The following is a 56023-nucleotide window of genomic DNA, read 5'->3' on the forward strand; positions in this document are numbered from 1 at the left end:
CCACTCCACGTCCGGAGGTCCTCCCGCCACAAGACCCGTCAGTCAGATCCCGTGGTCACACGTCCTCGACCAACGTCTCTGGTCAGTACAGCTAGACGGCCCGGGATCGTCAACCCGGTTGACCATCCCGGGTCGCGGCGGGATGATCCGTCCACCCCGCCGCCGAAGGAGGCCGCCATGGCCGTGCTCCGCGCTCCCGCCACCCCGACCCACGAGCTGGGTGGCGCCCGTTTCACCTCGCTGGCGTCCCCCGCGAGGGGCACCACCGACACCAGCGTGTGGGTGGTGGACATCGCGCCCGGAACGGCCGGAACCCCTCATCGGCTCACGCGCGAGGAGGTGTTCGTGGTCCTGTCCGGCCGAGCCGAGGTGCGCCTCGGTGACGAGCTGTCCCACGCAGGTCCGGGCGACGCCGTCGTCGTCCCACCGGGCGTGCCCTTCGCGCTCGCGCCGGTCGGCGAGGAGCCGTTGCGCGCCCTCTGCTGCCTGCCGGTCGGCGGCCAGGCGCAGCTCGCCGACGGCGCGCCCTTCACGCCGCCGTGGGCGATGTGACCGAGCCCGTTCCCCTGGCCAGGCTCTTCGCGATCGCCTACCGGCAGCTGGTCGACGGGCTGCACGAGCGGCTGGCCGAGCGCGGCTGGACCGATGTCCGGCCGGCCTTCGGCTTCCTCCTGCTGGCCCTGCGTGCGGGACCGGCGTCACTCGGGGACCTCCCCGGCGTCCTGGGCACGAGCAAGCAGGCGGTGTCCAAGCTGGTCGACCGGATGGTGGCGGCGGGCTACGTCGAGCGGGTGCCGGATCCCGGCGACGGGCGCGCCAAGCAGGTGCGGCTGTCCTCGCGCGGGCAGGCGCTGCTCGCCGAGGTCGAGCGGATCTGGGTCGAGCTCGAGGCAGCGTGGGAAGACGCGATCGGCGGCGCCCGGCTCGCCGGGCTCCGGTCGGACCTGGAGCAGGTCCTGCGCTCGGCGCACGGCGGTGCACTGCCCCCGGTGCGCACGGTGGCCTGAACGCGGGCGAGGGCGACCGGCCCACCTACGATCGGGGCGTGATCGACCTGCGACTCGTGCGCGAGAACCCCGACCTCGTCCGTGCCAGCCAGCGTGCCCGGGGCGCCGACGAGTCCCTGGTCGACGCGCTGCTGGCCGCCGACGCCGCGCGCCGCGAGGCGGTCAAGCGCGCCGACGACCTGCGGGGTGAGCAGAAGACCGCGTCGCAGGCGGTCAAGAAGGCCACCCCCGAGGAACGTCCCGCCGTCCTGGAGCGGGCCAAGGCGCTGGCCGCCGACGTCAAGGCGGCCGAGGAGGCGCAGCGGGCGGCCGACGCCGGGCTGCGCGAGGCGCACCTGCGGATCCCGAACGTCGTCGCCGGCGAGGTGCCCCCGGGCGGTGAGGACGACGCGGTCACCCTGCGGACCGTCGGCGAGGTGCCCGCCTACGACTTCGCGGTGCGCGACCACATCGAGATCGGCGAGGCGCTCGGCGCCATCGACATGGAGCGCGGGGCGAAGGTCTCCGGCGCCCGGTTCTACTTCCTCACCGGCCCCGGCGCGCTGCTGGAGTTCGCGCTGGCGCAGCTGGCGATCAGCCGCGCCGTCACCGCCGGGTTCACCCCCGTCATCGCCCCGGCCCTGGTCAAGCCCGAGGCGATGGAGGGCACCGGCTTCCTCGGCGAGCACGACGAGGAGGTCTACAAGATCGAGCGCGACGACCTCTACCTCGTGGGCACCTCCGAGGTGGCGCTGGCCGGCATGCACGCCAAGGAGGTGCTCGACCTCTCCGCCGGGCCGCGGCGCTACGCCGGCTGGTCGTCCTGCTTCCGCCGCGAGGCCGGCTCCTACGGCAAGGACACCCGCGGCATCATCCGGGTGCACTGGTTCGACAAGGTCGAGATGTTCAGCTTCTGCCGGCCGGAGGACGCCGCGGCCGAGCACCTGCGGCTGCTGGCCTGGGAGGAGGAGTTCCTCCAGGCCCTCGAGCTGCCCTACCGCGTGGTCGACATCGCCGCCGGCGACCTGGGCACCAGCGCGACGCGCAAGTACGACATCGAGGCGTGGTTCCCGACCCAGGGCACCTACCGGGAGCTGACGTCGACCTCGGACTGCACCACCTTCCAGGCCCGGCGGCTCGCCATCCGCTACCGGGACGAGGACGGCAAGCCGCAGACGGCAGCCACGCTCAACGGCACGCTGTGCGCGATCGCCCGCACCATCGCCTGCCTGCTCGAGGTGCACCAGCGGGCCGACGGATCGGTGCACGTGCCGACGGCGCTGCGGCCCTGGCTCGGCGGCGTGGAGCAGCTCACCCCGGGGATGACGCTCGCGGCCGCGGTGCCCCCCGCATGAGCCAGGAGCGGCCGAAGGTGCTCAAGGCCTACGGCGTGCTGCCCGATGCCGACCGGGTGATCGAGGTGGGCGAGCTGGGCGGCTGGCGGCCCAAGCTCGTCGCCAGCGACCTCGACGGCACCCTGCTCGACAGCTCCGGGGAGGTCGCTCCCCGCACCCGGGCCGCGCTGGAGGCCTGCTGGGACGCCGGCATCCCCGTCGTCGGCGTCACCGGGCGCGGTCCCCGGCTGGTCGACAGCGTGCGCGCCGCGCTCGACGGCCGCGGCATCGCGGTGCTCGCCCAGGGCGGCTTCGTCGTCGACCTCGAGCGCGACGAGGTGCTCCGGACTGTCGGGCTGCCGCGCGACCAGGCGCAGGCGGTGATCGACCGGATCGAGGCCGTGGCGGGCGACCTGATCGTGGCGGTCGAGGACGCCTCCGAGCAGAGCGAGATCGCCGGCCCGCTGCGCGTGCAGCACGGCTTCGACTGGCCCTACCCGGAGCCGGCGCACCTGCTGCCCCGGCACGAGGTGCTCCCGCCGGGCGCCGTCCTCAAGGTGTTCCTGCGCTCCTCGTCCCTCGGGCAGGACGAGCTGCTGGCCCGCGCGAAGCGCGTCGTCGACCCGGCCGACGCCGAGGTGACGCACGCCGGGCTCGGTTTCATCGAGGTCCTCCCGCCGGGCATCACCAAGGCCACCGGGCTGGCGATCGCCCTGGAGCGCTACGGGGTCGGCTTCGGTGACGTCCTGGTGTTCGGGGACATGCCCAACGACCTGCCGATGCTGACCGCGGTGGCCGACGCCGGGGGGCGGGCGATCGCGGTCGCCAACGCGCACCCCGCCGTCCACGCGGTGGCCACCGGCGTCACCAGCGGGCACGAGGCGGACGGCGTCGCCCGCTACCTGGAGGCGGTCCTCGATGTCTGAGCGGGTGCACGATGTCTGACTGGAGGCCGCGGCTGATCGCCAGCGACATGGACGGCACGCTGCTGCGCTGGGACGACACCGTCAGCGACGCCACGGTGGCCGAGCTCGAGCGCTGGCGGGACGGCGGCGTGCCCGTCGTCCTGGCCACCGGCCGGCCGCCGCGCTGGATGTACCGGATCCGCGACGTCCTGCGCCACGGCACCGCGGTCTGCTGCAACGGCGCGGTGATCCTGGACCTGGAGAGCTTCGACGTCCTCGCCGAGGAGCCGGTGCACCCCGACGTCCTCCGGTCGGTCACCGCCGAGCTGCGCCGGCGGCAGCCGGACACCTGGTTCGCGGTCGAGTACGGGCTGGAGTTCCGTCACGAGCCGATCTACCGGCCGCGCTGGGACGTCGACGCTCCCGGTGTGGCCGAGGCGACGCTGGAGGAGATGGTGGCCCAGCCGGTGGCCAAGCTGCTGGCCCGGCACGAGCGGCTGTCCCGGGACGACTTCGTCGCGCTGGTCGAGGAGGTCGTCGAGGGGCGGGCCACGGTGACCCACTCGTCGTCCGACGCCCTGGCCGAGATCTCGGCGGCCGGTGTCACGAAGGCCTCGGGGCTGGCCACGGTGGCCGCCCGGCACGGGGTGGGCCCGGAGGACGTCGTCGTGTTCGGGGACATGCCCAACGACATCGCCGCGTTCGAGTGGGTCCGCGCCGCCGGCGGCCGTGCGGTGGCGATGGCCCACGCCCACCCCGACCTCCTGGCCGTGGCCACCGACGTCACGGGCAGCAACGAGGACGACGGGGTGGCCGCCTTCCTCGCCTCGCTGTAGTCGCTCGTCCCTTTTCCGGCGCCGCCGACTGAAGTTCTGCGCTCCCCTGCCGAAAAGCGGAGCGACGGGCACGGCGGGTGCCGCCTCAGGAGAGCGAGAACCGATGGATCAGATGCAGGCAGCCGGCTACGCGGGGACGGACCAGGCGGCGGACGGCGTTCCGGCCCGGCGCTCGACCCTGGGACTGCGCTCGCGCATGCTCGGCGCCATCCTGGTCGTCGCGCTGACCACGGTCGGGGTGGGCGCCTTCGGGATCGCACGGATGTCGGTGCTCAGCGACCAGGCCGAGGCCGTCTACAACGAGGGCGCCGTCCCGCTGGACGCGCTGCGCTCGCTGCAGTCGAACTGGTGGGAGTTCTCCGCCAACACCGCCCGGGCCGCCATCCCGAGCCTCCCGCCGGAGAGCATCGCCAACGCACAGGCGGAGGCCGCCGCCGTCATGCAGGGCATGACCGAGGGCATGCAGGCGGTCGCGGGGCTGTCGCTCGGCGACGAGGCCGCCGCCTCCTTCGCGGAGTTCGGCGCGGCCATCGAGACCTACCTCGGCCTGCTGGGCCAGCTGCAGGCGGGTGGCCTCACGGCCGGGGACCCCACCGTCGTGATGCAGATCGTCGGCCAGATGAACGAGACGGAGGCCGTCATCTCGGAGTCGATCGCGGCGGCCACCGCCGCGGCCGCCGCCGATGCGCGGGCCACCGCCGCCGAGGCCGCGGACGCCTACGCCCAGGGCCGGGCCCTGACCCTCGTCATCATGGTCGTCGGACTGGTGATCTCGGTCGTCCTGGCGCTGCTGGTCTCGCGGGGCGTGACGCGCCCGGTGCAGCGGATCCGGGAGGTGCTGGGTCAGGTGGCGGCCGGTGACCTGACCGTGCGCGCCGGGCGGACCGGTGGTGCGGAGCTGGAGGACATGGCTGCCTCGCTGGACGAGACGCTGGACGCGATCGGCAACGTGCTGGTGCTGGTCGGTGACTCCTCGACGCGGTTGGCGGCGGCGTCGACGCAGCTGAACGCCGCGGCCGAGGGCATGCGGGGCAACGCGGAGACGGCGGCCGGGCAGGCCGACGAGGTGGTGGCCTCGGCGGGTGCGGTGGCCTCCAGCGTGGACACGGTGGCGACCGGGTCGTCGCAGATGGAGTCGGCGATCCGGGAGATCGCGCACAACGCGACCGAGGCGTCGCGGGTGGCCGGTCAGGCGGTGTCGGTGGCGGAGAACACCACGCGCACGGTGGGCAAGCTGGGTGACTCCTCGCAGGAGATCGCCACGGTGATCAAGCTGATCAACGGGATCGCGGAGCAGACGAACCTGCTGGCGCTGAACGCCACGATCGAGGCGGCGCGGGCCGGGGAGGCCGGCAAGGGCTTCGCGGTGGTGGCCAGCGAGGTGAAGGAGCTGGCGCAGGAGACGGCGCGGGCGACGGAGGACATCTCGAAGCGGGTGGAGGCGATCCAGGCCGACACCGCGGGCGCGGTGGATGCGATCAGCCAGATCTCGTCGGTGATCGCGGAGATCAACGATTTCCAGTCCACGATCGCGGCGGCGGTGGAGGAGCAGACGGCGACGACGAACGAGATGAACCGGAACGTGGCCGAGGCGGCGACCGGGACGCAGGGCATCGCGGCGGCGATCTCGGGTCTGGCGGCGGGGACGCAGGAGACCAACCAGCGGGTGGCCGATGCGCAGCGGGCGGCCGGTGAGCTGGCCCGGATGAGCGGGGAGCTGCAGGAGGCGGTGGCCCGCTTCACCGTGTGACCCCCGGCCCCGGCTGGGATCAGGTGACCTGATCATCGAGCGTCCTCCCTCACCGCACACCGTGAGGGAGGACGCTCTGCCGTGGGGGAGGACGCGCCGAGGACGCGCCGAGGACGCACCGACGACGACACCCCTACCCGACGACGGGCTCAGGCGGCCTCGTCCGAGGGCGCGGCCCCGGGCTCCGGCCGGCGGACCAGCGTGAACCGCCGCGGACCACCGCGCGGTCGCGCCAGCAGGTGCCGGAGCCGCTCGGCGGGGCCGGTGAGCCGGGGCAGGTCCGCGTCGACGACCCGGACGACCGGCACGTCGAGGTCGCGGATCAGGTCCTCGCGCCGCTTCTCCTGCCAGGCCACCTCGGCCGGCGTCCGTCCGTCGCGGGGGTCGTCGTACTTCACGAAGCCGTCGAACTCGACCGCCACGCCGGCCTCCTCGTACCAGGCGTCCAGCCGCGCGACGAAGCCCCGCGGCCCGTGCAGGTCGACCTGCAGCTCGGGGAGGGGCAGCCCGGCGTCCAGGAGCGCCAGCCGTCCGCGCGTCTCGAGCGGGGACTCGGCCCTGCCGTCGGCCAGCCCCAGGGCCCGGGCCGCCTGCCCGATGCCGAGCCAGTGGCGCTGCTGCAGCACCGCGGCCGTCAGCTCCGTCCGGCGCACGAGCTTCTTGAAGATGGCGGCGTCGATCGCCACGACGGCGTCGACGGGGGACCACTCCCTGGCGCAGTCGACCAGTGTGCGCGCGACGGCCGTCACCGGGAAGACGCCGGTGTCGACGACGTCCTCCCCTGGCAGCGCGGCCGCGGCGATCCGGTACCCGTTGCCGGTGCGCCAGTCGTCGGGATGGGTCAGCCGGACGACCTCGTCGACCCGTCGGGGGAGTTCCAGGCCGTGGTACCGGGCGGCGGAGGAGTGGCTGAGCACCGGCCCCCGGCCCAGGGCGGTCAGCGCTGCGATGGCGACCAGGAGGTGGCGATCGCGCGCGCCGGCTGCTGCGGCCCACGCCGCGGCAGTCACGTAGATCCCGCGGCGCAGCCTGTGCCACGCGCCCGAGACGACGGACGCACGGATCTGGTCGGGGCGGTAGCCGGCGCGGCGGGCGTCGGCGACGGTGAAGACGCCGCCACGGCGTCGCGCGGCGGACTCCAGGAGGGGATGCACCCCACGAGTCTCGGAAGCTCGCCGGCGGTGCGGAACGGCCCGGGAGGATCTGTGGACAACCGCCGTCCACCCACAGCCCGCGGCGTCCTCCCGCACGGCACACGGTGCGGGAGGACGCCCGACGATCAGGGCACCTGATCCCAGCCGGACCCGACCTACAGGTACTGGCCGCCGCCGGGGCGGAAGTCCGGCTGCTGGCCGGCGGGCGGCTGACCACCGGGCAGGGCCCGGCGGCGGACCTCCTCCAGCTGGGCACGGGCGGCCATCTGCTGGGCGAAGATCGCCGTCTGGATGCCGTGGAACACCCCCTCCAGCCACCCGACCAGCTGGGCCTGGGCGATCCGCAGCTCGGCGTCGGACGGCGTCTCGCCCTCGGTGAACGGCAGGGTGATCCGCTCCAGCTCGTCCCGCAGCTCGGGCGACAGGCCGTCCTCGAGCTCGTGGATGGACTTGGCGTGGATGTCCCGGAGCCGGTTGCGGCTGGCGTCGTCCAGGGGAGCGGCCCGCACCTCCTCCAGCAGCTGCTTGATCATCGTGCCGATCCGCATGACCTTGGCGGGCTGCTCCACCATGTCGCCGACGTCGGCTGCTCCCTCGCGGTCGTCGTCGTCCTGCGGCATGGGCAGGGCGCCGACCGGCCGCCCGTCGGGGCCCACGACGACGACCTGCTGGGGGCGCTCGGTGCCGTTCCCGGGTGCAGTCATGCGCCCCATCCTGCCCCCGCCGCCCGGTGGGCGAACGTCTGCCCCGGTCAGTCCTCGGGAAGGAGCAGGACCTTGCCGATGTGCTCGCTGGCCTCCACGGTGCGGTGTGCCTCGGCGGCGCGGGACATCGGCAGGCGTCGGTCGACGATCGGGCGCACCACCCCGCGCTCGACGTCGGGCCACACGTCGTGGCGCACCGCCGCCACGATCTCGGCCTTGCCGCCCCGGCCCGTCGGGGGCCGCGAGCGCAGCGTCGTCGCATGCACGGAGGCCCGCTTGCCCAGCAGCTTCGCGATGTCCAGCTCGGCCTTCGTGCCGCCCTGCATGCCGATGATGACCAGCCGGCCCCCGACGGCGAGCGCGTCGACGTTGCGGGCCAGGTACTTGCCGCCCATGTTGTCCAGGACGACGTCGACCCCGCGGCCGTCGGTGGCCTCGCGGACCTTCTCGACGAAGTCCTCGTCGCGGTAGTTGATGCCCACGTCGGCGCCCAGTTCGCGGCAGACGTCGAGCTTGGCCGCCGTCCCCGCCGTGGTGAGCACCTGCGCGCCGGCGCGGGCGGCCAACTGGATGGCCATCGTGCCGATGCCGCTGGACCCGCCGTGCACCAGGAAGCTCTCCCCCCGCCGCAGCCCGGCGAGCAGGAACACGTTGGACCACACCGTGCAGGTCACCTCGGGGAGGGCGGCGGCGGTGGCCAGCTCGACCCCCGAGGGCCGGGGGAGCAGCTGCCCGGCCGGGACGGCGACCCGTTCGGCGTAGCCGCCACCGGCCAGCAGCGCGCACACCTCGTCGCCGACCGACCAGCCGGTCACGCCCTCGCCGACCTCGCTGATCACCCCGCTGCACTCCAGGCCGAGGATCTCGCTGGCGCCCTTCGGTGGCGGGTAGAAGCCCTGCCGCTGGAGCAGGTCCGCCCGGTTCACCGCCGTCGCCGCGACGTCGACGAGCACCTCCCCGGGGCCGCACACCGGATCGGGCACCTCCGCCCAGGTGAGCACCTCGGGTCCGCCGGACTCGGTCACCGTCACCGCACGCATGCCCCGACCCTAGGGCCCCGTGCCCGGTGCCGGGGCGGGTGAGCGGGGAGGAGGCGTCCCCCCGCCCGCCCCGCGCGGGGCTGTCCGGCGTCAGGCCCGGGCCGGCACCGGGGCGCCCGAGAGGGTGACGGTCGCGCCGATGTCTGCGGTCCCCGTGGCCAGCCCGGCCAGCGCCGCGCCCACCGCCCGCCGGGACACCTTCATGCCCTGCACGTCACCCGTCGTCGAGCGGGCGGCCGGCTCGTCGCCGTCGGTGAGGTAGACCGGCTGGACGATCGTCCAGTCCAGCCCGCTGTCGCGCACGACGCGTTCCTGCCGCTCGCTGTCCTGGATCTGCTGCCGGATCATCAGGGCGAAGACCACCCGGCTGGTCAGCGGGAGCAGGTCCCTGGTCGGCCCGACGCCGTAGGAGCTCTGCACGACCAGCCGGCGCACCCCGCCCTCGCGCATGGCTGCGGCCACCAGGGCCGTTCCGCGCGACCGGACGTCCATCGGTGTGCCCGAGCTGCCGAGCAGCCGCACCTTGAGCGTGTTCTCGCTGATGCCCAGGGTCACGACGACGGCGTCCTGGTCGCCGACCGCGCGCTCGACGTCCGCGGCGACCGTCGCGTCGCCGTCCACGGCCCGGACGCCGCTCCGCCCGCCGAACACCCTGCTCGCCCGCCGGGCGAACGCCGTCACCTCGTGCCCGTCCGCCAGCAGCGCCTCCACCGCCGCCGTCCCCGATCCGCCCGTCGCACCCACGACCAGTACCCGCATGACCCGCTCCCTCCGGTGGTGCCGACCGGATCGATCGGCGTGCATCCACGATGGCGCGGACGGAGAGCAGGGAGAACGCCCCTGGATCCAGGTTCCATGACCGTTCGTCCAGCAGACCTGGACGTCCGATCGGTGGCGGGCCAGGCTGGGCCGCATGGCAGGTCCCCAGCCGTGGTCCCCCGTCGACCCCCTCGGGGACGTGCTCGGCGACCTCCGGATCCGCGGGACGTTCTACTGCCGGGCCGAGGGCCGCGCGCCGTGGGGCGTGGAGATGCCGGCGCTGGCCGGGTGCATGAGCTTCCACGTGGTGACCGAGGGCAGCTGCCTGCTCGAGGTCGACGGGAACCTGCACGAGCTGCGGGCCGGGGATCTCGCGCTCGTGCCGCACGGGCGCGGTCACCTGCTGCGCAGCGACCCGGCCGCGCCAATCGCGGGCCGGGCCGATCTGCTGCCGCAGGACTACCTCGGCGAGCACTACTCGGTGCTGCGGGTCGACGGCGGCGGGGCGCCGTCCCGGCTGATCTGCGGGGTGGTCGAACCGGAGCGGCCCGGGGCGGTCCACCTGCTCGACCTGCTGCCCCCGGTGCTGCTGATCGAGTCCGGTGACGCGCGGGCCGGCTGGCTGTCGGTGCTGCTGGGCATGATCGCCGACGAGGTGCGCGAGGACCGCCCCGGCGCGGAGGCGGTGGTGACCCGGCTCGCCGACGTCATCGTCGTCCAGGCCATCCGCGGCTGGCTGGACACCGGGGGCAGCAGCCCCGGCTGGCTGCGCGCCCTCCGCGACCCCCAGCTGGGGCGGGCGGTGACGGCGGTGCACCGGGAACCGGGCGCGCCGTGGACGCTGGACCGGCTGGCCCGCGAGACCCGGATGTCGCGTTCGGCGTTCGCCGCCCGGTTCACCGAGCTCGCCGGGGAGCCCGCGCTGCGCTACGTGACCCGGTGGCGGATGCACCTGGCCACTGCCGCGCTCGGCCGCGGAGCCCGCGTCAACGAGCTGGCCCGGACGCTGGGCTACGAGTCGGAGGCCGCGTTCTCCCGGGCCTACAAGCGGGTGGTCGGCGTCCCGCCCGTGTCGGTGCGGGCCGGCGCGGGGCAGCCCGGGCGGTCGGGTCCGCCCACGCGGTGACCGGCCGGGCAGGCCGCTCGCCCCGCGCCCGGCGGCCGCCGGTCCGGACGTGCGACGGCGCCGCGCCCCCCGGACGTGCGACGGCGCCGCGCCCCTGGGAGGGGACGCGGCGCCGTCGTCAGACGCTCAGCGGGCCTTGAGGTCCTTGCGCAGGATCTTGCCGGCGGCCGACTTCGGCACCGCGTCGATGAACTCGACGAAGCGCACCTTCTTGTGCGGGGCGACCTTGACGGCCATGTACTCCATGACCGCCTCCTCCGTCAGCTCCGACCCGGGCGCGCGGACGACGAACGCCTTGGGCAGCTCCTCGCCGCTCTCCTTGTCCGGGACGCCGATCACCGCGGCGTCGGCGATCTCGTCGTGGCCGATCAGCACGGCCTCGAGCTCGGCCGGCGCCACCTGGTAGCCCTTGTACTTGATGAGCTCCTTGACGCGGTCGACGACGGTGTAGGCGCCGGTCTCGTCCACGATCGCGACGTCCCCGGTGTGCAGCCAGCCGTCGTCGTCCAGGGTGTGCGCGGTGGCCTCGGCGTTGTTGAGGTAGCCCTTCATCACCTGGGGGCCGCGGACCCACAGCTCACCGCGCTCGCCGGCTGCGGCGTCCTGGCCCGTTCCCGGGTCGATCAGCCGGCACTCGGTGTTGGGGAGGGCGTAGCCCACAGACCCCTTGGGCGGCTGACCGGCGCCGGGCGGCTCGCAGCCGATGTCGGGGGTGGTGTGCGAGACCGGCGAGAGCTCGGTCATGCCGTACCCCTGGGCCACGGAGACGCCGGTGTCGGCGCCCTTGCGGAGCCGGTTCTGGGCGGCCAGCGCCAGCTGCTCGTCCAGCGGGGCGGCGCCGGAGAGGATGGAGGTCAGCGACGACAGGTCGTACTCGTCGACCAGCGGGTGCTTGGCCATGGCCAGCAGGATCGGCGGCGCCACGAACGCCCGGGTGATCTTCTGGTCCTGGATGGTGCGCAGGAAGTCCTCGAGGTCGAACCGGGGCAGGGTCACCACCGCGCCGCCCCAGGCCAGGCCCTGGTTCATGAGCACGGTCAGGCCGTAGATGTGGAAGAACGGCAGGACGGCGATGATCCGCTCGTCCGGGCCGAAGTCGATCAGCGGCCGGCACTGCGCCACGTTCGCCACCAGGTTGCGGTGGGTGAGCATGACGCCCTTGGGCAGGCCGGTCGTGCCGCTGGAGTACGGCAGCGTGACCAGGTCGTTGGCGGGGTCGATGTCCACCTGGACGCTCGGGGCGTCTTCGCCGAGCAGGTCGAACAGGTTGGCGTGCCCCTCGGCGCCGTCGAGGACGACGATCTCGTCGACCGGCGACTTCTCGGCCGCGGCCTTCGCGCGGTCCAGGAACAGCGAGATGGTGATCAGGACCTTGGCGCCGGAGTCCTTCAGCTGGAAGGCGATCTCGTCGGGCGTGTAGAGGGAGTTGATCGGGCTCATCACGCAGCCGGCGGCGGCGATGCCGTGGAAGACCACCGGGAACCACGGGGTGTTCGGGCAGAACACGGCGACGACGTCGTCCTTGCGCAGCCCGCGCGCGTGCAGGTTGGCGGCGACCCGGTCGACGTAGGCGGCCAGCTGACCGTGGGTGATCACGTCGCCCTTGAGGCCGTCGATCAGGGCGGGGGCGTCGGGACGCTCCTTGCCGGCCGCCAGGACGAACTCGGGCACCGACAGGTTCGGGATCTCGACGTCGGGATACGGGCTGGCCAGGGCCACGGTGCTCCTCCTCAGTGCTGGTGTGGCGCCAGTCTCACACCTGGGGTGTCCGGCGCCACAAGGGGGTTACCCGCCAGTTCGTGCCGGGTCACCGCGGCCAGAGGACCGACTGCGTGCAGCGGAACAGCGCGATCGTCTTCCCGGACTCCGCGTTCGTCACCACGGCGTCCCAGACCTGCGTCGTCCGCCCGGCGTGCACGTTCGTGGCGGTGCACGTGATCCGCCCCTCGCGGGCGGTGCTCAGGTGGTTGCTCTTCAGTTCCAGCGTGGTGAAGCCGCTGGAGCCCTCGGGCAGCAGCGCGCGGGTGGGCAGCCCGCAGCTGGTGTCGGCGAGCGTGACGACGGTGCCGGCGTGCAGGTAGCCGTTGGGCGCCAGCAGCTCCGGGCGGACGTCGAGGTGGCTGGTCAGCCGCCCGCGCTCGTGGGTGTCGATGACGATGCCCAGCAGCCCGGGCAGCGTGCCGGGGAGGAGGGCGTTGAGCTCGTCGGCGGTGAGGAACCCGGTGGCGGCCATGCCCGGCAACCTAGCGACCGGTCCTCCCCACCCTGCGGCGGTCCTCCACGCGGTGTGCGCCGCGGACGACGACCGCCTGGCGAGGACGACGACGGCGTCAGCCGCGGGCGGTCTCCCAGAGACCCATGACGTTGCCCTCGGGATCGGTGAAGTAGGCCGCGAAGCCCATGTCGCCGACCGGTGTGCGGCCGACCACGGTGGAGCCGCCGAGTTCGCCTATCCGGGCCAGCGAGTCGTCGATGCTGTCCACGTCGACGACGACCACCGGCCCGCTGTGCGCCGCATCCGTGCGCGAGAGCAGGCCGCCGTTGATGAAGCCGGCCTCGGTCGGCCCGTTGTCGTCGCTGGGGCCGGACATCACGATCGTGTAGCCCATCCCCGGCATCTCCATGGTCTGCCAGCCGAAGGCCTCCGCGTAGAAGCTCCGTGCCCGGTCACCGTCGTCGAACGGGACCTCGAAGTGCACGACCCGACCGCTCATGACGCCACCTCCGCGACCGTCCTGGCTCTGACGCGGCGGACGCTAGACCCGGCGCGAGAGGGCCGCCAGGGCTTCCGGCCCCGTTCCGGAACGCCCGCCGGGTGCCGTCCTAGGCGAGGCCGCGGACGGTGCGGACCGGCGGGCGGGTGCCGCGGATCGAGGCGACCATGTCCAGCGTCTGCCGGGTGGGGGCGACGTCGTGCGCGCGGAACACCCGGGCACCCAGCCACGCGCTGACGGCGGTCGCGGCCAGGGTGCCGGTGAGCCGCTCCCCGAGCGGGACGCCGAGGGTCTCACCGACGAAGTCCTTGTTCGACAGGGCCACCAGCACCGGCCAGCCCGTCGCGACCAGCTCGTCCAGGCGCCGGGTGGCCTCCAGCGAGTGCCGGGTGTTCTTGCCGAAGTCGTGCCCGGGGTCGATCAGCACGCGGTCGCGGTCCACCCCCGCCGCGACGGCGGCCTCGGCCAGCGCCGTCGTCCGCCCGGCGATGTCGGCGACGACGTCGTCGTAGGCCACCCGGTGCGGGCGGGTGCGCGGCGGCAGCCCGCCGGCGTGCGTGCAGACGATCCCGGCGCCCGCCGCGGCGGCGACCTCCGCCAGGTCCGGGTCCACGCCGCCCCAGGCGTCGTTGACCACGTCGGCGCCGGCGGCGAGCACTTCCGTCGCCACCTCTGCCCGCCAGGTGTCGATGGAGATCGGCAGCGTCGGGTGCGCGGCGCGGATCGCGGCGACCAGGTCGACGGTGCGGCGGATCTCCTCGGCGGGGGAGACCTCCTCGCCCGGGGCCGCCTTCACCCCGCCGACGTCCACCATGTCCGCCCCGTCGGCGACCACGCGGTCCACCCGCTCCAGGGCCGAGGCCATGGCGTAGGTGGCGCCGCGGTCGTAGAACGAGTCGGGTGTCCGGTTCACGATCGCCATCAGCACGAACGCGCCGTCGGGGACGTCCAGCGCACCGATCCGGAGCAACCCGTCCCCTCCTCGCCGTCGCCGATGTGGTGGAGTCAGCCAACCAGAACTCGCGGGGATCGAAGGAGAGGGGCCACATGGCGCACACCACCGTCGACGGCGTCGAGGGCGTGCAGAGCCTGGTCGGGCAGCACCTGGGCCACAGCGACTGGGTGGAGATCACCCAGGAGCAGGTGGACCGCTTCGCCGACGCCACCGGCGACCACCAGTGGATCCACGTGGACCCGGAGCGGGCGGCGCGGGAGAGCCCGTTCGGCGGCCCGATCGCGCACGGCTACCTGACCCTGTCGCTGATCCCGTCGCTGGTGCCGCAGATCATCGAGATCACCGGCTTCCGGATGGGCGTCAACTACGGCACCGAGAAGGTGCGCTTCCCGTCCCCGGTGCCCGTCGGGGCCCGCGTGCGCGCCGGCGCCACCCTGGAGGCCGCGACGCCGTTCGAGGGCGGGATCGCCATGAACCTCGGCGTCACCATGGAGATCGAGGGCGGTACCAAGCCGGCGATGGTCGCCACGGTGGTCTACCGCCGCTACCTGTGACGCCGTCGATGATCAGCTGACCTGATCATGCAGCGTCCTCCCTCACCGCAGAACGTGAGGGAGGACGCTCGATGATCAGGGTCCCTGATCGTGGCCCGGGCCGGGCGGGGGCTCAGTCCACCAGGGCCTGGTTGACCAGCTGCCGCAGGTGGTTGCGGATCGGCAGCGTGCTCGACGGCAGCAGCTGCGTGTAGAAGGTCACCGTGACGTCCTCGACCGGGTCGACGTAGAACGCCGTGGACGCCGCCCCGCCCCAGCTGTAGTCGCCCGCGCTGGACACCACGCCGTACCGGGCCGGGTCGATGATCATCGAGAACCCCAGCCCGAAGCCCACCCCGCGCAACGGCGTCTCGGCGAACAGTGGCCGGCCGAACGTCTCCAGGTCGGCGTTGCCGGGCAGGTGGTTGCGGACCATGTGCGCGATGGTCCGCGGGCCGAGCAGCCGGCCGCCGTCGTAGGAGCCCCCGCGGCGCAGCAGCTCGACGAACCGCAGGTAGTCCCCGGCGGTGGACACCAGCCCGCCGCCGCCGGACTGGAACGCCGGCGTGCTGCGGGCCCCGGCGTCGAAGGCGGCGTTGAACGTCATCCCGGTCGCCGCGCCCCCGGGCTGCCCGGGCGCCGCCAGGTACAGCTTGGCCAGGGACTCCTGGTCGTCGTCGGGACGCAGCCCGAAGGACGTGTCCCGCATGCCCAGCGGGGCGAAGATGCGCTGCTCGAAGAACTCGCCGAGGGTCTGCCCGGAGAGCACCTCCACGAGCCGGCCGAGGACGTCGGTGGAGACGCCGTAGTTCCACTCGCTGCCCGGCTGGAAGACCAGCGGGACCGACGCCCACTGCCGCACCAGCTCGGCGGAGTCGGCGCCGGGCGGGGTGCCCCACTCGTGCCCCATCGCCCGGTACATCGCGTCCACGGGGTGGGCGTGGTGGAAGCCGTAGGTCAGCCCGGAGGTGTGCGTGAGCAGGTGCCACACCCGGATCGGCTCGACCTGCGGGGCGGTGACCGGCTTCATCGTCGACCCGGCCACGTAGACCCGCGTGTCGGCGAACTCCGGCAGCCACTTCGCGATCGGGTCCGACAGCTCGAAGGCGCCCTCCTCGTACAGCATCATCGCCGCGACCGAGGTGACCGGCTTGGTCATGGAGAAGATCCGCCAGCGGGTGTCCTCCTCCACCGGCAGCCCCTGCTCGACGTCGCGCAGCCCCTGCCGGCCGACGTGCACGAGGGCGCCGCGCCGGGCGACGGTGACCAGGAAGCCGGGCAGCTGCCCGTCGTCCACCCACCGGGCCAGCCTGCGGTCGATCCGGGCCAGCCGGGCGGGATCGAAGCCCACCTCGGCCGGGTCGGTGCTGACGGTCAGATCACTGCCCACGGTGCCTCCAGTCCCCACGACGCCGTCCGCCGCCGGACGGCACCTGCACCCGCATCCTGACCCACGACGCTGTGGGCCGGACCACACGGGTCAGGCAGCCGCCCGGCGGCGGGACGCGGCCCCCTTGGAGGGGCCCGCCGTCGGCCCCGTCCGGAGGCTCGCCCTGAGCGTGCGAAGGGTGAGGGGGACGGGGTCCTCCATCAGACCGGGACGGAGCTGGCGGCCTTCTTGAGGTTCGAGCCGGCGGTCACCTTGACGGTGTTGGCGGCGGGGATGTCGATCGACTCGCCGGTCTGCGGGTTGCGGCCGGTGCGCGCCGAGCGCTGCGTGCGCTCGACGGTCAGCAGGCCGGAGACGGCGACCTTCTCGCCACGGGTGATCGCGTCGACGAGCTCGTCCTGCAGCCCGGCGAGGACCGAGTCCACGGTCGAGGCCGGGACGTCGGCGCGCTTGGCGATGGCGGAGACCAGTTCGGCCTTGTTCATGAGGTTCCTCTCGTGTGTGCGGTGGCAGGTGCCAGGGCTCGGCACGCGGCCGGTTCCGGCCCCCTGCGGGGGTCTCCCGGTGCCCGTGCGCGGAGCGCGCGGCGGGCTCGCTCTCCCGGAATTCCGGGAAAGTGGGCCCCGGGCACCGTGCCATGCCGTCCCGCGGTCTGGCCACCCAGGGGTCTCCAGAGGGCCTGCAGCCGACCCGCTGGCCCCATCCGCCCCACGACGTCGTCGACCTGCAGGTGGGGAGGGGGACACCCCGTGCCTACCGTGGGGGAATGCCGCAGCTGCCCGGTACCGACCTGACCGTGAGCGACCTCTGCCTGGGCGGGAACGTCTTCGGCTGGACGGCGGACGAACCGACGTCCTTCGCCGTGCTGGACCGGTTCCTGGACGCCACGCCGTCGCCGCTGCGGCCCTTCGTCGACACGGCCGAGTCCTACAACGCCGGCCGCTCGGAGCAGATCATCGGCGACTGGATGGCCTCGCGCGGGGTGCGCGACCGCGTCCTGGTGGCCACCAAGGCCTCCCGCACCGGCAAGGAACACCCGCTCGCCGCGGCGGAGATCCGGGCCGCGGCCGAGCGGTCGCTGCGCAACCTGCAGGTCGACACCATCGACCTGTACTACGCGCACTGGGACGACCCGACCACGCCGCTCGAGGAGACGATGGCCGCCTTCGAGGAGCTGGTGCAGGCCGGCAAGGTGCGGCACCTGGCGGCGTCGAACTACTCGGCGGCGCGGCTGACCGAGGCGCTGCAGACGTCCGACCGGCTCGGCGCCGCCCGGTTCACGGCGCTGCAGATGCACTACAACCTGATGGAGCGGTCCGAGTTCGAGGGCGAGCTGCGCGACGTCGTGACGGCGCAGGACATGGGCACGCTGCCCTACTACAGCCTGGCCAAGGGGTTCCTGACCGGGAAGTACCGGGCCGGGGAGCAGGTCGACTCGCCGCGGGCCGAGGGGGCGTCGATGTACGTCGGGAAGCGGGGCGACCGCGTGCTGACGGCACTGGCGGAGATCGCCGGCGCGCACGGGGTCGCGATGCCGGCCGTCGCGCTGCGCTGGCTGGCCGACCGGCCGACCGTCGTCGCGCCGATCGCCAGCGCGCGGACCGTCGAGCAGCTGGCCGACCTGCTGCCGATGCAGGACCTGGCGCTCGCCGACGACGAACGCCAGGCCCTGGACGACGCCTCCGCGTGACGGGGCGGGCTGCCTCAGACGGTCTGGATGCGCTCCCGGACGGCCTGGACCAGCTCGGGGGTGATGTCGGTGACGCCGTGGTCGGCGGCCGCGTGGCCGGCGACCTGACCGAAGATGCCGTCCTCGTCGGCGGCGGTGAAGCGGGCGCCGCAGCCGGGGATGACGTCCCCGCAGGCGAAGGTCTTCATGGGGTGGGCTCCTCGTCGTCGTGGGAGTGGTGCGCCGGCCGGGGCGGCCGGGGGTCGGGAAGGGGTCAGCGGGCCTTCCGGCTGGCCGCCGCGAGGTCCTCGAGGCGCAGCAGGCCGAGCACGTGGCCGGCGGGGTCGGTGCAGACCACCGGGTCGAACCGGACGGTGGGCGCCCGGGTGAGCGCGCGTTGCAGCGCCTCGCCCACGTCGGTCGTCGGGTGCACCCGCAGCGAGACCGGGGCGGTGTAGACCTCGCCCGTGCGGGGGTCGCAGAGCAGCAGCCCGGTCGGCTCGCCCTGCGCGCCGAGCAGCACGGCCGGGGGGACGGCGGGCGGGTCCTCGTCCGGCGTGCACTGGCGCACCGGGCGGACCAGCCCCGCGACACTGTCGGTGACCCGGGCGCGGGCGACCTGCGCACGGACGAGCCCGGTGGCCTCGGCGGACAGCGGCGCGAACCCGGGAGAGGGGCGGCCGAGCAGCCAGCCCTGGGCGAGCGGGACGCCCAGCTGGGTGAACGCGGCCAGCTCGGCGGCGGTCTCGATGCCCTCGGCGAGCAGCCACGCGTCGATCCGTCCCGCGAACTCGCCGAGCATCTCCGCGAGGGCGACGCGGACGGGGTCGGTGTCGGCGTCGCTGACCAGCGCCCGGTCGAGCTTGACCACCTGGGGACGGAGGGCGGCCAGCTGCTGCAGCCCCGAGTACCCGCTGCCGGCGTCGTCGAGGGCGATGAGGGCGCCGCGGGCCCGCAGTTCGTCGCACTGGCGGCGCAGGGCGGCCAGGTCGTGGACCGGCGTGTGCTCGGTGAGCTCGACGACGACGCGGTGCAGGTCGGGACGGGTGCCCAGGGCGGCCTGCACGGGCGCGGAGCCGAGGATGTGCGGGCTGACGTTGACGGTGAGGAACGTGTCCGGCGGCAGGTCGTCCACGGCGGCGAGCGCCTTATGGACGGCCAGCGCCTCCAGCTCGGCGGCGATGCCCGCGTCGGCGGCGGCGGCGAACCAGACGTCCGGGCCGGCGGTGCCCGGGAAGCGGGCCAGCGCCTCGTAGCCGGCCACGGTGGCGCCGGCGAGGTCGACGATCGGCTGGAAGACCAGCGTCAGGTCGTCGGGGTCGGCGAGCAGCGGACGGCAGTCCGGGAGACGCGCCGTACGCGTGCCGAGCATGGACTCCCATCGGCCGCCCCGCCCGCGCTCTTGAGCCGGCTCACCCCGCCGGGGGAGCCCGACCGCGCGGGTGCCGGCCGGGCGCCGTGTCAGCATTACCCGTCGCGCGCCCCGTCCGGGGCCGTGGCGGTGTCGGAGGAGGGGGGACGCGATGGACACGGCGGTGGCACCGGTCCCGGCCGACCCCGACCCGCTGCGGGACCCCGAGCGCATCGCCGCGGCCCGCCGCCTGCTGCTCGAGGTGCCCGGGGCGGCGGCCTTCGACCGGCTCTCGGCCCTGGCGTCCCGGCTGCTGGCTGCCGACCACGCCAAGGTCACCCTGTTCACCGACCAGGACGTCGTCGTCGGCGGGGTCGGGCTGCCCGAGGGTGTGATCGGCGGACCTGCGCTGCTCACCGGTGCCCTGTCGGCGATCGTCGTCTCCACCGGCGCACCACTCGACATCCCGGAGGCCGCGGCCGACGCGCGCGTCGCCGGCCTCCCCGCCGTGACGTCCGGCCAGGTCGGGGCGTACCTGGGAGCTCCGCTGGTCGCCGCGTCGGGGCACGTGGTCGGCGCCCTGGCGGTCTACGACCCGTCGCCCCGCCCGTGGTCGGAGGACGCCACCGAGCTGCTGCAGCAGCTGGCCGCCTCGGTGGTCGCCGAGCTGGAGCTCTCCGCCGCCCAGTCCGCGGTCGGGACCTCGCGGGTCCGGCTGGAGGTGGCGCTGGCGGCCAGCTCGATCGGGATCTGGGAGCGCGACCTGCGCACCGACACCGGCTTCTGGGACCAGCGCTGCGCCCGGCTGTTCGGGCTCGAGGAGGCGACCGAGATCGAGGGGTTCCAGCAGATGATGCTGGAACGGGTCCACCCCGAGGACCACGCCACCGCCGCCGAGGCGATGGACCGGGCCGTGGCGGAGCGCGACCAGTTCACGCTCGAGAGCCGGATCGTGCGGACCGACGGCCAGATCCGCTGGGTGGTCTCCCGGGGCCGCGTGCTCGGCAACGCGCGGGGGGAGCCGGTCCGCATCCTCGGCACCATCATCGACGTCACCGAGGCACGCCGGCAGGCCGAGCAACGGCTGGCGGCCTTCCACCGGGCCACCGCGATCGCGGAGGTCGCCGCCGAACTGTCCAACGCCACGCGCCTGCAGGACCTCCCCGAGATCGTCCAGCGGGGCGCGCAGGTGCTGGGTGCGCGGTCCAGCGCGCTGACGATCGTCGACGTCGGTGGGGGCGCGCTCCGCCTGCACACGACGCGGCGGCTGGCCGACCAGCTCCAGGAGCACGTCGACCGGCCCGTCGAGGGCATCGAGATCGAGGCGGACGAGAACCACCCCATCCAGTACGCCGCCGTGCACGGCCGGCGGGTGCTGCTGTCCTCGGTCGAGGAGATGCTCGCCCGGTTCCCCGCGACCCGGGAGGGCATCGAGGTCCTCGGCATCCGGGCGGTGGGGGCCTTCCCGCTGCGCGTCGAGGGACGGGTGCTCGGGTCCTTCGCGGCCCTCTGGCAGGACGAGCGGGCCTTCCCCGCCGACGACGTCGAGGTGCTGGAGGCGCTGGCCGCCCAGATCGCGCTCACCGTCTCCCGGCTCCAGGCCGACGCCGAGCGCGTGCGGGCGGTGGCGGCGATGGCCGGGGCCAACGAGCGCCTGCAGCTGCTCGCCGACGCCGGCAGAGTGCTGTCCGGGACGCTGGAGATCGACCAGCAGGTCGCCGAGCTGGCCGAGCTCGTCGTCCCCGAGCTCGCCGACTGGTGCTGGCTGGTCGTCACCGACGAACAGGGGCGGCTGCACGACCTCGCCTGCGCCCACCGCGATCCCGACCGCCGGGAGGAGCTGGAGTCCTACGTCCGGGGGATGGTCGCGGTCATGACCGACCGGGCGGGCGCACGGGTGGTGATGCGCAGCGGGCGGCCGATGGTCATGCCGGTGATCGACTGGGGCCACATCGAGGAGGCGTTGCCCGACCCGGCCGTCCGCGAGGCCCTGGCCCGCCTCGGTGCCGCGTCGGCGACCATCGTGCCGCTGGTGGCCCGCGGGCAGGTCCTCGGCGCGCTGGGCCTGTTCAACCGCGAGGAGCGGGGGCCGCTGAGCCGGGCGCAGGTGGACACCGCCATCGAGATCGGCCGCCGCGCCGGCCTGGCCCTGCACCACGCCCGGCTGTTCGGCCAGCAGCGCGACCTGGCGGTGGCCCTGCAGCGCAGCATGCTCACCGCGCCGCCGGAGCCCAACCACTCCGAGATCGTGGTGCGCTACGTGCCCGCGGCGGCCGGTGCGGAGATCGGTGGCGACTGGTACGACGCGTTCCTGCAGGCCGACGGGGCCACCGTGCTGGCGATCGGGGACGTGGTCGGCCACGACAGCCGGGCGGCCGCGGCGATGGGCCAGGTGCGCGGCCTGCTCCGCGGCATCGCCTACTCCAGCGGCGACGGGCCGGCGGCCGTGCTCAGCGGCCTGGACCGCGCCGTCGAGGGCCTGGCCCTGGACACGATGGCGACGGCGCTGGTGGCCCGCCTCGAGCAGGACGGCGACGACCTCCGCGCCGGCCGCGCCGTGCTCCGCTGGTCCAGCGCCGGGCACCCGCCGGCGGCCGTGCTGACCGCCGACGGGAAGGCGCACCTGCTCGACGAGCGCGCCGATCTGCTCCTGGGGGTCTTCCCGGACACCGGACGCCACGAGCACACCACGGTGCTGCAGCACGGGACGACGGTGCTGCTGTACACCGACGGCCTGGTGGAGCGCCGGGACCGGGACATCGACGCGGGCACGGCCGAGCTCGTCGCCGTCCTGGAGACGTGCGCCGGGATGACGCTCCAGGACCTCTGCGACGAGGTGCTGGAGCGGCTGTTCCTGCCCGACGCGGAGGACGACGTCGCCATCCTCGCCGTCCGCCTGCACCCCCAGGACGAGCCGCGGCCGCCCGAGGCCGGGCCCCAGGTGGTCCCGCCGGGCGTCGAACCGATGCCCGACGTCGTCCCCGAGGCGGGCACCGCGACCTGACCTCCTACTGGGCGGGGGCCACGTCCAGGTCGGTCGCCGTGCCCTGGGGAGTGTCCTCGCCGTTCCGCGCCCGCAGCTCGGCGTCGCGGGCGGCCATCGCCTCCTGGCGGTCGGCCTCCTCCTCCAGGATCTTCGCGGCCTTCCAGGCGTCCGGGATGGCGAAGCCGTCGACCAGCGTGACCATGTGCGGCCGCAGCTCCTTGAGCAGCTGGTTGACCGTGCTGGTCAGCAGCTTCCCGCGGGACGGCGTCAGCTGGCCGTGCTCGAGGAACCAGGCCTTGTCCGCCTCGATCGTCGAGAGCGCGTAGAGGTCGCAGACGGTGTCCAGCAGGGCCCTGGCGTCGGGGTCCTCGGTGCGGTCGACGCCGGCGACGAAGGCCTCCAGGACGACGCGGTCGATGTGCGTCCGGGCCGCCTCGAGCACGTGGTCCTGGACGTCGTTGAACATGTCGAAGGGGGCCATCCCCTCGATCGAGGAGTTCTTGCGCAGCCGCCGGATCGCGCCCTCGAGGGAGTGCTTCTCGCGGAACTCGAACATCTTCAGCTGCCAGCCGCGCTCCAGCATGGGGACGTCGTCCACGCCGGGGACGGCGTCGACCAGCCGGGCGATGAGCGCGCGGGCCGCCGTCCGCTCCAGGACCGTCTCGCGCACCATGTCGGCGACGAAGCCGACCTTGCCCCAGCCCTCCAGCGAGCCGAACGTGTCGCGATAGCCGGTGAGCAGGCCCTTGGCGACCAGCTGCAGCAGCACGGTGTTGTCGCCCTCGAAGGTGGTGAAGACGTCGGTGTCGGCCTTGAGGTGCGGCAGCCGGTTCTCCTGCAGGTAGCCGGCCCCACCGCACGCCTCGCGGCACATCTGGATGGTCTGCGTGGCGTGCGCGGTCTGGGCCACCTTGAGCCCGGCGGCGCGCGACTCGAGCTCCCGCTGGGCGGCCTCGTCGACGTCCTGGCCGTGCACGTGCACCGCCGTCTGGACGTCGTGCATCGTCTCGACCAGCGTGCTCTGGGCGAACTGCAGCGCGTAGGTCCTGGCCAGGGCGGGCAGCAGCTTGCGCTGGTGCACCAGGTAGTCGTTGATGACGATCTCGCGGTCCTCGCCGGGGGCGGCGAACTGGCGGCGGACGTCCCCGTACCGGACGGCGATGTCGAGGGCCAGCTTGGTCGCCGAGGAGGCCGAGCCGCCGACGCTGACCCGGCCCCGCACCAGCGTGCCGAGCATGGTGAAGAAGCGCCGGGTCTCGTTCTCGATGGTGGAGGTGTAGGTGCCGTCGGCGGCGACCTGGCCGTAGCGGTCGAGCAGCATGTCGCGCGGGACCGTCACGTGGTCGAAGCTCAGCCGGCCGTTGTCGACGCCCGGGAGGCCGGCCTTCGGGCCGTCGTCCCCGATGGTGACGCCGTCGCACGGCGTGCCGTCGGCGTTGCGGATCGGGACCAGCCAGGCGTGCACGCCGTGGTTGGTGCCCTGGGTGATCAGCTGGGCGAAGACGACCGCCATCCGGCCGTCCTCGGCCGCGTTGCCGATGTAGTCCTTGCGGGCGGCCTGGTGCGGGGTGTGCAGGTCGAAGGTCTCGGTGGCCGGGTCGTAGGTGCACGTGGTGCGCAGCTGCTGGACGTCGGAGCCGTGGCCGGTCTCGGTCATCGCGAAGCAGCCGGGCAGGTCGAAGGTCATCACGTCGCGCAGGTACTTCTCGTGGTGTCGGCGGGTGCCGAGCAGCTCCAGCGCACCCCCGAACAGCCCCCACTGGACGCCGGCCTTGACCATCAGCGACAGGTCGGCGAAGGCCAGCATCTCGATCGAGGTCACCGAGGCGCCGGAGTCGGCCTCGCCGCCGAACTCCTTCGGGAAGCCGAAGCCGACGCGGCCGGAGTCGGCCAGTTTCCGGGCCGCCCGGGTGACCCGCTCCCGGGCCTCCTGCATCGTCTCGCCGTAGACGGGGAGGAAGTCGGGGTCGCGCAGGTTCTCGCGGGCGTCGCGGCGGACGGCGGCCCAGCGCCCGTCCATGACGTCGCGGAGCTTCGTCGGATCGATCGACGCGGGCAGGGAGCTGGTCACTTGTCCTCCTTGGTGCTGACGACGCCGGACAGTCCGGCCCAGGCGAGATCGGTCAGGTGTGCGGCGAGTGCGCTGCGGGGCATGGGGCGGTCGGCGCGCAGCCACCAGTCGGCGGCCGCGCGGACCATCCCGACCACACCGTGCCCCCAGGGTGCCGCGGGCGACGGATCGGCGCCCGCCTGCTGCAGGGCCACGGTGATGGCGGCGGCGACCTGGGCGCCGACGAGGTCCGACAGGCTGGTGAGCGGGTCGGTGGTCGGCCGGTCGAGGGTCTGCTGGTCGACGACGAACCGGTAGAGCTCCGGGTCGCCCTCGATGAAGGTCAGGTAGGTGTCGATCGCGGCGGCGACCATCCCGCGGGGGGAGCCGCCGCTGTCCATCGCGTCCCGCAGCTTGGGCAGCAGCTGGGCGGCCACCCGGGTGCAGACGGCGACGTACAGCTCGGCCCGGTCGGCGAAGTGCCGGTAGACGACGGTCTTGCTGGTGCCCGCCTCGGCGGCGATCTCGTCCATGCCGACGCCCGCGCCGTGCTTGCTGACGGCGGTCAGGGTCGCCTGGACGAGCTGCTCGCGGCGCTCCCGCCGGTGCTCGTCCCACCGCGAGTCGCGGCGATCACGTGTGCCCGCGACCTGCCCGGGCATGGAACGGGTTTGCGACGAGCGTCTCACCGCCTCAGCTTTCATGTGAAGAACAGTACCGGGTACTGTGAGTACCGACCACTCCGGCCAGTCCACCGAACCTGGAGGCACCCATGGCAGCCCCGACCCGCCCCACCCCCGCTCGCCGGGCCGCGATCGTCGGCGGCAACCGGATCCCGTTCGCCCGGAGCAACTCCGCCTACGCGCAGGCGTCCAACCAGGACATGCTGACCGCGACGATCGACGGGCTGGTCGCCCGCTTCGGGCTGCAGGGCAAGCAGCTGGGCGAGGTCGTCGCCGGCGCCGTCCTCAAGCACGCGCGCGACTTCAACCTCACCCGCGAGTCGGTGCTCGGGTCGCGGCTCTCGGCCACCACCCCGGCCTACGACGTCCAGCAGGCGTGCGGCACCGGCCTGGAGGCGGCGATCCTGGTCGCCAACAAGATCGCCCTCGGCCAGATCGAGTCCGGCATCGCCGGCGGCGTCGACACCACCTCCGACGCGCCGCTCGCCGTCAGCGACGACCTGCGCCGGGTGCTGATCGGGCTGAACAACGCGAAGACCGTGCAGGACCGGCTCAAGGCGCTCGGCCGGATCCGGCCCGGCATGATCGCGCCGGAGATCCCGCGCAACGCCGAGCCGCGCACCGGCCTGGCCATGGGCGAGCACGCCGCCATCACCGCGAAGGAGTGGCAGATCGGCCGCGAGGAGCAGGACGAGCTCGCCGTCGCCTCGCACCGGAACATGGCCGCCGCCTACGACCGCGGCTTCTTCGACGACCTGGTGACGCCGTTCCTGGGCCTGTCCCGGGACAACAACCTGCGGCCGGAGTCCTCGGTCGAGAAGCTCGCGACGCTCAAGCCGGTCTTCGGCAGGGGTGAGGGCGCCACGATGACGGCGGGCAACTCGACGCCGCTCACCGACGGCGCCTCGACCGTGCTGCTCGGCTCCGACGAGTGGGCCGCGGAGAACGGCCTGCCGGTGCTCGCCCACCTGGTCGACGCGCAGACGGCCGCCGTCGACTACGTGCACGGGGGCGAGGGCCTGCTGATGGCGCCCGTCTACGCGATGCCGGTGATGCTGGCCCGCAACGGCCTGTCGCTGCAGGACTTCGACTTCTACGAGATCCACGAGGCGTTCGCGTCCACCGTGCTGTCGAGCCTGAAGGCCTGGGAGGACGAGGACTTCTGCAAGACGAGGCTCGGCCTGGATCGGCCGCTGGGCTCGATCGACCGGTCGAAGCTGAACGTCAACGGCTCGTCGCTGGCGGCCGGGCACCCGTTCGCCGCGACCGGCGGCCGGATCGTCGCCCAGCTGGCCAAGCAGCTGCACGAGGCCGGCCCGGGCAAGCGCGGCCTGATCTCCGTCTGCGCCGCCGGCGGCCAGGGTGTCGTCGCCATCCTCGAGTCCTGACCCCTCGCCGATGGCCGGCCGGAGCCGTGCCGTCGGATGGGGAGCCGCGACACGGCACGGCTCCCCATCCGGTCCGGCGGCTCGGCCCGCCGTCGCCGGCATCCCCGAACCCCAGTAGGAGGCACCACCGATGAGCGACTGGTACCGCGACTTCGCGAACTCCGGCTTCGGCACCACCATCACCAGGAACCTCGGCCTGCCGCGCCCCGCCGTGCTGCGCCGCTACGAGCCGGGGCAGCCGCTGCTGCCCGGCCCGGCGGTCGTCGGCTCGGCGGGGGAGGGCCGGCTGCGCGACGCCGTGACCGAGCTGCTCCGCGCCGAGGGCGTGCACGTGCAGTCGCCGGTCACCGCCGACGGCGCGACCGACGGCGAGAAGCCGGCCGCGGTGATCCTCGACGCGACCGGCCTGCGCACCCCCGCCGACCTGGCCAGCGCGCACGACTTCCTGAGCCCGGCGGTCAAGCGGCTCCGGGCCACCGGCCGCGTGCTGATCCTCGCCGACCCGCCGTCGGACGCCGCCTCCCCGGCCCAGGCCGCGGCCCGCCAGGCGCTGGACGGACTGGTCCGGTCCATCGCCAAGGAGCTCCGGAACGGGTCGACGGCGAACCTGGTGCACGTCCCCGAGGGCGCCGAGGGCTCGATCGCCTCGCCGGTCCGCTTCTTCCTCTCCGGCCGCTCGGCCTACGTGGACGGCCAGGTCATGAGCGTCGCCGCCGCCGACATCCCGGCTGCCGCCGACGACGAGAGGCCGCTGGCCGGCAAGGTCGCCGTCGTCACCGGTGCGGCCCGCGGCATCGGGGCCGCGATCGCGAAGGTCATGGCCCGGGACGGCGCCCACGTCGTCGCCGTGGACATCCCCGCGGCCGGTGACACGCTGGCCGAGGTCGCCAACGAGATCGGCGGGACCGCGCTGCAGCTGGACATCACCGCCGACGACGCTCCGCAGCGGCTGATCGAGCACCTGCGGGAGCGGCACGGCGGCGCGGACGTCGTCGTCCACAACGCCGGCATCACCCGCGACAAGCTGCTGGTCAACATGGACGCCGCCCGCTGGAACTCGGTGATGGCGGTGAACCTGCAGGCGCAGCTCGACATCACCCAGGCGCTGCTGGACGCCGAGGGTGTCCTGAAGCCGGATGCCCGGGTGGTCTGCGTCAGCTCGCAGTCGGGCATCGCCGGCAACCGCGGGCAGACCAACTACGCGGCGTCCAAGGCCGGCGTGATCGGCATGGTGCGGGCGTGGGCGCCGACGTTCGCCGAGCGCGGCGCCACGATCAACGCCGTCGCGCCGGGCTTCATCGTCACCGAGATGACCGCGAAGATGCCGTTCGGCACCCGCGAGGTCGGCTCCCGGATCAACTCGCTGCAGCAGGGCGGGCTGCCGGTCGACGTCGCCGAGACGATCGCCTGGCTGTCGCAGCCGGGCAGCGCCGGGGTGAACGGTCAGACCGTCCGGGTCTGCGGCCAGTCGATGCTGGGGGCCTGATGGCCGTCACCGTCCTCGACGAGGCCCCGAACCTCGGCGCGCTGTACGCGAAGGCCGCCGTCACCGCCCGCGGGCGGGGCGGCGACCTGCCCGCCACCCGCCTGGCCCGCCACGGCGTGACCGTCGACCGGGACCACCTGGCCGGCTACGCGCGGGTGTGCGGGCTGCCGCTGGACGACGTCCTGCCGGCCACCTACCCGCACATGCTCGCCTTCCCGCTGCAGATGGCGCTGATGACCGACGGGGCGTTCCCGCTGGCCACACCGGGGCTGGTGCACGTGCGCAACCGGATCGACCTGCTGCGCCCGATCCGTGCCGACGCCCCGCTGGACCTCGAGGTCTGGGCCGAGCGGTTCGCCGCGCACCGCAGCGGGGCCACGGTCGACCTGCGGGCGACGGTGTCCACCGGCGGCCAGGAGGTGTGGCGGTCCACGTCGACCTACCTGGCGCGCGGCGCCACGGCGCCCGCGGGCGCGCCGGAGGCCGACGTCGAGGTGGTCGTGGGCGACCTGGAACGGCCGGCGGCCACGTGGCGGGTCCCCGGCGACGCCGGGCGCCGGTACGCGAAGGTCTCCGGCGACGTGAACCCGATCCACCTGTCGGGGCTGACGGCCAAGGCGTTCGGTTTCAAGCGGGCGATCGCGCACGGCATGTGGGTGAAGGCCCGCGCGCTGGGCGCCGTGGCCAACCGGCTGCCGGAGGCGTTCGGCTACGACGTCGCCTTCCGCAAGCCGCTGTTCCTGCCGTCGACGGTCACCCTGTCCACGGCTCCGGCGGACGGCGGCTGGGACGTCGCCGTCCGCAACGCGAGCAGCGGCACCGAGCACGTCGTCGGGACCATCCGCCCGCTCTGACCGCCGGCGCCGCGGCCTCCGAGCCCGGCGGGGGCTTCCAGGAGATGCGGCACCGGATCGGCCTGAACGGGTATCGCCGAATCGGACGGTTGCGTTCGTCAACCTCCGCGCTTCACTCGGTCACCGCTGTGACCTGGGAAGACGCCCATCGATAACGATTCGGTCACGTGCCGCACCAGGGTCGTCGCCCTGCGTGGTGACCGTCCTCCGGCACGGGTCCCGTGGTCCTCTCTCGGGCGTCCGGACCGCCGGGCCACCGCCCCGGCGTTCCGGGACCCAACAAGGGAGTCGACGTGCAGCTCACGTCATCGCCCCGTCGTGCGCTCGGTCTCCTGGCCGCCGGCACGATCGGGCTGTCCACCGGGATGATCGGCCTCACGGGCGTCGCGCAGGCGGCCCCCTCCGGGCCTCTCGCGCCGACCATCGTCGCCGTCGAGGGTCTCGACGGCGGGCTGATCGCGTTCTTCGAGAGCAACGACCCGGGCGACCCCGACGTGGCTCCCGACGCCGAGTACTGGGAGTACTCGCTCGACGGCGGGGACACCTACGAGCCGGCCGCCGTCCAGTACGGCCTGAGCGGCTTCGACGGGGGCTTCGAGGTCGACGGCCTGGTCAACGGCACGACGTACTCGCTCACGCTCCGCGGCGTCGACGAGGGACTCGACCCGGTCGACCCGGTCGACGACGTCGGCGGTGACGCCTCCGCCGCCTCGCCGGTCACGCCGGGCGTGGCGCCGGGTGACCCCGGCAGCCCCACGGTGACGGTCGGCCCGGCGTCGATCACCGTCTCCTGGACCGCGGCCGCGCAGACCAGCTTCCCGATCACCGGCTACCTGGTCGGCAGCTACGTCTCCTTCGGCGAGGGCGGCGGGATCGACCGGATCTGCGAGACGTCCGCGGCCGTGCTCACCTGCACCGTCACCAAGCCGGTCGGCTACAAGTACTCGGTCTACGTGCAGGCCGTCGACAGCGAGGGCAACCGCAGCGCGGAGAACGTCCTGGCCCCGGTCACGATCCCGGCCGCGGCCGTTCCCACCGCCGTCCCGGCCAAGAGCGGTGACCTCACCCTCGCGCCCAGCTCCGCGGGGCCGATCACGCCCGGCAAGAAGATCACCGTGTCGGGTTCCGGCTACGCCCCCAACTCGAGCGTCGACGTGATCATCTACTCCACGCCGCAGGTCCTGACCACGGTCATCGCCGACGGCACCGGCGCCTTCAGCGTCGAGGTGACCGTCCCGGCCGGCCTGGCCGCCGGTAGCCATACGGTCGTCGCCTCCGGCGTCGACGCCAGCGGCGTGCTCCGCTACGTGACCCTGCCCATCACCGTCACCGCCGACGGGGTCGCGACGCTGGCCAACACCGGTGCCGACGTCACGGTCCCGGCCGTGGCCGGGCTCGCCACCCTCGGGCTGGGCGCCGGCCTGATCGTGTTCGCGCGCCGCCGCCGCACGGCTGCCTGACCGCACCTCCGGGACCCGGGATCCGCGCCGTCCGGCGCGGCTCCCGGGTCCTGCACTTCCCGGACCACCTCGCACACGGACGGACCCGCGCGTGACCACGACCCAGCCGATGGACCGAGTTCCCCCGCCGCCCGCACCGGCGCGCGCCCCGGCCCGCTGGCCCGGCGTCGTGGGTGTGGTGGGCGAGGTCCTGGTGACCGGAGCGCTGGTGATCCTGCTGTTCGTGGTCTACGAGCTCGTGGTGACCGATCTGCTGGCCGACCACCGGCAGGACGAGCTCTCCCAGCAGCTGCAGGAGGACTGGGACCGGCCCACCGCCGAGGTGGTGCCGGTGCACGAGAGCAAGCTGGGCGACGCCTTCGCCGTCCTGCACATCCCGCGGCTGGGCCTGGACTACGAGCGGGTCGTCCTCGAGGGCACCCAGGAGAAGCAGCTCGCGCAGGGGCCGGGGCACTACACCGACACCGCTATGCCGGGCGAGCAGGGCAACAGCGCCTTCGCCGGCCACCGTGTGGGCAAGGGCTCGCCGTTCCTGCACCTGGACGCGCTGCGGCCCGGCGACCCGATCGTCGTCGAGACGGCGGACAGCTGGTTCGTCTACCGGATGCTGGGCGATGCGGCGACGGGCGACGTCGACGCCGACCCGAGCGGCATCCCTGGCCGGCAGATCGTCCGGCCGGAGGACATCGACGTCATCTCCCCGACCCCGAACGCCCCGGCCGGCGCCGCCCCCACCGGCACCTACCTGACCCTGACCACCTGCCACCCCCGATACTCGGCGCGGCAGCGGCTGATCATCCACGCGTCGCTCGACGGGGCGGCCATCAGCAAGGCGGACATGCCCAACGGTCCGGCCGCACTGTCCGAGCGCTGAGGGAGGAGCACCGCATGTACGGCTGGATCTGGCGTCACCTGCCCGGCGGGACCGCGGTCAAGGCACTGCAGGCCGTGGTCCTCGTGCTCGCCGTCGTCGCCCTGCTGCTGTTCGTCGTCTTCCCGTGGGCCGAGCCGATGCTCCCCTTCAACGACGTCACCGTCGACTGACTCCCGACCGCGGCCTGGCGAGAGGGCACTTGTGGGCTGCCGGGGCGGCGGGTCCCCGCGTGTCGCCGACCACGACTGCCCTCTCGGCGCGCGAGAGGCGAAGCGGGCGTCAGTCGGGCAGTGCGGCGAGGACGGCGTCCAGCACCCGCCCGGACCCGAAGCGGACGACGTCGTCGGCGACCAGCCCGGTCTCGGCGGCGGCCGCGTCGACGGCGGCCCGCGCCGCGGCGTCGTCCAGACCGGCGGTGTTGAGCGCGACGGCGGCCACCCGGACGGGCCGCACCCACCCGGCCGCCTGCTCGTAGCCGCGGACGATGTCGGCCAGCGGCGGCAGGGGCGTGCCGGGGTAGTCGTACACCGCGGTCCGCCCGACCCGGTGGCACAGCACCAGCGCGTCGGCCGACGAGCCGTGCAGCAGGCCGAGGGTCACCCCCGAGTAGGCCGGGTGGTGGATCGAGCCCTGCCCCTCCAGCCAGAGCAGGTCGCCGCGGCCGGCCCCCTCGCGGACCAGCCGGTCGGCCGCCCCGGCGACGAAGTCGGAGATGACGTGGTCCACGGCCATGCCCCAGCCGGCGATGGCGACGCCGGTCTGCCCGGTGGGCACGAACACCGAGCGCAGCCCGCGGTCCCGGGCCGCGCGGTCGAGCTCGAGGACGACGCTCATCTTCCCGATGGCGCAGTCCGAGCCGACCGTGTGCACGACCCGCGCCCCCACCGGCTCGGCGAGCGGGACGCCCAGGTCGTCGGGCACCGCGCGCAGGTCGCGGATCTGCACGCCCGCCGCCCGCGCGGCGGCCGCCAGCTCCGGATCGGCGCGCAGGTCGGTGTGCAGGCCGGCCTCGACGTGCATCCCGAGGCCGATCGCGGTGCCCAGCATCTCCCGCCAGGCCTCGGTCAGCCGGCCGCCGAAGGGCGCCACCCCGAGCAGCACCGTCGTCGCCCCGAGGGCGTGCGCCGCGGCGACGTCGGCGACGACCGGCGCCGGCGAGGCGCAGAACGGGACGACGTCGACCGCCCGCCGCCCGGCGTGCGCGGCGTCGATCACGCAGACCACCTCGCGGGTGCCGTACCGCAGCACCCCGTGCGCGGTCTTGGCGAAGGACTCGGCCAGCTGGCCGCCGGTGAGGACGGCCAGGCGCTCTCCGGCCGTGCGCTCCCCGGCCGTGCGCTCCCCGGTCATGCGGCCGCTCCGGCCGGCACCAGCCCGAGGCCGGGCGCGTCGGGCAGCACCAGCCGCCCGTCAACCAGCCCGAGGCCGGTGAACGGCTCGTCGCTGATCAGCAGGTGCCCGTCGAGGTCGACCAGGTCGGCCAGCGCGCCGAGCTGGGCGGCCTGGGCGATGCCGAGCTGGGACTCGATCATGCAGCCCAGCATGACCCGCAGGTCCAGTGCCGCGGCGGCGGCCAGCATCCGCTGCGCCTCCCGGATGCCCCCGCACTTGGCCAGCTTGACCACGATGCCGTCGGCGTATCCGGCCACCGCCGGCACCGAGGCGAGATCGCGACATCCCTCGTCCACGAACACCGGCAGCCGGTCCGGCAGCTCCCGGTAGCGGGCGGAGGAGTCCAGGTCGGCGGCGGGGAACGGCTGCTCGATCATCTCCACACCGAGTTCCCGCAGCCGCGGCAGCAGCTCGCGCGCTCCGTCGAGCGTCCAGCCCTCGTTGCCGTCGATCCGCAGCCGTGCGCCGGTGACCGACCGGATCCCGGCCAGCCGCTCGACGTCGTCCGGCCCGCCGACCTTGACCTTGTAGACCTCGAACCCGGGGGCGCGGCGGACCCGGGCGACGGTCTCCTCCACGCTCGAGATGCCGATGGTGAAGCTGGTCGGCGGCAGCCTCCGGGAGAGCCCCAGCAGCCGCCACACCGGGAGCCCGTAGGACCGGCCGACCCAGTCGTGCGCGGCGCCGTCGAGGGCCATCTTGGCTCCCTGCGGCCCGTCCCAGGCGCGCAGCCGGCGGGCGATGCCCTCCAGGTCGCGCAGGTCGTCGCCGAGCAGGGCGGCCCCGTCGACGGCGACGGCGTCGGCCATCGAGGCCACCGACTCGCCCCAGTAGCCCACCGGGGAGCCCTCGCCCGACCCGCGCACGCCCCCGGCGTCGACGGTCACGACGAGGACCTGCTCGGTGTCCACCGACGACCGGGCGATGGTGAAGGTGTCCCGCAGGTGCAGCGTGCTCGTTCGGCAGGTGAGGTCCACGCCACGCAGTCTGGACCCCGTGACGCCGATGTCTCGAACCGGCAACGATCGCGCTGAGCAGGCACTTCGGGTGGACGACGGGTGCCGACGGCGAGAAGGTCGAGGGCGGACCTGCTTTTCCGAGCCCCGGAGGACCACCGTGCGCGCCACCCGACCACTCGCCCTCGCCTCAGCAGGCGCCCTCGCCCTGTCCGCTTGCGGAGGAGGCGGGGAGAGCGTCGACACCGGCGGCGGCGGAGGTGGCGGCGGGGACAACGTGCTCGTCGCCGCGGTGGCCGCGCAGCCCGACCAGTTCGACCCGCACGTGACCAGCGCCTACCCGAGCTTCCAGGTGCTGGAGAACGTCTACGACACGCTCGTCGTGCCGAACGGCGAGGACCTCACCATGGAGCCGAGCCTGGCCACCGAGTGGGAGACCAGCGAGGACGGGCTGACCTGGACGTTCACGCTGCGCGACGACGTCACCTTCCACGACGGCAGCGAGTTCGACGCCGCCGACGTCGTCTACTCCTACAACCGGATCATCGACGAGGAGCTGAACAACGCCTACCGGTTCTCCACCGTGGAGAGCGTGGAGGCCGTCGACCCGCAGACCGTCGAGATCACCGTCAGCCAGCCCACGCCGAACCTGCCGGCGCTGATCGGCGGCTTCAAGGGCATGGCGATCCTGCCGGAGGGCGCGGCCGAGGAGTACGACCTCACCACCGAGGCCGTGGGCACGGGGCCGTTCACCCTGGAGAGCTCCGACGCCAGCAGCACCGAGCTGGCCGCCTACGAGGACTACTGGGGCGGCGCACCGAGCATCGACGGCGTCGAGTTCCGCTACATCACCGAGCCGGCCGCCGCGCTCACCGCGCTGGAGAACGGCGAGGTGCAGTGGACCGACAACATCCCACCGCAGCAGATCGAGTCGCTGGAGGGCGACGACGCGGTCGAGCTGGTGACGACGCCGAGCGTCGACTACTGGTACATGAGCATGAACTACGCGCGCGAGCCGTTCGGCAACCCGCTGGTGCGCCAGGCGATCGCCACGGCCGTGGACCGGGGGGCGGTCACGGAGGCGGCGCGCTTCGGGGCGGCCGAGCCGAACCAGACCGCCATCCCGGAGGACAGCTTCTACTACTACGACTACGCACCGTTCGAGCCCAGCGTCGAGGAGGCGACGGCGCTGCTGCAGCAGGCGGGGGTGCAGACGCCGATCACCATGGGGTTGATGGTCACCGACGAGTTCCCGGAGACGGTCACCGCGGCGCAGGTCATCGCCAGCCAGCTGGAACCGATCGGGATCAACGTGGACGTCCAGACCGTCGACTTCGCCACCTGGCTGGACCGCCAGGCCCAGGGCGACTTCGACGCCTTCCTGCTCGGCTGGCTGGGCAACATCGACCCGTTCGACTACTACCACGCCCAGCACATCACCGACGGCTCCAGCAACTACCAGGGCTACAGCAACCCCGAGGTCGACCGGCTGCTGACCGCGGCGGCGACGGAGACCGACGAGGACGCCCGCAAGGAGCTCTACGACCAGGCGGCGACGCTGATCGTCGACGACGTCTCCTACCTGTACCTCTACAACCCCGACGTCGTGCAGGCCTGGACCCCGGGGCTGGAGGGCTACCGGATCCGGGCTGACAAAGCGATCAACTTCGAGGAAGTCGAGCTGCCCTGATCACCTACCTGCTCCGCCGCATCGGGCAGTCGGTGGTGGTGCTGGCCGGGGTGAGCGTCATCGTGTTCTCCCTGGTGCACCTCGTTCCCGGCGACCCGGTGCGGCTGGCGCTGGGCACCCGCTTCTCGCAGGAGTCCTACGACGCCCTGCGGGAGCGGTCCGGCCTGGACCAGCCGCTGATCGAGCAGTTCTTCGGCTGGCTCGGGCGGGCGCTCACCGGTGACCTGGGCGTGAGCTTCCGGAGCGGGGAGACGGTCACCTCGCTGATCGCCGAGCGGCTGCCCGCGACGCTGACGCTGGCGTTCGCCTCGATCCTGGTGGCGCTGCTCATCGCCGTGCCGCTCGGCACGATCTCGGCGCTGCGGCCCCGCTCGATCATCGACCGGTTCGCCACGGTGATCAGCCAGTTCGGCATCTCGGTGCCGGACTTCTGGATGGGCATCGTGCTCATCCTGGTGTTCGCCGGCACGCTGGGCTGGCTGCCGTCGGGCGGTTTCGTGCCGATCGGCGAGGACCCGCTCGAGTGGCTGCAGCGGCTGGTCATGCCCGCGGTGGTGACCGGCGTCGTGTCCGGCTCGGTGATCACCCGCTTCGTCCGGTCGAGCATGCTGGAGGCGCTGGGCTCCGACCACGTCCGGACGGCGCAGGCGAAGGGCCTGCCCACCCGCCAGGTGTTCACCTGGCACGTGCTGCGCAACGCCCTGCTGCCGTTGGTCACGGTGACCGGCGTGCAGCTGGCCTACCTGCTGTCGGGCGTCGTGGTCGTGGAGATCGTCTTCTCCTGGCCGGGGCTGGGCCAGCTGGCGCTGCAGGCGGTCCAGGCCCGCGACTACCCGGTGCTGCAGGGCGCCGTGCTGCTGTTCGCCCTGGTGTTCCTGGTGATCAACCTGGTGGTCGACCTGCTCTACACCGCCATCGACCCGAGGATCCGCAGATGACCGGCGCGCCCGTCCCCGAACCGGGCAGCTCGCCGGACACCCCCGCGGGTGCGCCGGGCACCTCCCCGGCCGCCACGCTGCGCCCGGCCCGGCCCCGCTGGCAGGAGACGCTGGGCCTGCTGGCCCGCAACCCCACCGCCGCGATCGCGTCGCTGCTGCTGATCGCCATCGTGCTGATCGCGATCTTCGACGACACGCTGGCCGCCGAGGGCCCGAACGACATCGATGTGGCGGAGCGACTGCAGTCGCCGAGCTGGGAGCACCCGTTCGGCACCGACGACCTCGGCCGGGACATCCTCAGCCGGATCATCCTGGGCGCCTCGGTGTCGCTGCGGGTCGGTTTCCTCGCCGTCGGCTTCGCGCTGGTGGTCGGCACGCTGATCGGCCTGCTCGCCGGCTACTACGGCCGGTGGGTGGACGACGTCCTGATGCGGTTCATGGACATGCTGTTCGCCTTCCCCGCGGTGCTGCTGGCCATCGCCGTCCTCGCCGTCCGCGGGCCGGGCTCGGGGAACACGGCCCTGGCCATCGGCATCGTCTACACGCCGATCTTCGCGCGGGTGACCCGCGCCAGCGTGCTGGGTGTGCGCGAGGAGGTCTACGTCCGCGCCTCCCGCTCGGTGGGCGCCTCGGACTGGCGGATCCTGACCCGGCACATCCTGCCGAACGCCGCGCCGCCGATCATCGTGCAGACCTCGATCAGCCTGGCGTTCGCCGTGCTCGCCGAGGCGGCGCTGTCCTTCCTGGGGCTGGGCACCCAGCCGCCGAACCCGTCGTGGGGGCTGATGCTGGCCGAGGGGCGCAGCTACATCGAGCTGGCCTGGTGGATCGCCTTCTTCCCCGGGATGGCGATCTTCCTGACCGTGCTCTGCTTCAACCTGCTCGGTGACGGGCTGCGTGACGTGCTCGACCCGCGGCAGCGCACCCAGATGTCGGGCAGCGGGGCCGCCGTCGCCGCGGACGCCGGAGGAGAGAAGTGACGGGCGAGCCGGTGCTGGAGGTCGAGGACCTGCGGGTGCGGCTGCGCACGCCGCGCGGCCCGGCCGACGTGGTCAACGGGCTGACCTACCGGGTCGGCCAGGGCGAGACCGTCGCCGTCGTCGGCGAGTCCGGCAGCGGCAAGAGCGTCTCGGTGCTGGCCCTGCTGGGGCTGCTGCCGGCGCGGGTGGCCACCGTCACCGGCCGGGCGCTGCTGCAGGGCGAGGACCTGCTGACGATGTCGCCCTCCCGGCTGCGGCAGGTGCGCGGCCCCGGCGCCGGCATGGTGTTCCAGGACCCGATGACGTCGCTGAACCCGGTGCTCACCGTCGGCCGGCAGATCGTCGAGGGGCTGCGTGCGCACTCCGACATGTCGAAGGCGGTGGCCCGCCGGCGCGCCGCCGAGCTGCTCGGCGAGGTGGGGCTGCCCGATCCCGAGGGCGCGCTGGACCGCTATCCGCACGAGCTGTCCGGCGGCATGCGGCAGCGGGTCGTCATCGCGATCGCGCTGTCCAACTCACCCGCCCTGCTCATCGCGGACGAGGCGACCACGGCGCTCGACGTCACCGTGCAGGCGCAGATCATCGACCTGATCGCGACGCTGCAGGCCGACCACGGCACCGGCGTCATCTGGATCACCCACGACCTCGGCGTCGTCGCCGGCATCGCCGACCGGGTGCTGGTCATGTACGGCGGCCGCTGCGTGGAGGACGGCACGGTGGACGACGTCCTCGAGCACCCGGCCCACCCGTACACGCGCGGCCTGCTCGGCTCGCTGCCCGACCTGGCCGCGCCGGTGGGCCCGGACGGCGAGGTGCCGGACCTGACCACCGTGCCCGGCCTGCCCCCGCCGCCCACCGACCTGCCGCCGGGCTGCGTGTTCTGGCCGCGCTGCCCCGTCCGGGCGGACCCGCGGTGCGAGACCGAGCAGCCGCCGCTGGCCGTGGTGGGGCCGGGATCGGGTGGTCTGGAGCACCGGGCCGCCACCTGGTGCACCGAGGGAGAGGCCCCGAGCGCCGGAAGCCCCGCGGCGGGGGCGTCGTCCCGCGCCGGAGGTCCGGCGGCCGGCGCGACGTCGGGCGCCGACGGGCCGGAAGGGGGCGGGCGATGAGCACCGCGCTGAGCGCGCAGGGCACCGAGCGGACGCCGTCCGGGGACGTGCTGGTCTCCGCGCGCGGTCTGGAGGTGCACTTCCCGGTCGGGGGCGGCGGGCTGCGGCGGAAGCCGGCCGGCGTGCTCCGGGCCGTCGACGGCGTGGACCTCGACATCCTGCGTGGCGAGACCCTCGGCCTGGTCGGCGAATCCGGCTGCGGCAAGTCCACGCTGGGCAACGCCCTGCTGCGGCTGGTGCCGCCCACCGGCGGGACGGTGACCTTCGACGGCGACGACGTCACCTCGCTGGACCGCCGCGGGCTCAAGGAGATGCGGCGCCGGGCCGGGATGGTGTTCCAGGACCCGTTCGCCTCCCTCGACCCGCGGCGGACGGTCGCCCAGACGGTGGCCGAGCCGCTGGAGGTGCACGGCCTGCACGGCGGCCGGCAGGAGCGGGCGGCGCGGGTCGGCGAGCTGCTCGAGCTGGTCGGCCTGGACCCCGCCGTCGCCGGCCGGTACCCGCACGAGTTCTCCGGCGGCCAGCGGCAGCGCGTCGGCATCGCCCGGGCGCTGGCGGGGGAGCCGGACTTCCTGGTGTGCGACGAGGCGATCGCCTCCCTCGACGTCAGCGTGCAGGCCCAGGTGCTCAACCTGCTGCGCCGGCTGCAGCGCCAGTTGGGGCTCACGCTGCTGTTCGTCTCGCACGACCTGTCCGCCGTCCGGCACATCTCCGACCGCATCGCGGTCATGTACCTGGGGCGGATCGTGGAGATCGGCCAGGCCGCCGCGGTGGGTGCCGACCCGCAGATGCCCTACACCCAGGCGCTGCTGTCGGCGGTGCCCACGCCGCATCCGGCGCGGGAGCGGGAGCGGCAGCGGATCGTGCTCACCGGCGACGTCCCCTCGCCGGCCGCCGTCCCCAGCGGCTGCCGGTTCCGGACCCGCTGCCCGTACGTCTTCGAGCCGTGCGACGACGTCGACCCGGCGCTGCAGCCGGTCGGGGCGCCCGGCCAGCTGGCCGCCTGCCACCTGCACGGCGTCGTCGGCCGCCCGGTGGAGGAGTCCCCGGCGGGTTGACCATCGGCGGGTGGCTGCCCGACACGCCGGCGGGCACCGCCACACGCCGATGATCAACTGGAGGGTGGGCCTCAGGCGTCGGCGCGGACCAGGCCGGGACGCGCGGCCACCACGCCCGACGCGAGCTGGCCGGTCAGCACGACGAGCAGCAGCACCAGGCTCGCCGTCCAGCCGTCGGTCAGCTCGTGGAGGACGCCGACGGCGAGCGGGCCGGACGCCGCCAGCAGGTAGCCCAGGCTCTGCGCCGCGGCCGACAGCCGGCCGGTCTGCGCGGCGTCCCGGCTGCGCACGAGCACCAGGGTCATGGCCAGCGGGAACGCCGCCCCCGACCCCGCTCCGCAGAGGACCGCCCACAGCACCGGGGCCGCGTCCGGGGCGATCAGCAGGCCGAGGATGCCGGCTGCGGTGGGCACCGACGCCCCGACCACCCAGCCGACCTGGCCCGGCCGGCGGGCGGCCAGCGGCGGCACGATCAGCGACAGCGGCGCACCGAGCACCGCGGCGACGGCGACCAGCGCGCCGGCGCTGACCGGGGTGACGCCGGCGTCGTCCTCGAGGACCGCGGCCAGCCAGGTGAGCAGGGCGTAGAAGGACAGCGACTGGAAGCCGAAGAACGCCATCACGGCCAGCCCGACGCGGTCGCGCAGGATCGCGGTGCGCCGGCCGGGGGCGGGCAGGGGCGCGGGGCTCTGCGGGCGGGCGCGGGTCAGCAGCGCCAGCGCGACGATCGCGAGCGCCACGGGCGCCAGCCACAGCGCCAGCCCGCCCATCGCACTCCCGGTCAGCCCGGTGAGCGGCTGGGCCAGGCCGGCGCCCAGGCTGGCCGACAGCGCCATCGACCCGGTCACCGCCCCGACGACGGCGGCGCTGCGGCCGCCGTACTCGGCACGGGCGACGGCGGGCAGCAGCACGTTCGCGACCGCGATCCCACCGCTGAGACCCACCGTGCCGGCGAACATGCCGACGGTGCCGGCCGAGCGCAGCCCGATCCCGATCGCGAGGACGGCGAGCCCGGCGAGGACCGCACGGTGCAGCCCGATGCGGGCGGCCAGCGCCGGGGCGAACGGGGAGAGCAGGCCGAAGCAGACCAGCGGCAGCGAGGTGACCACCGCCAGGGCGCCGGTGGACAGGGCCAGCTCGTCCCCGACGTCACCGAGCACCGGGCCGACGGCGGCGAACGGCCCGCGCAGGCACAGCGCGGCGAGGACGAGGGCCGCCGCGGGCCCGAGCACGGACCACCGGAGCCGGGTCGTCGTCCCGGCACGGCGCGGCCCGGTCCCCCGTCCGTGGTCCACGTGCGCGTGCTCCTCCCGGTCCGGCCGACGGGCGTTCGGCGTCCGCAACAGTGGACCACCCCGGTGCCGGAGGGCCGCAGCACGGTCCCGGGGACCCGCGGACGACGCGGCCACGGCCGGGGGCACTAGCCTCGACGACGCCAGGAGGGCTCGCCTAGTGGCCGATGGCGGCGGTCTTGAAAACCGCTAAGAGGTAACCCCTCTTCGTGGGTTCGAATCCCACGCCCTCCGCTTCCGCCGTCCGGGGCGCCGACACGCCGCGCCGGGCCGCCGCCCGGGATGACCGGACCCGGATTCCCCGGATTTCCGCAGGTCGGCGGGCCGCATGTCGACAAGGCGCCGGTCCGGGAGCACGGTCACCGATCGCCTCGGGGGGCCCGCGCAACGATCCGGTGTCGGGGGTTCCCCGGCCCGTCGGAAGTCATCGGCAGCACCCGGTCCGGCCGTGACCATTGCACCTGTCCGCGGCACTTCCCCGCCGCGGCGAACGGGTGCTGAGGAGTCCACGGGTGACGATGGGCGCGACGCTGGCTCCGCCGGCGATGGCGGTGCTGGGTTTCCTGCTGCTGACCGGTCTGGTGGTCGTGCTGGGTGCCAGCTCGACCGCCCGCTACGAGTTCGAGCGCAACGGCGCGCGGGACCAGCGACGGGCCGACGCGCGCACCTCCGGCAGCCACCCGGCCGGCCGGCGGGGCGCGGCCGCCCCGGCCGGCGCCGCGGAGGCGCAGCCGCGCTCCGGGTCGGTCGACGTCGCCGAGCGCACCGGTCCGGCCTCCGGCGGGAAGGGCTGGTGGCTGATCGACGACCGCGCCCAGGTGCTCGCCGGCCCCTTCGCCGACCGGATCGACGCCGACTGGGCGGCCCTGGCCGACGAGCTGCCTGCGGTCTCGGTGCACGGCGTGCGGCGCCCGGACGGCAGCGTGGCGCTGCGGCCGTCGCCCGAGGAGCGGGCCTGGCTCGGCGAGCTCAGCGAGCAGCTGGACCGGCTGCCCCGGGACTGGGACGACCTGCTGTCCGACACCGACCCGCTCACCACGCTGGTGGTCGAGGTCGCCGCGGCGCTGGTCGAGGCGGGCATGCCGCTGCACGACCTGACGCAGGCCGGCGGCGGCGTGTGCCTGGTGCCCGACCTGGAGCTCAGCGGCGTCGTGGTCAGCTGGCGCGCCCACGACCGGCTGAGCCTGCAGCACCAGCGCGGCCCCGCGGCCGACGCCACCGTGCAGCGGTCGATGAACGCCGCGATCGCCGAGGTGCTGGCCAACCTGGGCTTCGTCGTCGAGCCGGCCGGCGCGACGGGCAGCTCGCTGGTGACCGCGCTGACCTGACCGGCCGCTGTCTCCGCACGGAACGCTGTGCGGTGGTCGGCAGTTCTGGCCGCGGGAACTGCCGTCTACCGCACACGGTTGGCCGCGAACAGCGCCTGCCGGGCCGCGTGGACAGCGCGGATGTCCCGGCGGCATCCGGCGGGTGAGGCCGTCATCCGCCGGAAGGAGAAGCGCAGCGTCTGCCAGCCGACGGTGGCGAGCAGCGCGTCCCGTCGGATGTCCCGCTCCCGCTGCGGCCGGGAGCCGTGCCACGCCGCGCCGTCCAGCTCGACGGCGAGCGCGACCTCGTCGTAGGCCGCATCCAGCACGAACACCTCACCGCCGACCACGACGCGACGCTGCTGCACGAACGGCGGCATCCCCGGCCCGCGCAGCACGTTCAGGCAGCCCCAGATCTCCAGCTCGCTCTGGCACCCGTCGGCGAGCAGCCCCACGAGGCGTGCCAGCTCGGCCCGTCCGGGCAGCCGAGGTCGACGCTCCACCTCCAGGGCCAGCTCCCGGACCGAGGCCTGCCGACGCCGGACGGCGGTGATCGCCGCGGCGCGGATGTCCGACCGGCGCAGGGGTGCCGGCCGGGCCCAGCTGTCGACCAGGGAGCGTTCGACCGACGTGACCGACAGGCTGTCCACCCGGCGCCTCTCGGCGTCGATGCCGGCCGAGCGGTGGACCGTCACCGCCCACGCCCCCCGTGCGCTCCGGGTCGGGTCGACGGTGATGTGGACCGGCCCCGGCGGGTGCTCGACCAGCTCCCACAGGGCGAGGGCCGTGACGTGACTGGCGACGCCGTTGCCGCGCTCGAGTGCGGCACCCAGGCGGGTCCGCCAGCCGTCCGCCACCGACGGCAGGGCGTAGACCCCGGGACGCAGCGCCACCAGCTTCCCGGTGGCCACCCACGACCCGATGGTCCGCGCGCTCACCCGCCGCTGCAGCTGCGCGGCGGTGGCCCAGCCCCGTTCTCCCACGACCGCTGCTACGTCCAGTGCCACGAGGCCAGGCTGTCGGGAGCCGCGGACGGGTGGGGGCCACCGAGCAGATCTGTGGATGACGCCCGGCGACGCTGTGCGCCGGTCGGCAGAAATCCACCCGAGAACTGCCGACCGGCGCACAGCGTCCGGCCGGGCTGGCCGGGCTGGCCGGGCTGGCCGGGCTGGACGGGCTAGACGGTCACGGGGGCGTGGCGGACGACGAGCTCGCCACCGCGGGCGGCGAACTCCTGCCCCAGCCCGCGCAGGACCTCCAGGCCGGCGTCGTCGGCGACCCGGACGTCGCGCAGGTCGAGGACCACGCGGACGTGGCCGTTGCCGTGCAGCGACTCCGCCGTCCCGCGCAGCAGGTCGGCGCCCGCCAGGGTGAGCCGGCCGCTGGCCCGGATGGAACCGTTCCGGCGGTCGACGGTCTCGCGCAGCATCAGGCAGCCTTGCGGTCGGACTCGAGCTCCAGGACCCGCCACAGGCCGGTCCGGTGCAGCAGGTCCAGGGTGCGGCGGTTGGCGCCGCGCAGCACCACGGTGCCGCCGCGCGCACGGCACGTCCGGTGCGCGGAGAGGAAGCTCGCCACCGCGGGGCTGGAGAGGTGCTGCACCGCGCTGAGGTCGACGACGAGGCGCCGCGCGCCGGCCAGCAGGGCGTCGTGCAGCAGCCAGCGGACGTCGGCCAGACCGTCGGCGAGGAGGTCGTCGCTGAGCCGGATCGTCACCCGGTCGCGCTCGGCGTCCAGCCGGCTGTGCGCCGCGGCGCGGACCGCAGTGGCTGCAGGCATCGGCTCTCTCCTCGGGTCGGGGGGGCGGAGTCCGGGCCACGAGAGTCGCTTCCCGACATTGCGATGGCCCGGGGAGCGGGGTTGCGATTCGATGACGGCTTCCCGGCCGGTGCGAGGGCTGCGCGACCGCGGTGGCACCATGTCCGGCGATGGCGCTGCGACTGCTGGTGGTGGAGGACGACGACCACATCCGGACGGCGCTGCGCTGGGCGCTGGAGGACGAGGGCTACGACGTCGCGGAGGCCGGCTCCGGCGAGGAGGCGCTCCAGGCCGTCGCGGTGAGCGCACCGGACCTGATGGTCGTGGACCTGATGCTCGGGTCGATGGACGGCTTCGAGGTGATCCGCCAGGTCCGCCGGACCCTGGACCTGCCGATCATCGTGGTCAGCGCCCGCGCCGACACGAGCGACATCGAGGCGGCGCTGGACGCCGGCGCCGACGACTACGTGACGAAACCGTTCGCGGTCAAGGAGATCAGCGCGCGGCTGCGGGCGCTGCGCCGGCGGGTGGCGCCGGTCGGCCAGGCCGAGGAGCAGCCGGAGGCCGTGGTCCTGGACTCCGACCCGGCCGCGCCCCTGGTGCTGCGCGAGGCCAGTGGGACGGTGCACCGTGGCGAGGAGCTGCTGCCCCTGACGCTGACGGAGTTCCGGCTGCTGTGCGAGCTGGCCGCCGCCCCGGGCCGGGTGTTCAGCCGGCAGGCGCTGCTGGAGCGGGTGTGGCAGCACGGGTTCTTCGGCGACGAACGGCTGGTCGACGTCCACGTGCGCCGGTTGCGCACGAAGGTGGAGCGCGACCCGAGCACCCCGCGCGTGGTGGTCACCGTCCGCGGCCTGGGGTACCGGCTGGACCCCCAGTGAGCCTGGATCGACGATGAGCACAGCTCTCCGGGGGTTCGCGCTCCGGGGGAGCGGACTGCGGGCCCGGATCGTCCTGGGTTACGCCGCCGGCACGTTGCTGGTCTCGGTCGTCCTGGTGGGCGTGACGTTCCTGCTGGCCCGCAGCTACCTGCTCGACCAGCGCGAGGCGTCCCTGACCCGCCAGGCGTTCGCCGACGCTAACGTGCTGGACAGCCGCCTGGCGACGCCGGGCCGCGAGGTCGGCGACGTGCTCAGCGAACTGGTCCCCTCCGGCGGCGCCGACGTCGTCCTGCGCACCTCGGACGCCTGGTACTCCTCCAGCCTGGACGTCGGCGCGCGCGACGTCCCCGACGACCTGCGCGAGCTGCTGCGCACGGAGCCCGCGGCCAGCGTGGTCATCGAGTCCTCCGACGGGCCCCGGCTGGTCGTCGGCCTCACCCTGCCGAACGCCGACGTCGAGTTCTACGAGGTGGCGCCGCTGACCGAGCTGGGGCAGGTCCTCCGGACGCTGGCCGCGGTGCTGGCGGCCGGCGCCCTGGCCGCGACCGCGGCCGGGGCCGCCTTCGGGGTGTGGGCCAGCCGCCGGGCGGTGCAGCCCCTGGAGCAGGTGGCCGGCGCCGCGACCCGGATCGCCGGCGGCGAGCTGACCACCCGGCTGCCGGTCACCGACGACCCGGACCTGGTGGGCATCGTGGCCAGCTTCAACAGCATGGTGGACGCGCTCGCCGCCCGGATCGAGCGGGACGCCCGGTTCGTGGGCGACGTGAGCCACGAGCTGCGCAGCCCGCTGACCACGCTGGTCACCAGCGTGGAGGTGCTGGGCGGGCGCCGGGAGGAGCTGTCGCCGCGGGGCCGGGAGGCGCTGGCGCTGGTCGAGGGAGAGCTGGCCCGGTTCCGGCGCACGCTCGACGACCTGCTGCAGCTGGCCCGGCTGGACGGCACGGAGATGTCCGGAACCGCCCAGCGGGTGTCCCTGACCGCCCTGGTGCGCGAGGTGGTGGCCGACAGCGGCCGGCCGGAGGAGCTGCTCGAGGGCGCCGACGACGCCGACACCACGATCCAGGGCGACAAGACCAGCCTCGAGCGGGCGGTCCGGAACCTGTTGGACAACGCCGACCGGCACGCCGGCGGAGCCCGGGCCGTGTGCGTCGAGCGGCAGGACGGAGCGGTGCTGGTGATCGTCGACGACGCCGGACCGGGCGTGTCCCCGGAGGACCGGGAGCGGATCTTCGAGCGGTTCGCCCGCGGCCCGCGGGCCGCCCGCAAGTCGCTGCCGGGGGCCGGCCTCGGGCTGGCGATCGTCGCGGAGACCGCGGCCCGGCACGGCGGGGCGGCCTGGTGCTCGGAGGCCCCCGGCGGCGGCGCGCGGTTCACCCTGTCCTTCCCGGCGGCGGACCGATGACCGGGCGGGCGCGCGCGCTGCTGGTCGGCTGCGTCTGGACCCTGGTCCTCTGCGTCGGCGGGTGCGGGGTGCCGGCCGGGGGAGCGCCGCGGGCCATCCCGTCGTCCGAGGTGCCCTACGGGCTGGCCCAGGCCAGCCCGGAGGCCACCGGGCCGGCCACCTCGGCCCCCGCCGAGGCGCCGTCGCAGGTCTACCTGGTCGGCGCGGGTGACGTGCTGGTCGGCCGGCCGCGGGAGGTGGAGGGATCGACGCTGCAGGAGCGGCTGGACGACCTGCTGTCCTCCCTCGAGGAGGGGCCCACCGCCGCGGAGCGGGAGGAGCAGCTGTCCAGCGTGCTGACGCCGGAGGTGCGGCTGTCGGCCACCGACCTCACCGACCGCACGGCGACGATCGACCTCGGGGCGCCCTCGGGGGCGCCGTCCGGCGCCGCGGGCCGGCAGGCGGTCGCGCAGATCGTGCTGACCGCGACCAGCATGCGGGGGGTCGATGCCGTCCGGCTCACCATCGGCGGCGACCCGGTGGAGGCGCCGCTGCCCACGGGGGCGCTGACGTCTGCGCCGCTGACCGCCCGCGACTACGCCTCGTTCCTGAGCCCCCCGGAACCGTCGCCGGCGGCCGAGGCCCCCGCGCCGGCGGAGACGGCGCCGCCGTCCTGAGGGTCAGGCCAGCAGCTTGGCCTTCTGGGCGGCGAACTCCTCCTCGGTGAGGACCCCGGCGTCGCGCAGGTCGGCGAGCTTGCGCAGCTGGTCGGCGAGGTCGGGCTGCGGCGCGGCCGGGGGAGCGGCCGGTGCGCCGAACGCGGCGCCGGCCGTGCCCGGGTTGACGTGCAGGTACTGCGACTGCCGCTCGACGGTCTTCTTCTGCCGGGCCTCGCTGATCAGCGGGGCCAGCAGGTCCATCACCGCGGAGGGGCCTTCGACGTTGTCGAGCACGACCTGGCCGGTCGTCGTGCCCTCGACGGCGCCGCTGAGGGAGAACGTGTCCGCCCTGGCCCCGTAGGACGGGTCCTCCAGGTTGAGGACGACGTCGCCGACGTCGCTGCCGCGCTGCCAGACCGCCTGCCGCACGTCCATGTCGTTGATCGCCCACAGCGGCACGCTCTCGGTTCGGGTGCCGAGCAGGCCGCTCTCGATCCAGACGCGGTCCTTGGTGATCCGGTACCGCGCCGTGGAGACGCCGGCCGCGCTGGTGGCGGCGTTGCGGCTCTCGCCGAACCACAGCGTGTCCGGGTCGTTCGCCCACTGCTCGGTGCGCTTGGCGTTCTGCTCGGCCAGCTTCTGCTTGCCCTGGTCGGCGAGGGCCCTGCCCTGGTCGGTGACCTGCTTGAGCCGGTCCCGCCAGCCGACCTTCCCGCCCGCGGGCGCGGCGGCGGCCGGCGGCACCGGCGGAGGGGGCACGGCCGCGGACGGCGGCGGGAGCTCGGCGGGCAGCGGGTCCTGCCCGGTCGTCCCCCGGTCGGAGACGTGCTCGGTCCAGGCCCGGCCGTCCCAGTACCGCAGCTCGTGCATCCCGCCCGGGTCGGGCAGCCAGCTCGCGTCCGCCATGTGGATCCCTTCTCCGTGTCCGTCGGTACCGGCGAGAGGATGCCAGTGGCGGGCCGGATACAGACCCCCTCCGTGCGCGGGACCTGCGCTTTCGTGTCCACGGGACACGCGTGCCGATCCGGTGGGGCGGGAGGTCACGAACCGGTCACGGGCTCGTCGACCCCTTGACAAGTGTTTGTAAGGACGGTGTCCTAACAAACGTGACGGCCGGCACGGACACCCAGCACCAGCGGCGCCTGCTGCGCCCGACCTCGAAGGTGCTGCCCGAGCACGCCCGTGCCCAGCACCGGTCGATGGTCCTGCAGCAGCTGTTCCACTCCGGCCCGCGGTCGAGGGCCGACCTGGCCCGCGCCACGGGCCTGACCCGCGTGACCGTCTCCGACCTCGTCGCCTCGCTGCTGGCCGACGGGCTGGTCACCGAGCTGGACTTCCGGGCCGAGGGCAAGGTCGGCAAGCCCGGCACGCCGATCGGCCTGCGCACCGACGCCTTCCAGATCGTCGCCGTCGACCTGGCCGACGACGAGCGCATCCACGGTGCCGTGCTGGACCTGTCCGGAGCGGTCCTCGAGCGGCGCTCCGCCGCCGTGGCGGGGCGGACCGGCCAGGCGGCGGTCGACGCCCTGCTGGACCTCTGCCGCGAGCTGGCCGCCGCCGCCACGTGCCCCGTGCTCGGCGTCGGGGTCGGGTCCCCGGGCGTGGTCGACCCGGCGGGCGCGGTCGTCCAGGCACCGAACCGCGGCTGGTACGACGTGCCGCTCGCCGCGGACCTGAGCGCCGCCCTGGGCCTGCCCGTGCACGTGGCCAACGACGCGAACACCGCGGCGCTGGGCGAGTTCACCTACGGCGGTGCCGACGGCGGGGGGCTGCTGCTGCTCACGGTCGGCGGCGGTGTCGGCGCCGGGATCGTCCTGGACGGCGCCCTGGTCCAGGGCCACGCGCACGCGGCCGGCGAGCTCGGGCACGTCACCGCCGTCGACGAGCGCGACGACATCGACGGCGCTCCGCTGGGCCGCCCGCAGCCGTGCGCGTGCGGCCGCCGCGGCTGCCTGGAGACGGTGCTGTCCGTCCCGTCCCTGCGCCGCCGGGTGGAAGGCCTGGCGCCCGACGCCCGCGACGCCGCCCTGGCGTCCGTCGGCCGGCGGCTGGGCATCGTGCTGGCCCCGGTGGTCAGCGCGCTCAATCTCTCCGAGGTCGTGATCAGCGGCCCCCGGGAGCTCCTGGACGGCCCGCTGCGCTCCGCGGCGCTGGCGGCCCTCCGCGAGCGCACCATGCCGGTCATCAGCAGCGGGCTCCAGCTGCGGATGACCTCGCTCGGCGAGGACGGCGCCCTGTCCGGGGCCGCCGTGCTCGTGCTCTCCGGTCAGCTCGGTGTCTCGTGAGGACGCCGAGCCGGCCGGCCCGGGCTCTCGTGAGGACCCCGGGCCGGCCAGGTGCAGGTCGGAGAACCACACCCTCATGGCGGCGCTGTCCGGCACCGTCCGCGCACGGGAAAGGAACCCCAACATGAAGATGCTACGTACGGGCGGAGCGGCCGTCATGGCCGCCGCCCTGCTCGGAGTGAGCGCGTGCGGCGGCAGCGGCGAGGACGCCGAGGCGGCCGGTGGGGTCGAGGAGATCCGCCTCTGGCTCAACGGCACCGACACCCCGCAGGAGCTGCGGGACTACCTCGTCGAGACCTTCGAGGAGGAGACCGGCGCGACCCTCGTCATCGAGGAGCAGGACTGGAGCGGGCTGGTGCCCCGGCTGCAGACGGCGCTGGCCTCCGAGGGGCAGACCCCCGACCTCGTCGAGGTCGGCAACACCCAGAGCCCGACCTTCACCTACGCCGGCGCCTTCGCCGACATCAGCGACCTCTACGAGGAGATCGGCGGCGACCGGCTGCTGCCCGGCTTCGTCGAGGCGGGCACGGCCGACGACACGGTCTACGCGGTGCCCTACTACTCCGGCGCCCGCGCGGTCTTCTACAACAAGGACATGTTCGCCGCCGCCGGCGTGGAGGTGCCCACCACGCTCGCGGAGTTCTCCGAGGCGGCGGTGGCCCTGCAGGCGGCCAACCCGACCGGCGCCCCCGGCTTCTCCGGCTTCTGGCTGCCGGGCCAGGACTGGTACAACGGCACCGCCTGGATCTACGAGGCGGGCGGCGACCTCGCCGTGCAGGAGGGCGACGAGTGGGTCGGCGGGCTGTCCAGCCCGGAGTCGCAGGAGGGCCTGGCGCAGGTGCAGGCCCTCTACACCGGCGCCACCAGCGCGCCGCGGGACGCCGACTCCGAGGAGCCGTGGGTCCCGTTCAACAACGGCGAGGCCGCGATGTTCTCCGCCCCGACGTGGGCGCGCTGGAGCATCGACCTGCCCGAGTGCAACAAGGGCGTCGACCCGGCGGACGAGTCGGCCGAGGCCACGGCCCTGCGGGGCGAGCAGCAGGCCTGCAACGAGGAGAAGACCGGGGTCTTCGCGCTGCCCGGCACCGACGGCGGGGCGGCGACCGTCTTCGCCGGCGGCTCGAACATCGCCATCCCGGCGAAGTCGGGCAACCAGGAGCTGGCCCGCGAGCTGATGCGGATCGTCTTCAGCGAGGAGTACCAGACGATGCTGGCCGAGAACGGGCTGATCCCGGGCAACCGGGACTACGCCGACGCGCTCGGGGACGACGTCTACGCCCAGGCGGCGCTCGCCGCCGCGGAGAACGCCAAGCTGACGCCGGCCGCCGAGAAGTGGGCCGACGTCGAGGGCGCCCGCATCCTGGAGGACTTCTTCCAGGAGATCGCCGGTGGGGCCGACCCGGCCGAGGCGGCGGCGAAGGCGGACGAGCTCATCGGCAACACGCTCAACTGACTCCCCCGACCCCGTGCCGGGGGGTGCGGATCCGACGCGCCCCCCGGCACGGAGACCCTGCCCCGGGAGCTCCCTGATGCCCGCTCCACGCACGACGGCCGCCGTGCCGCCGCCCGCGCCCCCGCGGGCACCGGTCCCGCCCGTCCCGCCCGCCGCGCCGGCAGCCCGCCGTCCGCGGCGCCGGACGCCGTTCCGGTCCCGGCTGGGCCCCTACCTGCTCCTCGTGCCGGCGGTCGCCGCGATCGCCGTCGGGCTCGGCTACCCGCTGGCCCGGCAGTTCGTCATCTCCTTCCAGGAGTACGGGCTGGCCCAGCAGTTCGGCCGCCCGGCGGAGTGGGTGGGCCTGCAGAACTACGTCACCCTCCTGACCGACCCCTACGTCTGGACGGTGATCGCCCGCTCGATCGCGTTCTGCCTGCTCAACGCGGGCCTGACGATGGCGATCGGCATCGCGCTCGCGGTGCTGATGACCAAGGTCGGCCGGGCGGCGCGGGTCACCCTGCAGGTCGGCATGCTGCTGGCCTGGGGCACCCCGGTGCTGGCCACCATGACGGTCTGGCAGTGGCTGTTCGACTCGCAGTACGGCGTCGTCAACTGGCTGCTGGCCGAGCCGCTGGGCATGGGGTCGATGCGGTTCCACTCCTGGCTCATCGAGCCGCTGTCCTTCTACGGCGTGGCGACGGTCATCGTGGTGTGGATGAGCGTGCCCTTCGTGGCGTTCACCGTCTACGCGGGGCTGCTGCAGGTGCCCGAGGAGTGCATGGAGGCCGCCCAGCTGGACGGGGCCAACGCCTGGCAGCGGCTGTGGAGCCTGGCGATCCCCATGGTCAAGCCGGTGCTCTTCGTGGTCGCGCTGCTCCAGGTCATCTGGGACCTGCGGGTGTTCACCCAGATCCACGTCCTCCAGCGGGCCGGGGCCCCGACCCGGGAGACGCACCTGCTGGGCACCTACATCTACTCGCTGGCGAAGGAGTTCTCGATGGCCGGCGCCATGGCGACGATCATGCTGGTGATCACCCTGGGCCTCACCGTCTTCTACATCCGCCGGATGCTCCGCGAGGAGCAGCTGTGAGCGCGGCCGGGTCGGCGGTCGCGACGGCCCGCGGGCAGCGCGGGGGGCAGCGGTCCGCGCGCGGCGGGCGGTCGTCCCTCGGCCGGCGGCTGCTGGGGGCCCTGGCGGTGGCGGTCTCGCTGGCCTGGGTGTTCCCCGTCTACTGGATGATCAGCAGCGCCTTCCTGCCGACCAACGAGCTCCGGACGTCGGAGCCCACGTTCTTCCCCGTCGACGGCGGGCTGGGCAACTTCCGGCGGGTCTTCACCGACCCCACGTTCTTCTCCTCGTTCAGGATCTCGCTGGCGGTCACCGGGCTCACCCTGGCCGCCGCGATCCTCTTCGCGTTCGTCGCCGCGCTCGCCGTCAGCAGATTCCGTTTCCGCGGCAAGAAATCATTCATCGTGACCATTCTCGTGGTGCAGATGATCCCGGCGGAGGGATTGTTCATCTCGCAATACCACGTGCTCGACAACTGGGGGCTGGTGAATGCCGTCCTGGGGCTGACGATCGTGTACGTGGCGGCCATTCTCCCGTTCACCATCTGGATGCTGCGCGGATTCGTCAGCGGAATCCCGATCGAACTGGAGGAGGCCGCGATGATGGACGGGCTCTCGCGCACCGGGGCCTTCTTCCGGATCACCTTCCCGCTGCTGGCGCCGGGGCTCGTGGCGTCCGGGGTCTACGGGTTCCTGCAGGCGTGGAACGAGTACACGCTGGCCCTGGTGGTCATGTCCGACCCCGAGAAGCAGACCCTCCCGCTGTGGCTGCAGGGCCTCGTCGAGGGCAACCGGGCCACCGACTGGGGGCTGGTCATGGCCGGGGCCACGCTGATCACCGTCCCGGTCATCGTCTTCTTCCTGATCGTCCAGAACCGGATGAGCTCCGGGCTGGTCGCGGGCGCGGTGAAGGGGTGAACGCCGACGGGCACGCGGCCGGTGGGTGGTCGATCGGGCTGGACATCGGCGGCACCAAGGTCCTGGGGGTGCTGCTGGACGACGCGGCCGCGGTGCGGGCCACCGTCCGCGTCCCGACCCGGCTGGGCACGGAGGGCGTGGTGGCCTCGGCGGCGGAGGTGGTGCGGCGGCTGTGCGCGGACGCGGGCATCGGCGCGGCCGACCTGTCCGGCGTCGGCGCGGGGGTGCCCGGGCTGGTCGACCCGCGGACCGGCGAGGTGTCGCACGCGCTCAACCTCGACATCCACGAGCGGGGGGTCCGGCTCGCGCCGCTGCTCGCGGCCCGGCTGCAGGGCGTGCCGGTGACGGTGGAGAACGACCTGAACGTGGCCGCGGTGGGGGCGGCGCGGGTCCTCGGGCTGCGCGGCGACCTGGCCTTCCTCGCGCTGGGCACGGGGGTGGCCGCCGGGCTGCTGCTGGGCGGCGAGCTGCGGCGCGGTCACCGCGGCGGCGCGGGCGAGATCGGCCACCTGCCGTACGCCTCGACCGGCCCGGTGTGCCCGTGCGGGCAGCGCGGCTGCCTGGAGCTCTACGCCTCCGGGTCGGCGATCGACGCCGCCTGGCCCAGCCGCACCGGCCGGCCGGCCGCCGCCGAGGTGTTCGCCGCCGCGTCCGAGGGGGACGCCGTGGCCATCGGCATCCGGGACAGCTTCACCGACGCCGTCGCCGCGGCCGTGCGGCTGCTCGTCCTGACCTGCGACGTCGAGCACGTCGTCCTCGGGGGAGGGGTGGCCGAGGTCGGCGCCCCGCTGCTGGACGCCGTCCGCCGGCAGGTCCGGAGCCAGGCGGAGGGGTCGCCGTTCCTGCGCAGCCTGCGCATCGCCGACCGCGTCCAGGTGGTGCCCGGCGGCGTCCCGGTGGCGCCGATCGGGGCGGCGCTGACCGCCCGCGGCGCCGTGCCGCGGCGCACGTCGGTGGAACCGGTGGGATCGTGACCGGGTGGAGGTGATCATCCTTCCCGGGGCCGCGGAGGTGGGCCGGTTCGGCGCCGACCGGATCGCCGCCGTCGTGTCCCGGGCGCCGCGGGCGGTGCTGGGCCTGGCCACCGGATCCTCCCCGCAGGGGATCTACGCCGAGCTGGCCCGCCGGGTGGCCGCCGGGACCCTCGACCTGTCCGGCGTCAGCGGGTTCGCGCTCGACGAGTACGTCGGGATCCCCGCCGACCACCCGCAGAGCTACGCGGCCGTGCTGGACCGGGACGTCGTCCGCCCGCTCGGGCTGGCCCCCTCCCGCGTGCGCGTCCCCGACGGGCGCGCTCCCGACCTCGAGGCGGCCGCGGTGGACTACGACCGGGCCATCGCCGCCGTCGGCGGGGTGGACGTGCAGATCCTCGGCATCGGCGCCAACGGGCACATCGGCTTCAACGAGCCGACGTCGTCGTTCGCCTCCCGCACCCGCATCAAGACGCTGGCGCCGCGCACCCGCGCGGACAACGCCCGGTTCTTCGCCTCGCCCGAGGAGGTGCCCACGCACTGCCTGACCCAGGGGCTGGGCACGATCCTGGAGGCCCGCGAGCTGCTGCTCGTGGCGCAGGGGGAGGCGAAGGCCGAGGCGGTGGCGGCCGCCGTCGAGGGGCCGGTGGCCGCGATCTGCCCGGCCTCGGCGCTGCAGCTGCACCGGCGGGTGTGCGTCGTCGTCGACGAGGCCGCCGCCTCGCGGCTCCGGCTGGCCGACTACTACCGCTACACGCACGCCCGCAAGCCGGACTGGCAGCGGCCCTGACCGGTCAGGGTGCGACCGGCCGCCCGTCGGCCCAGACCGCACGGACCGTCCAGTCGGGCCCGAGGACGACGGCGTCCGCGGCGTGGCCCGGGGCCAGCCGGCCGAACCGGTGCCCGAGGCCCAGCGCGGCCGCCGGGGTCGCGGTCAGCGCCGTGACGGCGGCGACCGGGTCCAGCCCGGCCTCCTCGACGGCCAGCCGCAGCGCGGTGTCGAGGGTGAGCGTGGAGCCGGCGATCGTGTCCGTCCCGGCCAGGACGGCGCGGCCGTCGTGCACCGTGACGTCCAGGCCGCCGAGCCGGTAGCTCCCGTCGGCGGCGCCGGCGGCCGCCATCGCGTCGCTGACCAGCGCGATCCGGCCGGGCGCCGCGGCGGCGAGCAGGCCGGCGACCGCCGGGTGCACGTGCCGGCCGTCGAGGATCAGCTCGATGGTCACCCGCGGATCGGCGACGGCCGCGGCCACCGGCCCCGGCGCCCGGTGGGAGATGCCCGGCATGGCGTTGAAGGCGTGGGTGAGCAGGCGGGCGCCCGCGTCGAACGCGCGGGCGGTGAGGTCGAGGTCGGCCTCGGTGTGGCCGACCGCGACGACGACCCCTGCCCCGGCGAGCCGCTCGATCGCCGCGATCGCGTCCGGCAGCTCCGGGGCGACGGTCAGCTGGCGCAGCGTGCCGCGGGCGGCGTCGAGCAGCCGGTCGACGTCCGCGGCGGTGGGCGCGCGGAGGAACCGCGGGTCGTGCGCCCCGCACCGGGACGGCGCCAGGAACGGGCCCTCGAGGTGGGCGCCGAGGACGCCGCCCTCCGCGGCGGTGAGGGCGGCGATGCCGTCCAGCCGGGCCTCCAGCTCCGCCAGCGGGGCCGCGACCAGGCTCACCACGGCCCGCGTGGTGCCGCGCACCCGGTGCGCGCGCAGGGCGGCGGTGATGCTCGCCGGTCCGTCGTCGACGGCGTGCCCGCCCCCGCCGTGCAGGTGCAGGTCGACGAACCCCGGCGTCAGCCAGGCGCCGCCCAGGTCGACGGTCTCGTCGGCCGCGGGCGGCTGCCCGCTGCCGGTGGCCGCGATCAGCGGCCCGTCGAAGAGCACCCAGGCGCCGTCGACGATCCCCGCGGCGTCCAGGGCCCGCGCGCCGCGCAGCAGGACGGTCATGCCGGCTCCCCGGCGAGCAGGCCGGCCGCCGCCGCGGTGTTCACCCGGCCCGCCCCGTGGGTGAGCACGACGGGGCCGGGCACCAGGCCGGCGTCGTCCGGCATGCCGACGGCGACCAGCACCGCGTCGGGGCGCAGCTCGGCCAGCCGGTGCAGCCACGCCCGCTGCCAGTCGCTGCGGTAGGCGTCGCGGACGGCGACGACCAGCGGCCTCCCGGCGGCAGCGGCGACGACGTCCTCGGGCGTGCCGTCGGCCTCCCGCACCTGCCGCTCGCCGGCCACCAGGCCGTGCCGTGCCAGGGGCTCGGCGAGGCTCCACTTCGCGTCCCCGACGGCCAGGTTGGTGCCCGCCCGCAGCTCCGCGACGACCGCGGGGGCGGTCAGGGGGACGACGTCGCGGGCGCGCAGGGCCCGCCGCGCCGCAGTGGCGCCGATGCCGCTCGCCGGTGGGACGGGTCCGGGTTCCGTGGCGGCGAGCCTCGTCCGCAGCGCGCGCACCCGCTGCGCGGCGTCGTGCAGCCGCGACTCGGGCAGCACGCCCTCCCGGACGGCGTCGGTGACCGCGCGGCGGAGGTCCCCGCAGTGCTGCTCGCCGTCCTCCGCGCCGATCAGCAGCAGGTCGGCCCCCGCGGCCAGGGACAGCGCGCCGGCCCGGGCGATCCCGTGCGCCGCCCGGACCCCGGCCATGTCCAGGGCGTCGGTGACGACGACGCCGTCGAAGCCGAGCTCGGTGCGCAGCAGGTCGACCAGCAGCCGCCGGCTGAGCGTGGCGGGCTGCTCGTCCAGGGCGGTGAACACCACGTGCGAGGTCATGACCAGGTCGACGCCGGCCGTGACCGCGGCGGCGAAGGGCGGCAGCTCCCGGCGGCGGAAGGTGGCCTCGTCCGCGTCGATGGTGGGCAGCCCGAGGTGCGAGTCGACGGTGGTCGCGCCGTGCCCCGGGAAGTGCTTGGCGGCGGCGGCGACCCCGGCCGACCGCAGGCCGCGCACGTAGGCGGCGCCGTGCCGGGCCACCGCATCGGGGTCGGGGC

The 56023-nt window shown here is 74.5% G+C and carries 54 protein-coding genes and 1 tRNA gene (1 of these 55 cut by a window edge); 32 read left to right on the forward strand and 23 right to left on the reverse strand.

Going from position 1 to position 56023, the window contains the following annotated elements:
- Nucleotides 1-177: 177 nt before the first annotated feature.
- The 6 genes from BM142_RS17460 (at nt 178) to BM142_RS17485 (ending at nt 5811) form a co-directional block, all read left to right on the forward strand.
- Nucleotides 178-552 (forward strand): cupin domain-containing protein, encoded by a 375-nt coding sequence (locus tag BM142_RS17460; protein ID WP_092201599.1) that lies wholly within the window; start codon nt 178-180, stop codon nt 550-552.
- Entirely contained in the window at nt 549-1007 is a 459-nt protein-coding gene (locus BM142_RS17465) for a MarR family winged helix-turn-helix transcriptional regulator (protein WP_175527329.1), read from the forward strand. Before BM142_RS17460 ends, BM142_RS17465 begins: the two co-directional genes overlap by 4 nt.
- Nucleotides 1008-1045: 38 nt before the next feature.
- Nucleotides 1046-2341: a serine--tRNA ligase gene (gene serS, locus BM142_RS17470; protein ID WP_092201603.1), complete on the forward strand. Its 1296-nt coding sequence runs from the start codon at nt 1046-1048 to the stop codon at nt 2339-2341.
- Complete coding sequence (locus BM142_RS17475; protein WP_092201605.1) at nt 2338-3246, forward strand: HAD family hydrolase; 909 nt, start codon at nt 2338-2340, stop codon at nt 3244-3246. The genes serS and BM142_RS17475 overlap by 4 nt, the downstream gene beginning before the upstream one ends.
- An 11-nt stretch (nt 3247-3257) precedes the next feature.
- The gene (locus tag BM142_RS17480) at nt 3258-4061 is read left to right on the forward strand and encodes an HAD family hydrolase (protein ID WP_092201607.1); all 804 of its coding nucleotides are present in this window, start codon (nt 3258-3260) and stop codon (nt 4059-4061) included.
- Between the two features lie 103 nt (nt 4062-4164).
- Nucleotides 4165-5811, forward strand: coding sequence for a methyl-accepting chemotaxis protein (locus BM142_RS17485; protein ID WP_254791047.1), 1647 nt, complete (start codon nt 4165-4167; stop codon nt 5809-5811).
- Between the two features lie 149 nt (nt 5812-5960).
- Here BM142_RS17485 and BM142_RS17490 read toward each other — a convergent pair whose 3' ends face one another.
- From BM142_RS17490 to BM142_RS17505, 4 genes are all read right to left on the reverse strand, one after another.
- Nucleotides 5961-6965, reverse strand: coding sequence for a type IV toxin-antitoxin system AbiEi family antitoxin domain-containing protein (locus tag BM142_RS17490; protein WP_092201609.1), 1005 nt, complete (start codon nt 6963-6965; stop codon nt 5961-5963).
- 155 nt (nt 6966-7120) lie between these two features.
- Entirely contained in the window at nt 7121-7669 is a 549-nt protein-coding gene (locus BM142_RS17495; protein WP_092201611.1) for a bacterial proteasome activator family protein, read from the reverse strand.
- Between the two features lie 47 nt (nt 7670-7716).
- Nucleotides 7717-8709, reverse strand: a complete 993-nt coding sequence (locus tag BM142_RS17500) for an NAD(P)H-quinone oxidoreductase (protein ID WP_092201613.1) — start codon at nt 8707-8709, stop codon at nt 7717-7719.
- 90 nt (nt 8710-8799) lie between these two features.
- On the reverse strand, nt 8800-9468 hold the full coding sequence (locus BM142_RS17505; protein WP_092201614.1) for an NAD(P)-dependent oxidoreductase: 669 nt from the start codon (nt 9466-9468) through the stop codon (nt 8800-8802).
- A 154-nt stretch (nt 9469-9622) separates the two neighbouring features.
- Between BM142_RS17505 and BM142_RS17510 the strand changes: the two genes are divergently transcribed.
- A complete protein-coding gene (locus BM142_RS17510) occupies nt 9623-10594 on the forward strand; it encodes an AraC family transcriptional regulator (protein ID WP_092201616.1) in 972 nt (323 codons plus the stop codon).
- 126 nt (nt 10595-10720) lie between these two features.
- Here the strand turns inward: BM142_RS17510 and BM142_RS17515 are convergent, their stop codons facing one another.
- The 4 genes from BM142_RS17515 to folP form a co-directional block, all read right to left on the reverse strand.
- Nucleotides 10721-12313, reverse strand: coding sequence for a 4-coumarate--CoA ligase family protein (locus BM142_RS17515; RefSeq protein ID WP_092201618.1), 1593 nt, complete (start codon nt 12311-12313; stop codon nt 10721-10723).
- Between the two features lie 88 nt (nt 12314-12401).
- Nucleotides 12402-12827, reverse strand: a complete 426-nt coding sequence (locus BM142_RS17520; RefSeq protein ID WP_092201619.1) for a PaaI family thioesterase — start codon at nt 12825-12827, stop codon at nt 12402-12404.
- Nucleotides 12828-12924: 97 nt separating this feature from the next.
- Complete coding sequence (locus tag BM142_RS17525; RefSeq protein ID WP_092201621.1) at nt 12925-13308, reverse strand: VOC family protein; 384 nt, start codon at nt 13306-13308, stop codon at nt 12925-12927.
- Nucleotides 13309-13417: 109 nt separating this feature from the next.
- Nucleotides 13418-14278 (reverse strand): dihydropteroate synthase, encoded by an 861-nt coding sequence (folP, locus tag BM142_RS17530; RefSeq protein WP_092201623.1) that lies wholly within the window; start codon nt 14276-14278, stop codon nt 13418-13420.
- Nucleotides 14279-14355: 77 nt separating this feature from the next.
- Here folP and BM142_RS17535 point away from each other — a divergent pair, with 77 nt between their 5' ends.
- Nucleotides 14356-14817, forward strand: a complete 462-nt coding sequence (locus BM142_RS17535) for a MaoC family dehydratase (RefSeq protein ID WP_092201625.1) — start codon at nt 14356-14358, stop codon at nt 14815-14817.
- A gap of 112 nt (nt 14818-14929) precedes the next feature.
- Here BM142_RS17535 and BM142_RS17540 read toward each other — a convergent pair whose 3' ends face one another.
- Complete coding sequence (locus tag BM142_RS17540; RefSeq protein WP_092201627.1) at nt 14930-16186, reverse strand: serine hydrolase domain-containing protein; 1257 nt, start codon at nt 16184-16186, stop codon at nt 14930-14932.
- Nucleotides 16187-16386: 200 nt separating this feature from the next.
- Nucleotides 16387-16671 carry an HU family DNA-binding protein gene (locus BM142_RS17545; protein WP_092201629.1) on the reverse strand — a complete coding sequence of 95 codons (285 nt, stop codon included), beginning with the start codon at nt 16669-16671 and terminating at the stop codon, nt 16387-16389.
- 281 nt (nt 16672-16952) lie between these two features.
- On the opposite strand from BM142_RS17545, the gene BM142_RS17550 reads away from it, so the two are divergent.
- Nucleotides 16953-17876, forward strand: a complete 924-nt coding sequence (locus BM142_RS17550) for an aldo/keto reductase (RefSeq protein ID WP_092201631.1) — start codon at nt 16953-16955, stop codon at nt 17874-17876.
- Nucleotides 17877-17890: 14 nt separating this feature from the next.
- Here BM142_RS17550 and BM142_RS17555 read toward each other — a convergent pair whose 3' ends face one another.
- On the reverse strand, nt 17891-18064 hold the full coding sequence (locus tag BM142_RS17555; protein WP_092201633.1) for a DUF1059 domain-containing protein: 174 nt from the start codon (nt 18062-18064) through the stop codon (nt 17891-17893).
- A 65-nt stretch (nt 18065-18129) separates the two neighbouring features.
- Complete coding sequence (locus BM142_RS17560; protein WP_092201635.1) at nt 18130-19227, reverse strand: EAL domain-containing protein; 1098 nt, start codon at nt 19225-19227, stop codon at nt 18130-18132.
- A gap of 151 nt (nt 19228-19378) precedes the next feature.
- Between BM142_RS17560 and BM142_RS17565 the strand changes: the two genes are divergently transcribed.
- Entirely contained in the window at nt 19379-22210 is a 2832-nt protein-coding gene (locus BM142_RS17565; protein ID WP_092201637.1) for a SpoIIE family protein phosphatase, read from the forward strand.
- A gap of 4 nt (nt 22211-22214) precedes the next feature.
- Here BM142_RS17565 and BM142_RS17570 read toward each other — a convergent pair whose 3' ends face one another.
- Nucleotides 22215-24263, reverse strand: coding sequence for an acyl-CoA dehydrogenase family protein (locus BM142_RS17570; RefSeq protein WP_254791048.1), 2049 nt, complete (start codon nt 24261-24263; stop codon nt 22215-22217).
- Nucleotides 24260-24904, reverse strand: coding sequence for a TetR family transcriptional regulator (locus tag BM142_RS17575; RefSeq protein WP_092201639.1), 645 nt, complete (start codon nt 24902-24904; stop codon nt 24260-24262). The genes BM142_RS17570 and BM142_RS17575 overlap by 4 nt, the downstream gene beginning before the upstream one ends.
- Nucleotides 24905-25014: 110 nt before the next feature.
- On the opposite strand from BM142_RS17575, the gene BM142_RS17580 reads away from it, so the two are divergent.
- From BM142_RS17580 to BM142_RS24645, 6 genes are all read left to right on the forward strand, one after another.
- The gene (locus BM142_RS17580) at nt 25015-26313 is read left to right on the forward strand and encodes an acetyl-CoA C-acetyltransferase (protein WP_092201641.1); all 1299 of its coding nucleotides are present in this window, start codon (nt 25015-25017) and stop codon (nt 26311-26313) included.
- 130 nt (nt 26314-26443) lie between these two features.
- On the forward strand, nt 26444-27799 hold the full coding sequence (locus tag BM142_RS17585; RefSeq protein WP_092201643.1) for a 3-oxoacyl-ACP reductase: 1356 nt from the start codon (nt 26444-26446) through the stop codon (nt 27797-27799).
- Complete coding sequence (locus BM142_RS17590; RefSeq protein WP_092201645.1) at nt 27799-28653, forward strand: MaoC family dehydratase; 855 nt, start codon at nt 27799-27801, stop codon at nt 28651-28653. The genes BM142_RS17585 and BM142_RS17590 overlap by 1 nt, the downstream gene beginning before the upstream one ends.
- Before the next feature lie 293 nt (nt 28654-28946).
- Nucleotides 28947-30113 (forward strand): LPXTG cell wall anchor domain-containing protein, encoded by a 1167-nt coding sequence (locus tag BM142_RS17595; protein WP_092201647.1) that lies wholly within the window; start codon nt 28947-28949, stop codon nt 30111-30113.
- A gap of 91 nt (nt 30114-30204) precedes the next feature.
- Nucleotides 30205-30987 carry a class E sortase gene (locus BM142_RS17600; protein ID WP_254791049.1) on the forward strand — a complete coding sequence of 261 codons (783 nt, stop codon included), beginning with the start codon at nt 30205-30207 and terminating at the stop codon, nt 30985-30987.
- Nucleotides 30988-31001: 14 nt separating this feature from the next.
- On the forward strand, nt 31002-31157 hold the full coding sequence (locus tag BM142_RS24645) for a hypothetical protein (protein WP_092201649.1): 156 nt from the start codon (nt 31002-31004) through the stop codon (nt 31155-31157).
- A 109-nt stretch (nt 31158-31266) separates the two neighbouring features.
- On the opposite strand, the gene BM142_RS17610 is transcribed toward BM142_RS24645, so the two are convergent.
- Nucleotides 31267-32337 carry an N-acetyltransferase DgcN family protein gene (locus BM142_RS17610; RefSeq protein WP_092201651.1) on the reverse strand — a complete coding sequence of 357 codons (1071 nt, stop codon included), beginning with the start codon at nt 32335-32337 and terminating at the stop codon, nt 31267-31269.
- The gene (locus BM142_RS24260; protein WP_175527330.1) at nt 32334-33356 is read right to left on the reverse strand and encodes a dipeptide epimerase; all 1023 of its coding nucleotides are present in this window, start codon (nt 33354-33356) and stop codon (nt 32334-32336) included. The genes BM142_RS17610 and BM142_RS24260 overlap by 4 nt, the downstream gene beginning before the upstream one ends.
- A gap of 139 nt (nt 33357-33495) precedes the next feature.
- On the opposite strand from BM142_RS24260, the gene BM142_RS17625 reads away from it, so the two are divergent.
- Genes BM142_RS17625 through BM142_RS17645 form a run of 5 tightly spaced genes read left to right on the forward strand, consistent with a single transcriptional unit; the run spans nt 33496 to nt 39110 of the window.
- Entirely contained in the window at nt 33496-35025 is a 1530-nt protein-coding gene (locus BM142_RS17625; protein WP_092201655.1) for an ABC transporter substrate-binding protein, read from the forward strand.
- Nucleotides 35026-35033: 8 nt separating this feature from the next.
- Complete coding sequence (locus BM142_RS17630) at nt 35034-35963, forward strand: ABC transporter permease (protein WP_256381317.1); 930 nt, start codon at nt 35034-35036, stop codon at nt 35961-35963.
- Nucleotides 35960-36943: an ABC transporter permease gene (locus BM142_RS17635; RefSeq protein WP_092201659.1), complete on the forward strand. Its 984-nt coding sequence runs from the start codon at nt 35960-35962 to the stop codon at nt 36941-36943. The genes BM142_RS17630 and BM142_RS17635 overlap by 4 nt, the downstream gene beginning before the upstream one ends.
- Nucleotides 36940-38052, forward strand: a complete 1113-nt coding sequence (locus BM142_RS17640) for an ABC transporter ATP-binding protein (protein WP_092201661.1) — start codon at nt 36940-36942, stop codon at nt 38050-38052. The genes BM142_RS17635 and BM142_RS17640 overlap by 4 nt, the downstream gene beginning before the upstream one ends.
- Nucleotides 38049-39110: an ABC transporter ATP-binding protein gene (locus BM142_RS17645; RefSeq protein WP_092201663.1), complete on the forward strand. Its 1062-nt coding sequence runs from the start codon at nt 38049-38051 to the stop codon at nt 39108-39110. Before BM142_RS17640 ends, BM142_RS17645 begins: the two co-directional genes overlap by 4 nt.
- A 71-nt stretch (nt 39111-39181) precedes the next feature.
- On the opposite strand, the gene BM142_RS17650 is transcribed toward BM142_RS17645, so the two are convergent.
- Entirely contained in the window at nt 39182-40405 is a 1224-nt protein-coding gene (locus BM142_RS17650) for an MFS transporter (RefSeq protein WP_092201665.1), read from the reverse strand.
- A gap of 143 nt (nt 40406-40548) precedes the next feature.
- Here BM142_RS17650 and BM142_RS17655 point away from each other — a divergent pair.
- Nucleotides 40549-40636: transfer RNA gene (locus BM142_RS17655), tRNA-Ser, on the forward strand.
- A gap of 284 nt (nt 40637-40920) precedes the next feature.
- Entirely contained in the window at nt 40921-41730 is an 810-nt protein-coding gene (locus tag BM142_RS17660) for a hypothetical protein (protein WP_092201831.1), read from the forward strand.
- A gap of 65 nt (nt 41731-41795) precedes the next feature.
- On the opposite strand, the gene BM142_RS17665 is transcribed toward BM142_RS17660, so the two are convergent.
- The 3 genes from BM142_RS17665 to BM142_RS17675 all read right to left on the reverse strand — a co-directional run bounded on the left by BM142_RS17665 (nt 41796) and on the right by BM142_RS17675 (nt 43488).
- Nucleotides 41796-42716, reverse strand: a complete 921-nt coding sequence (locus tag BM142_RS17665; RefSeq protein WP_092201667.1) for a DUF559 domain-containing protein — start codon at nt 42714-42716, stop codon at nt 41796-41798.
- Nucleotides 42717-42886: 170 nt separating this feature from the next.
- Nucleotides 42887-43138: an STAS domain-containing protein gene (locus BM142_RS17670; protein ID WP_092201669.1), complete on the reverse strand. Its 252-nt coding sequence runs from the start codon at nt 43136-43138 to the stop codon at nt 42887-42889.
- Nucleotides 43138-43488 carry an STAS domain-containing protein gene (locus BM142_RS17675; RefSeq protein ID WP_092201671.1) on the reverse strand — a complete coding sequence of 117 codons (351 nt, stop codon included), beginning with the start codon at nt 43486-43488 and terminating at the stop codon, nt 43138-43140. The genes BM142_RS17670 and BM142_RS17675 overlap by 1 nt, the downstream gene beginning before the upstream one ends.
- A gap of 149 nt (nt 43489-43637) precedes the next feature.
- Between BM142_RS17675 and BM142_RS17680 the strand changes: the two genes are divergently transcribed.
- The 3 genes from BM142_RS17680 to BM142_RS17690 are packed head-to-tail and all read left to right on the forward strand — an operon-like array spanning nt 43638 to nt 46403.
- A complete protein-coding gene (locus tag BM142_RS17680) occupies nt 43638-44345 on the forward strand; it encodes a response regulator transcription factor (protein WP_092201672.1) in 708 nt (235 codons plus the stop codon).
- 13 nt (nt 44346-44358) lie between these two features.
- Nucleotides 44359-45747 carry a sensor histidine kinase gene (locus tag BM142_RS17685; protein ID WP_092201674.1) on the forward strand — a complete coding sequence of 463 codons (1389 nt, stop codon included), beginning with the start codon at nt 44359-44361 and terminating at the stop codon, nt 45745-45747.
- Entirely contained in the window at nt 45744-46403 is a 660-nt protein-coding gene (locus tag BM142_RS17690) for a GerMN domain-containing protein (RefSeq protein ID WP_092201676.1), read from the forward strand. Before BM142_RS17685 ends, BM142_RS17690 begins: the two co-directional genes overlap by 4 nt.
- Nucleotides 46404-46406: 3 nt before the next feature.
- Here the strand turns inward: BM142_RS17690 and BM142_RS17695 are convergent, their stop codons facing one another.
- Nucleotides 46407-47291, reverse strand: a complete 885-nt coding sequence (locus BM142_RS17695; RefSeq protein WP_092201678.1) for a PH domain-containing protein — start codon at nt 47289-47291, stop codon at nt 46407-46409.
- Nucleotides 47292-47491: 200 nt separating this feature from the next.
- On the opposite strand from BM142_RS17695, the gene BM142_RS17700 reads away from it, so the two are divergent.
- The 6 genes from BM142_RS17700 (at nt 47492) to nagB (ending at nt 53852) form a co-directional block, all read left to right on the forward strand.
- A complete protein-coding gene (locus BM142_RS17700; RefSeq protein WP_217640773.1) occupies nt 47492-48670 on the forward strand; it encodes an ROK family transcriptional regulator in 1179 nt (392 codons plus the stop codon).
- Between the two features lie 124 nt (nt 48671-48794).
- Entirely contained in the window at nt 48795-50123 is a 1329-nt protein-coding gene (locus BM142_RS17705) for an extracellular solute-binding protein (RefSeq protein ID WP_092201679.1), read from the forward strand.
- Nucleotides 50124-50199: 76 nt separating this feature from the next.
- Entirely contained in the window at nt 50200-51195 is a 996-nt protein-coding gene (locus tag BM142_RS17710; protein WP_092201681.1) for a carbohydrate ABC transporter permease, read from the forward strand.
- Nucleotides 51192-52091, forward strand: a complete 900-nt coding sequence (locus tag BM142_RS17715) for a carbohydrate ABC transporter permease (RefSeq protein WP_217640774.1) — start codon at nt 51192-51194, stop codon at nt 52089-52091. Before BM142_RS17710 ends, BM142_RS17715 begins: the two co-directional genes overlap by 4 nt.
- The gene (locus BM142_RS17720; RefSeq protein ID WP_092201683.1) at nt 52088-53065 is read left to right on the forward strand and encodes an ROK family protein; all 978 of its coding nucleotides are present in this window, start codon (nt 52088-52090) and stop codon (nt 53063-53065) included. The genes BM142_RS17715 and BM142_RS17720 overlap by 4 nt, the downstream gene beginning before the upstream one ends.
- 4 nt (nt 53066-53069) lie before the next feature.
- Nucleotides 53070-53852 carry a glucosamine-6-phosphate deaminase gene (gene nagB / locus BM142_RS17725; protein WP_092201685.1) on the forward strand — a complete coding sequence of 261 codons (783 nt, stop codon included), beginning with the start codon at nt 53070-53072 and terminating at the stop codon, nt 53850-53852.
- Between the two features lie 4 nt (nt 53853-53856).
- Here the strand turns inward: nagB and nagA are convergent, their stop codons facing one another.
- Nucleotides 53857-54993 (reverse strand): N-acetylglucosamine-6-phosphate deacetylase, encoded by a 1137-nt coding sequence (gene nagA, locus BM142_RS17730; protein WP_092201687.1) that lies wholly within the window; start codon nt 54991-54993, stop codon nt 53857-53859.
- Nucleotides 54990-56023: the 3' portion of a glycoside hydrolase family 3 protein gene (locus tag BM142_RS17735; protein WP_092201689.1), read on the reverse strand. 436 nt of this gene lie beyond the right edge of the window; 1034 of the gene's 1470 nt are visible here — the last part of the coding sequence; its start codon lies beyond the right edge, outside the window; its stop codon occupies nt 54990-54992. Before BM142_RS17735 ends, nagA begins: the two co-directional genes overlap by 4 nt.

The organism is Blastococcus tunisiensis, assembly GCF_900112815.1.
Classification (GTDB): Bacteria; Actinomycetota; Actinomycetes; order Mycobacteriales; family Geodermatophilaceae; genus Blastococcus_B; species Blastococcus_B tunisiensis.

Excerpts from the sequence above, each read along its gene's own strand:
- nagA (WP_092201687.1), bottom strand. The coding sequence starts at position 54,993 with ATGACCGTCCTGCTGCGCGGCGCGCGGGCCCTGGACGCCGCGGGGATC.
- BM142_RS17590 (WP_092201645.1), top strand. The coding sequence starts at position 27,799 with ATGGCCGTCACCGTCCTCGACGAGGCCCCGAACCTCGGCGCGCTGTAC.
- BM142_RS17645 (WP_092201663.1), top strand. The coding sequence starts at position 38,049 with ATGAGCACCGCGCTGAGCGCGCAGGGCACCGAGCGGACGCCGTCCGGG.
- BM142_RS17695 (WP_092201678.1), bottom strand. The coding sequence starts at position 47,291 with ATGGCGGACGCGAGCTGGCTGCCCGACCCGGGCGGGATGCACGAGCTG.
- BM142_RS17610 (WP_092201651.1), bottom strand. The coding sequence starts at position 32,337 with ATGACCGGGGAGCGCACGGCCGGGGAGCGCACGGCCGGAGAGCGCCTG.
- BM142_RS17460 (WP_092201599.1), top strand. The coding sequence starts at position 178 with ATGGCCGTGCTCCGCGCTCCCGCCACCCCGACCCACGAGCTGGGTGGC.
- BM142_RS17575 (WP_092201639.1), bottom strand. The coding sequence starts at position 24,904 with ATGCCCGGGCAGGTCGCGGGCACACGTGATCGCCGCGACTCGCGGTGG.
- BM142_RS17675 (WP_092201671.1), bottom strand. The coding sequence starts at position 43,488 with ATGCCTGCAGCCACTGCGGTCCGCGCCGCGGCGCACAGCCGGCTGGAC.
- BM142_RS17585 (WP_092201643.1), top strand. The coding sequence starts at position 26,444 with ATGAGCGACTGGTACCGCGACTTCGCGAACTCCGGCTTCGGCACCACC.
- BM142_RS17635 (WP_092201659.1), top strand. The coding sequence starts at position 35,960 with ATGACCGGCGCGCCCGTCCCCGAACCGGGCAGCTCGCCGGACACCCCC.
- BM142_RS17500 (WP_092201613.1), bottom strand. The coding sequence starts at position 8,709 with ATGCGTGCGGTGACGGTGACCGAGTCCGGCGGACCCGAGGTGCTCACC.
- BM142_RS17505 (WP_092201614.1), bottom strand. The coding sequence starts at position 9,468 with ATGCGGGTACTGGTCGTGGGTGCGACGGGCGGATCGGGGACGGCGGCG.
- BM142_RS17565 (WP_092201637.1), top strand. The coding sequence starts at position 19,379 with ATGGACACGGCGGTGGCACCGGTCCCGGCCGACCCCGACCCGCTGCGG.
- BM142_RS17705 (WP_092201679.1), top strand. The coding sequence starts at position 48,795 with ATGAAGATGCTACGTACGGGCGGAGCGGCCGTCATGGCCGCCGCCCTG.
- BM142_RS17555 (WP_092201633.1), bottom strand. The coding sequence starts at position 18,064 with ATGAAGACCTTCGCCTGCGGGGACGTCATCCCCGGCTGCGGCGCCCGC.
- BM142_RS17485 (WP_254791047.1), top strand. The coding sequence starts at position 4,165 with ATGGATCAGATGCAGGCAGCCGGCTACGCGGGGACGGACCAGGCGGCG.
- BM142_RS17560 (WP_092201635.1), bottom strand. The coding sequence starts at position 19,227 with ATGCTCGGCACGCGTACGGCGCGTCTCCCGGACTGCCGTCCGCTGCTC.
- BM142_RS24645 (WP_092201649.1), top strand. The coding sequence starts at position 31,002 with ATGTACGGCTGGATCTGGCGTCACCTGCCCGGCGGGACCGCGGTCAAG.
- BM142_RS17475 (WP_092201605.1), top strand. The coding sequence starts at position 2,338 with ATGAGCCAGGAGCGGCCGAAGGTGCTCAAGGCCTACGGCGTGCTGCCC.
- BM142_RS17545 (WP_092201629.1), bottom strand. The coding sequence starts at position 16,671 with ATGAACAAGGCCGAACTGGTCTCCGCCATCGCCAAGCGCGCCGACGTC.
- BM142_RS17525 (WP_092201621.1), bottom strand. The coding sequence starts at position 13,308 with ATGAGCGGTCGGGTCGTGCACTTCGAGGTCCCGTTCGACGACGGTGAC.
- BM142_RS17535 (WP_092201625.1), top strand. The coding sequence starts at position 14,356 with ATGGCGCACACCACCGTCGACGGCGTCGAGGGCGTGCAGAGCCTGGTC.
- BM142_RS17690 (WP_092201676.1), top strand. The coding sequence starts at position 45,744 with ATGACCGGGCGGGCGCGCGCGCTGCTGGTCGGCTGCGTCTGGACCCTG.
- BM142_RS17480 (WP_092201607.1), top strand. The coding sequence starts at position 3,258 with ATGTCTGACTGGAGGCCGCGGCTGATCGCCAGCGACATGGACGGCACG.
- BM142_RS17680 (WP_092201672.1), top strand. The coding sequence starts at position 43,638 with ATGGCGCTGCGACTGCTGGTGGTGGAGGACGACGACCACATCCGGACG.
- BM142_RS17495 (WP_092201611.1), bottom strand. The coding sequence starts at position 7,669 with ATGACTGCACCCGGGAACGGCACCGAGCGCCCCCAGCAGGTCGTCGTC.
- BM142_RS17660 (WP_092201831.1), top strand. The coding sequence starts at position 40,921 with ATGGGCGCGACGCTGGCTCCGCCGGCGATGGCGGTGCTGGGTTTCCTG.
- BM142_RS17510 (WP_092201616.1), top strand. The coding sequence starts at position 9,623 with ATGGCAGGTCCCCAGCCGTGGTCCCCCGTCGACCCCCTCGGGGACGTG.
- BM142_RS17550 (WP_092201631.1), top strand. The coding sequence starts at position 16,953 with ATGCCGCAGCTGCCCGGTACCGACCTGACCGTGAGCGACCTCTGCCTG.
- BM142_RS17580 (WP_092201641.1), top strand. The coding sequence starts at position 25,015 with ATGGCAGCCCCGACCCGCCCCACCCCCGCTCGCCGGGCCGCGATCGTC.
- BM142_RS17670 (WP_092201669.1), bottom strand. The coding sequence starts at position 43,138 with ATGCTGCGCGAGACCGTCGACCGCCGGAACGGTTCCATCCGGGCCAGC.
- BM142_RS17710 (WP_092201681.1), top strand. The coding sequence starts at position 50,200 with ATGCCCGCTCCACGCACGACGGCCGCCGTGCCGCCGCCCGCGCCCCCG.
- BM142_RS17685 (WP_092201674.1), top strand. The coding sequence starts at position 44,359 with ATGAGCACAGCTCTCCGGGGGTTCGCGCTCCGGGGGAGCGGACTGCGG.
- BM142_RS17520 (WP_092201619.1), bottom strand. The coding sequence starts at position 12,827 with ATGGCCGCCACCGGGTTCCTCACCGCCGACGAGCTCAACGCCCTCCTC.